Origin of the sequence: Nostoc sp. UHCC 0302 (assembly GCF_038096175.1) — a bacterium.
Taxonomy (GTDB): Bacteria; Cyanobacteriota; Cyanobacteriia; order Cyanobacteriales; family Nostocaceae; genus UHCC-0302.
In genome coordinates this window covers 173,015-230,685 of sequence record NZ_CP151102.1, presented here as the reverse complement: position 1 = coordinate 230,685, position 57,671 = coordinate 173,015, and the positions used below count along the sequence as shown (strand labels likewise).

43 protein-coding genes (2 of these 43 running past the window's edge) are annotated in these 57,671 nt (G+C 40.5%); 13 read left to right on the top strand and 30 right to left on the bottom strand.

What is annotated here, in order from left to right; translation table 11 throughout:
- The 3 genes in view from WKK05_RS41200 to WKK05_RS41190 are tightly spaced (at most 36 nt apart) and all read right to left on the bottom strand, a layout consistent with a single transcriptional unit that may run on beyond the window.
- A protein-coding gene (locus WKK05_RS41200) for a hypothetical protein (RefSeq protein WP_341531998.1) crosses the window boundary here: on the bottom strand, positions 1–304 show its 5' portion. Its footprint begins 488 nt before the window's first position; the window shows 304 of its 792 coding nt (coding positions 1–304); its start codon is at positions 302–304; its stop codon lies off the left edge, out of view.
- Between the two features lie 36 nt (positions 305–340).
- Positions 341–820 carry a hypothetical protein gene (locus tag WKK05_RS41195; RefSeq protein WP_341531997.1) on the bottom strand — a complete coding sequence of 160 codons (480 nt, stop codon included), beginning with the start codon at positions 818–820 and terminating at the stop codon, positions 341–343.
- Complete coding sequence (locus WKK05_RS41190; RefSeq protein WP_341531996.1) at positions 810–1,937, bottom strand: ParM/StbA family protein; 1,128 nt, start codon at positions 1,935–1,937, stop codon at positions 810–812. Before WKK05_RS41190 ends, WKK05_RS41195 begins: the two co-directional genes overlap by 11 nt.
- Before the next feature lie 418 nt (positions 1,938–2,355).
- Here WKK05_RS41190 and WKK05_RS41185 point away from each other — a divergent pair, with 418 nt between their 5' ends.
- From WKK05_RS41185 to WKK05_RS41175, 3 genes are all read left to right on the top strand, one after another.
- Positions 2,356–2,622 carry a hypothetical protein gene (locus WKK05_RS41185; RefSeq protein ID WP_341531995.1) on the top strand — a complete coding sequence of 89 codons (267 nt, stop codon included), beginning with the start codon at positions 2,356–2,358 and terminating at the stop codon, positions 2,620–2,622.
- A complete protein-coding gene (mobF, locus tag WKK05_RS41180; protein WP_341531994.1) occupies positions 2,606–4,834 on the top strand; it encodes a MobF family relaxase in 2,229 nt (742 codons plus the stop codon). Before WKK05_RS41185 ends, mobF begins: the two co-directional genes overlap by 17 nt.
- A gap of 140 nt (positions 4,835–4,974) precedes the next feature.
- Positions 4,975–9,957 (top strand): DUF3854 domain-containing protein, encoded by a 4,983-nt coding sequence (locus WKK05_RS41175; RefSeq protein WP_341531993.1) that lies wholly within the window; start codon positions 4,975–4,977, stop codon positions 9,955–9,957.
- A 45-nt stretch (positions 9,958–10,002) separates the two neighbouring features.
- Here the strand turns inward: WKK05_RS41175 and WKK05_RS41170 are convergent, their stop codons facing one another.
- The 18 genes from WKK05_RS41170 to WKK05_RS41085 all read right to left on the bottom strand — a co-directional run bounded on the left by WKK05_RS41170 (position 10,003) and on the right by WKK05_RS41085 (position 27,781).
- Positions 10,003–10,902 (bottom strand): restriction endonuclease, encoded by a 900-nt coding sequence (locus WKK05_RS41170; RefSeq protein WP_341531992.1) that lies wholly within the window; start codon positions 10,900–10,902, stop codon positions 10,003–10,005.
- Positions 10,903–11,100: 198 nt separating this feature from the next.
- Positions 11,101–12,381, bottom strand: a complete 1,281-nt coding sequence (locus WKK05_RS41165) for a hypothetical protein (protein WP_341531991.1) — start codon at positions 12,379–12,381, stop codon at positions 11,101–11,103.
- A complete protein-coding gene (locus WKK05_RS41160; protein WP_341531990.1) occupies positions 12,374–12,787 on the bottom strand; it encodes a hypothetical protein in 414 nt (137 codons plus the stop codon). The genes WKK05_RS41165 and WKK05_RS41160 overlap by 8 nt, the downstream gene beginning before the upstream one ends.
- A gap of 50 nt (positions 12,788–12,837) precedes the next feature.
- Positions 12,838–14,601 (bottom strand): TraM recognition domain-containing protein, encoded by a 1,764-nt coding sequence (locus WKK05_RS41155; RefSeq protein WP_341531989.1) that lies wholly within the window; start codon positions 14,599–14,601, stop codon positions 12,838–12,840.
- Positions 14,598–15,782 carry a hypothetical protein gene (locus WKK05_RS41150; RefSeq protein ID WP_341531988.1) on the bottom strand — a complete coding sequence of 395 codons (1,185 nt, stop codon included), beginning with the start codon at positions 15,780–15,782 and terminating at the stop codon, positions 14,598–14,600. Before WKK05_RS41150 ends, WKK05_RS41155 begins: the two co-directional genes overlap by 4 nt.
- A 17-nt stretch (positions 15,783–15,799) precedes the next feature.
- Positions 15,800–16,201: a hypothetical protein gene (locus tag WKK05_RS41145; protein WP_341531987.1), complete on the bottom strand. Its 402-nt coding sequence runs from the start codon at positions 16,199–16,201 to the stop codon at positions 15,800–15,802.
- A gap of 42 nt (positions 16,202–16,243) precedes the next feature.
- Entirely contained in the window at positions 16,244–16,861 is a 618-nt protein-coding gene (locus WKK05_RS41140) for a hypothetical protein (RefSeq protein ID WP_341531986.1), read from the bottom strand.
- Between the two features lie 318 nt (positions 16,862–17,179).
- The gene (locus WKK05_RS41135) at positions 17,180–18,283 is read right to left on the bottom strand and encodes a hypothetical protein (RefSeq protein ID WP_341531985.1); all 1,104 of its coding nucleotides are present in this window, start codon (positions 18,281–18,283) and stop codon (positions 17,180–17,182) included.
- Between the two features lie 5 nt (positions 18,284–18,288).
- Positions 18,289–19,848, bottom strand: coding sequence for a hypothetical protein (locus WKK05_RS41130; RefSeq protein WP_341531984.1), 1,560 nt, complete (start codon positions 19,846–19,848; stop codon positions 18,289–18,291).
- Positions 19,849–19,852: 4 nt separating this feature from the next.
- Entirely contained in the window at positions 19,853–20,578 is a 726-nt protein-coding gene (locus WKK05_RS41125) for a hypothetical protein (protein ID WP_341531983.1), read from the bottom strand.
- 3 nt (positions 20,579–20,581) lie between these two features.
- Entirely contained in the window at positions 20,582–21,652 is a 1,071-nt protein-coding gene (locus WKK05_RS41120) for a hypothetical protein (protein WP_341531982.1), read from the bottom strand.
- A 78-nt stretch (positions 21,653–21,730) separates the two neighbouring features.
- On the bottom strand, positions 21,731–22,441 hold the full coding sequence (locus WKK05_RS41115) for a hypothetical protein (RefSeq protein ID WP_341531981.1): 711 nt from the start codon (positions 22,439–22,441) through the stop codon (positions 21,731–21,733).
- A gap of 19 nt (positions 22,442–22,460) precedes the next feature.
- A complete protein-coding gene (locus WKK05_RS41110; RefSeq protein ID WP_341531980.1) occupies positions 22,461–23,009 on the bottom strand; it encodes a hypothetical protein in 549 nt (182 codons plus the stop codon).
- Positions 23,006–25,753: a DUF87 domain-containing protein gene (locus WKK05_RS41105; RefSeq protein ID WP_341531979.1), complete on the bottom strand. Its 2,748-nt coding sequence runs from the start codon at positions 25,751–25,753 to the stop codon at positions 23,006–23,008. The genes WKK05_RS41110 and WKK05_RS41105 overlap by 4 nt, the downstream gene beginning before the upstream one ends.
- Positions 25,753–26,079, bottom strand: coding sequence for a hypothetical protein (locus tag WKK05_RS41100; RefSeq protein WP_341531978.1), 327 nt, complete (start codon positions 26,077–26,079; stop codon positions 25,753–25,755). The genes WKK05_RS41105 and WKK05_RS41100 overlap by 1 nt, the downstream gene beginning before the upstream one ends.
- Before the next feature lie 249 nt (positions 26,080–26,328).
- Entirely contained in the window at positions 26,329–26,793 is a 465-nt protein-coding gene (locus tag WKK05_RS41095; RefSeq protein WP_341531977.1) for a hypothetical protein, read from the bottom strand.
- Positions 26,794–26,801: 8 nt separating this feature from the next.
- Positions 26,802–27,044 (bottom strand): hypothetical protein, encoded by a 243-nt coding sequence (locus WKK05_RS41090; RefSeq protein ID WP_341531976.1) that lies wholly within the window; start codon positions 27,042–27,044, stop codon positions 26,802–26,804.
- Positions 27,045–27,565: 521 nt separating this feature from the next.
- On the bottom strand, positions 27,566–27,781 hold the full coding sequence (locus WKK05_RS41085; RefSeq protein ID WP_341531975.1) for a hypothetical protein: 216 nt from the start codon (positions 27,779–27,781) through the stop codon (positions 27,566–27,568).
- A gap of 428 nt (positions 27,782–28,209) precedes the next feature.
- Here WKK05_RS41085 and WKK05_RS41080 point away from each other — a divergent pair, with 428 nt between their 5' ends.
- From WKK05_RS41080 to WKK05_RS41065, 4 genes are all read left to right on the top strand, one after another.
- Positions 28,210–29,361: a hypothetical protein gene (locus WKK05_RS41080; protein WP_341531974.1), complete on the top strand. Its 1,152-nt coding sequence runs from the start codon at positions 28,210–28,212 to the stop codon at positions 29,359–29,361.
- A 61-nt stretch (positions 29,362–29,422) separates the two neighbouring features.
- Complete coding sequence (locus tag WKK05_RS41075; RefSeq protein WP_341531973.1) at positions 29,423–31,729, top strand: ATP-dependent RecD-like DNA helicase; 2,307 nt, start codon at positions 29,423–29,425, stop codon at positions 31,727–31,729.
- Positions 31,730–31,804: 75 nt separating this feature from the next.
- Entirely contained in the window at positions 31,805–34,063 is a 2,259-nt protein-coding gene (locus tag WKK05_RS41070; RefSeq protein WP_341532203.1) for an ATP-dependent RecD-like DNA helicase, read from the top strand.
- A 69-nt stretch (positions 34,064–34,132) separates the two neighbouring features.
- Entirely contained in the window at positions 34,133–34,324 is a 192-nt protein-coding gene (locus WKK05_RS41065; RefSeq protein WP_341531972.1) for a hypothetical protein, read from the top strand.
- Between the two features lie 413 nt (positions 34,325–34,737).
- Here WKK05_RS41065 and WKK05_RS41060 read toward each other — a convergent pair whose 3' ends face one another.
- Entirely contained in the window at positions 34,738–35,901 is a 1,164-nt protein-coding gene (locus tag WKK05_RS41060) for a hypothetical protein (protein WP_341531971.1), read from the bottom strand.
- A gap of 382 nt (positions 35,902–36,283) precedes the next feature.
- Between WKK05_RS41060 and WKK05_RS41055 the strand changes: the two genes are divergently transcribed.
- Positions 36,284–36,673: a hypothetical protein gene (locus WKK05_RS41055; protein ID WP_341531743.1), complete on the top strand. Its 390-nt coding sequence runs from the start codon at positions 36,284–36,286 to the stop codon at positions 36,671–36,673.
- A 703-nt stretch (positions 36,674–37,376) separates the two neighbouring features.
- On the opposite strand, the gene WKK05_RS41050 is transcribed toward WKK05_RS41055, so the two are convergent.
- A complete protein-coding gene (locus WKK05_RS41050; RefSeq protein WP_341531970.1) occupies positions 37,377–37,973 on the bottom strand; it encodes a tetratricopeptide repeat protein in 597 nt (198 codons plus the stop codon).
- Positions 37,974–38,373: 400 nt separating this feature from the next.
- On the opposite strand from WKK05_RS41050, the gene WKK05_RS41045 reads away from it, so the two are divergent.
- On the top strand, positions 38,374–39,225 hold the full coding sequence (locus WKK05_RS41045) for a site-specific integrase (RefSeq protein ID WP_341531969.1): 852 nt from the start codon (positions 38,374–38,376) through the stop codon (positions 39,223–39,225).
- Positions 39,226–39,337: 112 nt separating this feature from the next.
- Here WKK05_RS41045 and WKK05_RS41040 read toward each other — a convergent pair whose 3' ends face one another.
- Together WKK05_RS41040 and WKK05_RS41035 are read right to left on the bottom strand one after the other, a co-directional pair.
- Positions 39,338–42,913, bottom strand: coding sequence for a plasmid replication protein, CyRepA1 family (locus tag WKK05_RS41040; RefSeq protein WP_341531968.1), 3,576 nt, complete (start codon positions 42,911–42,913; stop codon positions 39,338–39,340).
- Positions 42,913–43,389 carry a hypothetical protein gene (locus WKK05_RS41035; protein WP_341531967.1) on the bottom strand — a complete coding sequence of 159 codons (477 nt, stop codon included), beginning with the start codon at positions 43,387–43,389 and terminating at the stop codon, positions 42,913–42,915. The genes WKK05_RS41040 and WKK05_RS41035 overlap by 1 nt, the downstream gene beginning before the upstream one ends.
- Before the next feature lie 752 nt (positions 43,390–44,141).
- Between WKK05_RS41035 and WKK05_RS41030 the strand changes: the two genes are divergently transcribed.
- The 3 genes from WKK05_RS41030 to WKK05_RS41020 all read left to right on the top strand — a co-directional run bounded on the left by WKK05_RS41030 (position 44,142) and on the right by WKK05_RS41020 (position 48,537).
- Entirely contained in the window at positions 44,142–45,578 is a 1,437-nt protein-coding gene (locus tag WKK05_RS41030; RefSeq protein WP_341531966.1) for an NB-ARC domain-containing protein, read from the top strand.
- Between the two features lie 5 nt (positions 45,579–45,583).
- Positions 45,584–47,446 carry a tetratricopeptide repeat protein gene (locus WKK05_RS41025; protein WP_341531965.1) on the top strand — a complete coding sequence of 621 codons (1,863 nt, stop codon included), beginning with the start codon at positions 45,584–45,586 and terminating at the stop codon, positions 47,444–47,446.
- Positions 47,447–47,523: 77 nt separating this feature from the next.
- Positions 47,524–48,537 (top strand): hypothetical protein, encoded by a 1,014-nt coding sequence (locus WKK05_RS41020; RefSeq protein ID WP_341531964.1) that lies wholly within the window; start codon positions 47,524–47,526, stop codon positions 48,535–48,537.
- Between the two features lie 224 nt (positions 48,538–48,761).
- Here the strand turns inward: WKK05_RS41020 and WKK05_RS41015 are convergent, their stop codons facing one another.
- From WKK05_RS41015 to WKK05_RS40995, 5 genes are all read right to left on the bottom strand, one after another.
- Positions 48,762–51,257, bottom strand: a complete 2,496-nt coding sequence (locus WKK05_RS41015; RefSeq protein ID WP_341531963.1) for a CHAT domain-containing protein — start codon at positions 51,255–51,257, stop codon at positions 48,762–48,764.
- Positions 51,258–51,270: 13 nt separating this feature from the next.
- Positions 51,271–53,850: a filamentous hemagglutinin N-terminal domain-containing protein gene (locus WKK05_RS41010; protein ID WP_341531962.1), complete on the bottom strand. Its 2,580-nt coding sequence runs from the start codon at positions 53,848–53,850 to the stop codon at positions 51,271–51,273.
- Between the two features lie 217 nt (positions 53,851–54,067).
- Positions 54,068–54,790 carry a ferritin-like domain-containing protein gene (locus tag WKK05_RS41005; RefSeq protein WP_341532202.1) on the bottom strand — a complete coding sequence of 241 codons (723 nt, stop codon included), beginning with the start codon at positions 54,788–54,790 and terminating at the stop codon, positions 54,068–54,070.
- Between the two features lie 41 nt (positions 54,791–54,831).
- Positions 54,832–55,830: a ShlB/FhaC/HecB family hemolysin secretion/activation protein gene (locus WKK05_RS41000; protein WP_341531961.1), complete on the bottom strand. Its 999-nt coding sequence runs from the start codon at positions 55,828–55,830 to the stop codon at positions 54,832–54,834.
- 6 nt (positions 55,831–55,836) lie between these two features.
- Complete coding sequence (locus WKK05_RS40995) at positions 55,837–56,589, bottom strand: POTRA domain-containing protein (RefSeq protein ID WP_341531960.1); 753 nt, start codon at positions 56,587–56,589, stop codon at positions 55,837–55,839.
- Positions 56,590–57,431: 842 nt separating this feature from the next.
- Between WKK05_RS40995 and WKK05_RS40990 the strand changes: the two genes are divergently transcribed.
- Positions 57,432–57,671, top strand: partial view of a hypothetical protein gene (locus WKK05_RS40990; RefSeq protein WP_341531959.1) — the 5' portion only. 84 nt of this gene lie beyond the right edge of the window; only the first 240 of its 324 coding nucleotides appear in the window; it begins with the start codon at positions 57,432–57,434; its stop codon lies beyond the right edge, outside the window.

The following is a 57,671-nucleotide window of genomic DNA, read 5'->3' as shown; positions in this document are numbered from 1 at the left end:
TGAGTTCAATGATACTCGTGCATTTAGATTCTGGCTCAAATAGATTAACGGCAGCTTTCTTTGGCTTGATTGAAGGCTTTGATTGTGTTGAAGAGGATGATTGAGAATCTTTCTGCGACTGAAACGTTTTTACAGCTGGCTCAAAAGAGTTGTTGATATCGTCGTGACTGTACTCGTGTTGGTCTACAGCTAAGCCACAACTTATAAGGATAGAATCTACATCTTCAAAAGATAATCCATACTTCTCTTGAAGAGATTGTTTGTTATGAGGTACATTGCCAAAAGCCGAGGAGTTATTATCCATCGTTATCCTTGCGTATTTGATTACTGTTAGAGGGCATCAACTGAACATTTCTTGAAAAGTATCATCATCTTGATTATGAATAAAGTCTTGCGGCGTATATTCCACTATTGCTTCAGTAGCTTCTTGGTTCACTAAATCAGGCTTTGAAGCTACTGATATGGACAATTGTTCTTTTGAAGACGAGTTGAGTGTACTTTTACGCCCTTGTGTTTTTCTTGTGTGTCCAGGTATAACCTGCTCTCCAACCTCCAGCCCAAAGCTTTCTGCCAAATAATTAATGTGCAGAGTCAATTTATAAATCGCTTCTCTGGCACACTGTTTAAGATAGTCCTCAGAGTAACCTCCCTTATGCATTAGAGCAAAAGGTAGCCAAAAAGCAGAAACAGCACCTATAACCTTCTCTTTTTCAGTTAATAGTGCATCCCGATTTTTCAGAAAATCTCCTAGCACTTCTGTCATTCCTCCGATTCCAAAAGCTGTACGGAAGTAATATTCAACTCGTTTATTAAGAGACATGACTCTTCACCTGCGTAATTGAAGCTGCTTTGTGTTTTTTGCCACACAGATAAAAAAATAGCCCATAGACATCTGTCAATCTATAATCAAGAGATTTAGTTGCTACTTGCTGAGAAAAGCTGCTAAGGACTTGTTTTTCTAGTTGTTCACACCAGTTAATTTGTGAGAACGAGAAAAAACTATTTAACTCTGGACGTAAAAAGTTGGCCGTACCACCTGCTAACAAAACTTCATCAGTAGAACGCGGTACTTGTAATTTTAGCCATTGAGAAAGCATCATCCAGTACTCTTCCCTTGCATTAGAGATCGCCGCTCTTATAGTTGAAAGTTCATGATTTTTATAAGCCGAATCTAGGGATACCACTAATTCTTCTAGAGCCTTTGGAGAAACATTCTTGCCTGCTTTACAAATTGCTCTAACCAGATGAAGGTCACTTAGTCCAGATGTTTGACTCTTGACTGACTCAACCAACTTGGCAAACCCCAAAGGCTCAGTATGTCCAACAGACATTTCACCACGCTCAACCAATAGTATAGATGCATCTCTATATCCGAGCATAACTACTGCGATTGTTTGTTCTTTGAGACTAGAACCAGGGGCGCGCCCTCTCGTCAGTACTCCACCCCCTTCAGGCAAGCAGATAAATAAGTCCACTACAAAAGATTTCTCACATCCTCTGAACTTATAGTTTGCTAGAGCTTCAGTGATTAGTGTATTAAACAAATCCCTGTCTTTATATTCTCCCCAAGGAAGCAGAATTCCAATACGAACTTTTGAACCATTAGGTAAATCATGTTGTTCTGCGATCGCTCCTACCATCGCCAGAACTTTAGGAACCGCTAATTCAAACTTTCTTCGTTGTAACTGTAAACCAGCGTGAAATCTTTTCCTAGCCAGAAATCCTACTGCTTGATGCTTGCCCTTATATTCAATCCAAGCACTATTCTCTGGTGATGAACTCCCAATCTTTGCTTGTTCGTAAGACTCTAAGCTTTTAATTGGAACAACAGCCACCTCTGGCTCCATCAAGATTAATTCTGGCTTGAAATTTTCTAAAGTGAAAAATCCTTTGAGAAAAGACCCACCGGGATCTACAGCTAAGGTCAACTCACTCATTATATAAATTCTTAATTGCGAAATCCTCTTTCTGATTTTATGTGATTTTTGTGTAAGAAGTGTGATTTATTTAATTTGTGTAACTTATGTGTAACTCCTGTGGTGTACTTGTGTATGCCCTGTGTATGTTATGTGGAATCCATTCCGAAAAATTCCTTTTTCACTATCAGTAAGTTTGACTTAATGAGAATCAGCTTTCATTGTGGGCTGGCTGTGTAAAAAGTGTGTATAAGCTGTGGTAAACCCGTGGAAATCTGTGGGGAAAATGTGTAAGTAATGTGGAATAAACAATATTTCTCGATTAATCTACAACCACAAATTAATCGCATTTTCTGACGCACAATACGCCAAATTTGGCGGAAAGTTTGAGCCGATAATTTGCTATATTTAATAGCAATATAAGTGGTGAATAAAAAATTTGTTGAAGTCAAAGTCTCATCAAAAATTTTTAACTCGGCATCAAACTTATTTTGGTTTGATGACGGTGATGAACAATGACTTGAATAGTTACTCTCTTAAGTTATGTAAAGGGGAAGAGGGAATAGGGAGCAAGGAACAGAAAAGAGAGAATAAGCAAGAAAGTGAACAGCTTGGTTTTAAGAGTTTCCTGTTGCCCGCTCCCTGTTCCCACCCCGAAGGGGCTGCAAAGCTGATAGCAGAGGTGAGCGATGCTAACAGCTGCTAATGTCTCTTCAGAGATGGCAGTAAACTACTTCATCAAGAACTACTACCACCAAGGCAAGTCACGCTGGAGTGCTCAAGGTGCAGAGAAGCTTGGTTTATCAGGGGCAGTTGAAAATCAGCAAGTGTTTATAAATGTAATTGAAGGGCGCTCACCCGATGGTCGTGAGCAGTTAAATGCCAGGGTGCTGAAACAAAAAGAACGCAGGGCAGCGCTAGACTGTACATTTTCTGCGCCCAAGAGTGTGAGCCTAATGGCGTTGGTAGGTGGAGATTCTAGATTAATTACCGCGCACCATCAGGCATTAGAAAAAGTATTAGCGTTAATGGAACAGCGTTACGCCACAACGAGGGTAACAGAAGGTAATTCCAGGCTTCGGGTGAATACTAATAATCTGGTAGTCGCGCAGTTCGATCACATCGAGAGCCGTTCTCTAGACCCACATCTGCATACCCACTGCTTAGTCATGAACACAACTGAGGCTTCGGGTAAATGGATGAGTTTGGTCAATAATGAAATATTTGCCAACAAGAAATTCCTGGGCATGGCGTATCAAAGCTATTTGGCAGCGGAAGTAATCAAGTTGGGGTATGAGGTAGAACCCAAAAAACATGGACAATTTGAAATCAAGGGGTTTAAGGAGCAGGATTTAGAGGCGTTTTCAAAACGGAGGCAGCAAATCATTGCGGCGGCCGGTACATCTTCAACTTGGGCAGAGCGTGAGAAAATCTGGGATACTACTCGGCAGCGTAAGCAGAAAATTTCCGAATCAGAACTCAAATCACTGTGGCATGAAGAAGCTGCGGCCCTGGGTCTTACCTTTGTTAAGCCAGGAAAACCGAGACAGGATATACCAGTCAATGGCTTGAGCTTGGCAGATGCTCTAGCCGAGGCGATCGCTCATTGTAGTGAGAGGAATGTTGCTTTCAAGCAGGAGGATTTAGAGAAATTCATCATCTCGGAAAGGCTTTTTACTGATGTGACTGCAATTGAGCCATTGATCAAGCAACATCAGGAACTAATTGCCATACCTGGGCTTTCTCTGCAATACACCACTCAGAAAGCGGTAAAGCGAGAACTGGCAACGATTGAATTGATGCAACAAGGCCAAGGGATACTCAACCCCATATATAAAAGAGAGACAGTTGAAAATTACTTGGAGAAAACCTCACTAAACTTTGGGCAGCGGCAGGCAGTTAGTCTAGCCGCAACGACAACAGACCAATTCATTGCGTGGCAGGGGGTAGCCGGGGCTGGTAAGACTTTTGCTCTCAAAGAATTAAACGCGATCGCACTCGCCCAGGGCTATACAGTCAAAGGTTTTGCCCCTTCATCAATGGCAGCAAAGGTACTGAGTGAGGAACTAGGCATACAGTCTGAGACTGTAGCCAGCTTATTGGTAGGAGAACCAGAGCCAGAAGTAGAAGCAAACCAGATTTGGATTGTAGATGAAGCAGGTTTGTTATCAGCAAAGGATGCCCATGCACTGCTAGAGAGAGCGACCCTTGAGGGAGCAAGACTATTGCTAGTAGGGGATACCAAGCAATTATCGGCAGTGGAAGCTGGAAACCCGTTCAAATCTCTGCAACTTGCTGGTATTAAAACCGCACACTTAACACAATCAAACAGACAGCGTAACCCGGATCTCAAGATAGCAGTAGACTTAATCGCAGACGGGAGAGTAGAAGCGGGATTTAAGCAATTAGAAACAATTGGCAGTATTTTAGAAGTATCGTCTGATACGAAGTCAGAGACAATTGCTGCTGACTATATAGCACTTTCTAAAGAGCAACGAGCGCGAACACTGGTACTCGCTGGCACAAATTTCGAGAAATTAGCGCTGACTCAAGCAATTCGGGGCAAGCTGAAAGTTGAGGGGAGCTTAGGGGCAACAGCAAATATCACTCAATTAAAAGCTAAAGATTTAACCAAAATACAGATGCGCTACACCCATAACTTTGAACTGGGTGATGTAGTGATGCCGACGCGCAACTACAAGCGGCGGGGTTTAGAGAAAGGTAAGTTATATGAAGTAGTTAGCAAGGATCTTGATCGGCTAATATTAAAAACCCCTACTGGGACACGTTTAGAAGTAGATACCAATTTTGAAAAGGCTGTTTACCAGCGTGATGAAATTGAGATTGCTGTGGGCGATCGCTTGCAATGGAAGAAAAATGACCGCCAACTACAACGGCGTAACGGCAGGAGTTTGTAGTCACAGCGATTGAGGGAGATTCTGCTCAAATTCAATATCTTGATACCAAAACTACTGAGATTATTAACCTCACAGAGGCACAAAACTTAGACTACGCGCTCGTCAGCACAATCTACAGCAGCCAAGGGAAAACTACTGATTTGGCGTTGATTGCAGCAGATTACACTATTGGGCAAGAAAGTTTTTATGTGGCAATTAGCAGAGCTAGACAAAATGTCAAACTTTATACTAGAGATAAATTAGAATTACTAGAACTGGCGCAAGAGTCTAAAGCCAAAGAGAACGCTTTAGAATTGCTGATCAAGCAGATAAAGGAGACACAAAAACAATCCTCAGCGATAACTGTCTCGGTCAGCCCAAGAGTTCAAGAGCCAGTAAACAAACTTTCGCTTGCAATAGCACAGCCTGTACTGAAAGCTCAACCACCAGTCACAGAACAAGTTTCTTTACCAGTTAGTCGGCCAGTTCCATTAGTTACAACGAGTTTAGAAACTTCATCCCAAAAGCCTGTTGTCAAACCCATAAAAAGGCAACACCAAACAAATCTTTCCTCCTCGTTGCCTGTTAAAAGTTCCCCCGTTGTCAAAATCCAAAAACCACCATTCCATAAACAACCCAATGTTTTTGAAAAACCAGTATTAAAGACTGCTGCGCCAAGTTCAGCATTTTGGATACCTCAAAAGCTAGAAGAGACACCCAATTTCATTGAATCAAACCACTGGCAAGAGTTTTTTGATAGTGCCATTCATCCTGATATTGCGGCAAAAAACTTTGAAAGCCTTCAATTCAACTACGCAGGTGGGGAGCATGAAGCCTGGGAACGCCTCATGGTCAGCGACAAACTCAATCGTACAAATACAGGGCGACTTAGTGAGGGGTTAATCAGAGCATATTCTCATCTGGATGCTGGCGGCTGGTGGTGTGATGCCGGAGTAGATCCACGCTCATTTGCTGATTTAAACCCAGGCAAAAAACCAATCCTCAAACGATGGGGCTGTTACAAACCAAATACGCCCAGGGCAAAAAAAGATGAGAATAATCAAATCATTGAAGGGAAATTTATCAAATATGAGCATCCCCCAAAAGTTGAATTAAGTATCTTCTTGCTTGATGTCCCTACTGACATTGCCGAGCGCATCTATTCTAAACATCAAGTTAATCCCACCGAGGGCGATCGCCAATCAGGATTTTGGTACTGCGTATGGAAATATAACCTTCCTTGTACAATCACAGAAGGAGCCAAAAAAGCGGCCAGTCTATTGAGCCAGGGTCATGCAGCCATTGGTCTACCAGGGATATCAGCAGGATACCGTTCTCCCAAGGATAAATTTGGCAACAAAATCGCTAAGTCTTACCTACATGAAGAATTAGCAGTTTTCGCCACACCAAATAGAGTTTTCAAATTCTGCTTTGACTACGAAACCAAGCCCCAAACGAAGCTCAATATTGAGCGAGATATTTCCGTAACTGGAAGATTATTACAAAAAGCTGGAGCTTGGGTCAAAGTCGTCAGCTTGCCAGGCCCAGACAAAGGTGTTGATGATTTCATAGCTGCTCGTGGGCCACTCGCTTACGAGAAGTTGAGTCATGAAGCCATGAGATTAAGGGATTGGCAGAAACTATTGCTCCCCTCAAGCCCTGCTGCAATAGAGCCTCCACGTCAACTGACACAATCACAACGTTCTTTACAAACACAGGCAACTGGGAACAGGCAACAGGCAACAGAGAGTGACAAATTGGATCTCTTATCAACACACAGAGAAGACGAAATAGAACAAACTGTTCCCTGTTCCCTGTTCCCTATTCCCTGCCTTTCACAAAATCAACCCATAGGAGAAAACCATGACCTCAACCAACGAGAACAACGCAACACAGATACAGTTGCTAACCGAGAAAATAGAGGAGTTGAGCCAGAAAATCGAGTTCTTAGCAACGAGCCAAGCCGAGAACCTAACCGAATTGAAAGCGAGTCACTTGAACTTCTTGCAGCAGTTAGCCGAGACATTGAATGCCAAGAAGACCTCGAACTTGGAGCCATTAGTGCAAGAATTAACCCAAGCTCTACAGATGCTCGGCTTCGAGGTCAACGAGCAACGAGCTTCTCAAGACAAGTTAACCCAGAGAATTCAGCAGTTATTGACTGCACAGCAAGTGATGTCAGTTTTGAACAAAGTGGAAACGCCAAACGACCAACTACCGAACAACTCCTAAACACAATTACTGAGAATATTCAGCAGTCAGTAGTTGAATCAGCCTTGGTTGAGACCGGCGCACAATTAGCAGAACAACTGTACGGCTATCAGCAGCAGTTCTCAGGAGCCAAAACCAAATTAGATGACTTGAGAGCGGCGATCGCTCCAATTGAGGAAAAACTCTTATTACAAACAACAGCGGATATAATCTCTGACTTTTCGAACAAGTCAGTAGTTGAATCCACCCTAATAGCTGTGTTGCCACAATTGCTAGAGCAACTCGAAGAAGTCACTCAGCAATTAGCTCTCTATACAGCTATTGCTCAACAGTCAGAACATGAAAGTTCACAAAAAACTGTTTGGGCAATAGCTGAGAATATTGAGCAGTCATTAGTTGAATCTACGCTTAGCATTACATTACCACTGTTAATAAAACAACTCTCTCCCTTAAAACAGCAGCAAGAAGGAGTCATCAGCAGATTTGAGGGTTTAGAAGCAGTCATTACTCAAATTGAGCAACGAATTTCATCACAAAGAACTCTTTATGCAATCACTCAAAATATTGAATACTCGGCTGTCTCCTCTGCCCTAACTGAAGCCTTACCGCAACTAATAGAGCAACTTTCTCCCCTGAGACAGCAGCTAAAAAAAGGTATTGCCACATTTGACAAAATATCTACAGCAATTGAGCGCTCATCACAACGCCTTGATTCACAAAAAATTGTAGATGTAATTGCTGAGGATATTGAACAGTTGGCTGTCTCCTCTGCCCTAACTGAAACCTTACCACAACTAACAAACCAACTCTCTAAAACTTGCCAGCAGCTAAAAGTCATCAGCAAATTTGATGATTTAGAAGCAAATATTGGTCAAATTGAGCAAAGCCTTGATTCACAAAAAATTATCGATATAATTGCTGAGTCGATTGAATACTCGGCTGTCTCCTCTGCCCTAAGTGAAACGTTACCACAACTAATAGAGCAACTTTCTCAACGTCACCAGCATATATCAGAAATCAGAACTACATTCGATGATCTGGAAACAGCGATTTCTCAATTTGAGCAACCCCTTTCACCACAGAAAACTCTTTACGTAATTTCTCAAAATATTGAGCGGTCATTAGTTGAGTCTGCCCTGGCTAAAACTTTACCGCAGCTAATAGAACAACTCTCTCAATATCGCCAGCAGCTAAAGGGAGGAAAAGCCACATTTGACAAAATATCTACAGCAATTGAGTGTTCATCACAATGCCTTGATTCACAAAAAACTATCGATATAATTGCTGAGTCGATTGAATACTCGGCTGTTGAGTCTGCTCTAACCCAAATGTTACCGCAACTAGTAAACCAACTTTCTAAAACTTGCCAGCAGCAAAAGGCATCTAGAACCACGTTTGAGGGCTTAGGATTAGCTATTAATCAAATTGAACAAGAACTTGATTCACAAAAAACTATTTACACAATTGCTCAAAACATTGAATACTCGGTTGTTGAATCTGCCTTAACCCAAACGTTACCGCAACTAATAAAACAACTCTCTCTCTTCAGACAGCAGCAAAAAGCTCTTAAACCCAAATTTGACAAAATATCTAAAGCAATTGAGCGTGAAATACAATATCCTGCTTCACAGAGAATTATCTTATCAATTGCTGAAGATATTGAACAGTTATCAGTTGAATCTGCCTTAACCCAAACGTTACCGCAACTAATAAAACAACTCTCTCCCTTGAGCCAGCAGCTAAGGGAAGGAAACACCACATTTGACAAAATATCTACCGCAATTGAGCGGGAAATACAATATCTTTCTTCACAGAGAACTCTTTACACAATTACTGACTCGATTGAACAGTTATCAGTTGAATCTGCCTTAACCAAAACTTTACCACAACTAATAAAACAACTCTCTTCCTTCAGACAGCAGCTAAGGGAAGGAAACACCACATTTGACAAAGTATCTACCGCAATTGAGCGGGAAATACAATATCTTTCTTCACAGAGAACTCTTTACACAATTACTGACTCGATTGAACAGTTATCAGTTGAATCTGCCTTAACCAAAACTTTACCGCAACTAATAAAACAACTCTCTCCCTTAAGCCAGCAGCTAAAGATAGGAAACACTACCCTTGACAAAATATTTACCGCAATTGAGCATGAAATACAATATCTTTCTTCACAGAGAAATCTTTACACAATTACTGACTCGATTGAACAGTTATCAGTTGAATCTGCCCTAACTGAAACGTTACCGCAACTAATAAAACAACTCTCTCCCTTAAGCCAGCAGCTAAAGGAAAGTAACACCACATTTCAGCAGTTTGAGCAATTACTTGGAAATGGATTAGTAGAGTATTTAACCCAAAAAACTCAAGCCTCAGAATACTTGGCTCTCAATGCTATTTCTGATCACGTTGCTCAGGAAACCGTGGCAAGTTATGGGACTGTATTAGCGCTTTCAAAGCTGAAAGAATTGTTAGAGGTGAGTCCATCTCAAACTCATACCGAATTTACTACTGCCTTAGAACTCGTGCTTGACTTAATTGAAAGGTTGGGACATCATCGGAATCATGACCAAGAAAATGTTCAACTCTCCTCTTCAAAGCTGACAACAAATATAGAAGTAGAATCTGAATTATCAAAAGAGTCACTTAAATTGCACCTCAAACAGGTTATTCAGGGTTTAGCTCGTGAGCAACTCGCAGAGGTAGTTATGGAAGTAGGTAAATATGTTAAAGGTGAATTCGTAACAGGAAAAAAAGTCAGTGAGTTATTCATGAGTGTTACAACTGATGCCAAAGCTTTGACTTTTGAGCAGAAAATGAATCTCGTTAGGCAACTGATTAGAGATGACAAACCATCGATTATGGAAAGATTGAGAATTAATTCGCCATCGCCAGATGATAACGGGGAACATCTCCGGTTTCGACGCTAACTTATCAGTTATCAGGTATTAAATATTTACCAATTCATTGATGGGTTAGTTGTTCACTGTTCGCTTTTCACTGTCCGCTGATTTAATTGGTATTGTTACCCCTATTATTTTCAACTGCTTACCTAAAACAAAATTTACTAGTTTCTGTCCGCTCACTAAGATGATTTCATCGGAGTCACGAATCAACTGTTTTGATAATTGTCCAGTTATGCCAGTATGTACGAAGAATCCACCACTGGCTCTTTCACCTTCAATACAGTACAGGAAATCTTTGATGTGTTCTGCATTAATGTGATTAGCGTAACGCTTAACCTGGATTACATAAAGCTTTCCCAAAATCAACACCCGACCATCTACCCCGCCGTCACCCGTATACCGAAAGTTGCGTTGGATTTGCCAGCCTTGTTCAAGGCAGCAAGTGAGTACCAACTCTTCAAAAACGTAAGGTGATATCCTACGTAGTATGGCAATTACAATTGGCAATTCAGCTATAGGAGTTATGCTACGAAGCTGTTGTAAGACTTGACTAGCATACTCAATATTATCCAAGTGTTTCTTAAGATTTTTAGGTAATCTAACCCTTGGTGTTGCCGCTGGGCTTGGTCGTACAAAAACCCTTAGTGTTGTCGCTGAGCTTGGTGGTAATTGCTTCTTAAAATTTTTGGCTAAGAGAGCCTTTTGCGTTGGTGTTGGACTTAGTGGTAATTGCTTCTTAAGATTTTTAGCTAAGAGAGTCTTTTGCGTTGGTGCTGGGCTTAGTGGTACAAAATTTGAAGCTGAAATTGACGACGCTTCTGTACTCTTGGGTGGTAATTGCGATTGCTTAAAACCTTGGGAGCGATACTTTGACTTTGGCGTTGAAGGTGGAAATAATGCAAACAGCCAAGCTAGAAAAATTATCCCACCCAGTGCAAACAACAAACCAATAATTAGGATTAGTATCATTTTCACGCTTCCCTTTGATCATGGGGCAGAGAGCAGGGGAGCAGAAGAGTGGGGGAGCAGGGGAAGTAGGGGAGGCAGGGGAAGCAACATTAATGAATGGTGGCAAGATTTCCTCCATTTCTCCCAATTCCTCCCCTGCCCCCAATTCTTCCAATTCTCCCCCTGCTCCCCCTGCTTCCCGTGCCTCCCCTACTCCCCCTATCTATGCATACCTCTAGATTGTGATTCTTGTTGAGAATCCTGCTTCATCTGATGATGCATATCAACAACAGATTGAACCTTATCAAGTGCCTGTAACTGCTGCTCTGAAACGTTAGGCGATAAAATCCCTTTTTCGAGTACAGCCTCACCGTTTTTAGCACGGACGATTACATTATCGCCAAGACGTTCAAAATCAAAACTTGTACTTTTAAAACTTTTAGAACCATCAGGGTTATCTTTGCCCAAAATGTTAAGCAGGGCTTTGACACTTTGCTCGATAGCTTGACCCTTGGCATCCTCAATAGCAGCCCTAAGTTCAGTTCGAGTATTGTCAATGGCTGACTTAACACCCACAAGGCTTTGCCCAACAGTGTTTTTAACGCCGTCTACCTGTGTACGCAACTCTTGAGTTAAGTTACCGATTTGTTGATTGAGTTCATCCCTGACGTTATCTGTGTTTTCTCTGACTTCATCTAGTCGGTTAGTAAGTTGTTGCTCTAGGAGAGATTTCATCTGTGCAATTTCTTTCCTAAGCTTCGTGACTTCAGGAGTCAGCGCATCTTTAAGGCGCTCAAATGCATTCAAAGCTGTTTTCTTTACCTGACGTTCAACCGAACCAACCCAGTTTTGCAGTTTAGTATTTTGAACTTGTGGCAAAAACCCTTCATTCACCTGTGACAATGCTTTTTGGGTATTCTCAATTAACTGTTGCTGCTTTTCTAAAGACTGACTCATTTCCGCAACTTGAGCAGCTAGTTGTGACAGGGATTCAGGCGAATGCTGGTTTGATTTAATACTATCTACAAGTTTTTGCTGTTCACTAAGTTTCTTCTGCAACACTTGCACTTGCTTTTGTAAAGCTTCTACGCTGTATGTTCGCTGCTGTGGGGCTTTTTTATGTGCTTGAACTGTAGCATTTGTGAGCCCAAAAGTATCAACATATACTTTTCCTTGTTGGCTATGAAAGACTTTTTCGTTATCAATCTTAATTGAGACAGTACCGTTAAAGCTTTGAGGGTCAGAGAGGGATTTATTTAGAATTTCCGTCTTTTGAGGATCTAAAGAATTAAAAGATGGCTTTTCTCCCCTTTCACCTTCATAAACTTTTTTTCCTGATATGTATATCGATAAATGCTCCTTGCCACGTGGTTTTTGAGAGTCCCCCTGCAAAGGGGATTTTTTCTTCTCTTCATCCTTTTTATTTTTCTGCTTGAAGATATATTCCAGTATGTCTAGATAATCACGTTTGACTTCCTTCCCATCCCCATCATTAATCATTGTTCTTACCTAGTATTATTGATTGTAGTAATCCGCTAATATCGGTATTTATTTCTGGAATCACAGCACCACCAATATGATTAAGTATTTCTCTACCTTCAATTTCAATGTAAGCAAAGTCTGCATCAAGTATTAGAGTTAAAGACGATGGATTGGACTCAGTTTGGTATGGAATATAACCAAGCAGAACATTATCCCAGATAGAAATTACAGCATTCTCAATCTCAGCAGTATAAACTTCAATGCTCTGAGGAACATATCCTTCAGGAAAAGGTTTATTATCCCAACTATCAGAGACATTTACTATTTCTGAAGGATATCTATTGGCTAAAGCGGCTATATCAGGCGGAAGTCTTAAAATTCTTTTTCTGTCTGTTTCTGAGATGCGGTAAGAATTATCTGACATAAATTATCTCCTGATTTTGTTTAATAGTAAGTTGAGTGAATTATCTAATTTTAAATCAAACTAGCATATTCTGATAACTGCTCTTGATTTTCTATTAAAGGTAACAGCTTCAAAGCAGCTGCTCGGCGGATTTTCATTTCTTCATCTGCTGGAGGTTTCAGGGTAGATTTTGATGCCAATGACTTTTGAAATTTGTACCAAGCTCTCACACTTGTTATTTCTGAGTCAATTTCATGTTGCGGAATATGAATCTTTTGTAATATTGGTATACTTATCTGCCCACGAGAGCGAAACCCTGGGCTAATAATTACAGCTTGACCTTCTGGTAATGTATTAAATTGGTTAATATCAAATAACTTCCGAGTACTATTTTGATCAGAGTTAGAAATACTTGCACCGCCCTTTCCCCCTGATGAGCGGGAACGCTGCTTATACTTAATTTCTTCATCACCTAAAAATTTACTAAAACGTTCTGCTGCTACATCATCTTGCGGATTGAAAAATGCCTTCGTTGCACATCCTCCAAATATGGCATTAGTTGTGTTTTCTCCATACGCTTCAATCAGCATTGAGAGATTTTGTAAACCTAATATTGAAATTAGCCCATCCTCACGGTTCTGATTGAGCCAATCCACCAGGGCTGGTAAATATAATGTCGGTAATTCATCAATTCCAAGTACCAGAGGACAAGTGCGTTTTTTGGCGACATTTCTGCTTATTATTAGATGCAGAATGGAGACAAGCAGCGGTGCAATTACATCACGCTTTTCCTTATTCATTCCAAATATCACCATCTGTCGCCCTTTCAAATCCAGCGGAATGTTAGTTTTGCCGCAAAAAGCCGCTAATGCAGCTGGAACCATGAATCGGCTAAACAATCCACTAGCTGTACCCACGATGCTAGCCGCTGTTTCTGGGCTACCAGCAACAGATACGAACTGCGCGAAAGCTTCTCTTACCATGAAGTTAAGATTTTCTGCTTGTTCCATGCGCTTAACTAGCTTTGGCAATCCAAGAATTGCTTGGCACATCATGATATCTGGGTAAGCAGTTCCCTTCGCCAACATGAAAACAGCTTGTACTAGCTGATCTCCGGCATTCGTAAAAAAGCTGTTTCCTGAATCTTTCTCTCCAAGTTGAAAGTTGCGGTTTAACGTGATAGCTAACTGCCGCGCCATTTCCGAGTCTTCATTATTGCGAAGAAAGTCTATTGGATTTGCGATCGCCGACTCTGGAAAACCTGGGGCTAAAACGGTGACTTGATAACCACGTTCGAGTGCATACCCCGCGAGTATTGCTGCTTGTCCTTTAGATGCGGCTGTTGCTGATTCCTGCTCTGCATACTTAAAATCATAAAGTGCTAAGGGGAATCCTTGATCTATTGTCGCACGCAGAGCAGGAGTAATAAAAGAAAAAGATTTTCCACTACCTGGGCCACCACAAACAAAAATCCCCCGTTGTGCGTCTGGTAAGTAAAGTGTTCCTACATCTTCTGGAATACGCGTTTTTCTGATTCCATCAACTACCTCACTACTTGTATTTTTGGGAGTTCCAACATACAGCGACACACGATTGTGTTTACGTTTATTGATTTGTTTGCAGGCCAATTTTCGAGCTGCTGCTTTCTCTGTTGTTCCACCCCATCTTGCAGTCGCTAGTTTTGCTTTACCCCCATTAGCATCTATATACTTGGCAACTACAATTACTGCACCACAGACTAGTAAACCAAGTCCTGCGGGAGAAAGCAGAGCCGATTCTATACCTGGTGGCAGCAATTGATTTGGATCTACTGAGGCATTCGTTTTTGTTGTCATCTCCCAGTTCCGACTATAACTAAGCCATTCTCCCTGACTCCAAGCCAAGGCACTGGCCCAATAAAGTAAGGCGTACAAGTCTTCTGCATAAATGGCGGATGGGCGCAGATTCTAAAGAACAAACCAAAGTCTGCTGTGCCTGTTGATTCATTAACTCCCATTAGTGCAACCTTAAACCCACTGCCATAAACCAGTCGTCCTGTCGGCTCAAGACCACCGTTGACCGCAGCTAAAAATCCATACCCACCTTTAACCTGCTGTGATGAACCGGATACCCAGCGTTTACCATATAAGCCCCCGTTCGAGCCTCTCATATCTCCTAACTCCATGTAGGAGCATTCTTTAAGAGATGAACAGGCTACTGGTCTGGTGGTATCGCCTCTAACGACACTCCCAGAGATAAAGTAGTTTGCCCCCACTCTTGAATCTCCTTGTTCAGCCTTGCCCAGTACCAAGGACGCGACACCAACTACACCTAATCCCGAATCAATTGGCAAGGGCATTTTATCAAAAGGAACTTGGCTCAAGCCGGGAACTTGGTTTACGTAACTTTGCTGCCAGGATTTAAACTTATTCAATGGAGTCTTTGTTAGTCCTGGTACAGACTCAATTGCATACTTGCTCAAATCCAATTTTCCCAAAGCTAAATTTGCTGCTTGTGGATTTGACCGTAAAATTTGAGAAATCTTGCGATTATTAAACACTCCGTTTTTAGACAATAATGCGGCTATTGGTGGGACTTGTCGAAGGCTTAAGTTTCCCAAAGCTGGGATAGCTTTGACTAATGATGCTGGGGTCTGCCACTGTATTAAACCAAGGTCTTTTAGTGTCAGTTTTTTGGTCTGTGGTGCGAGCGCACTTATCGACTTCAGACTGAAGCTGGACATTTTGAATGCATCATCTGCATCTCCCAACATTACAACAGAACTCACTTTCTGGCCTATTGTCCATGAACGTGAGGGGTCATATCCAAATACTGATATGAGGTTTTGAGGAATACTCAGATATCCTGGCTGTTGCACGGGTGGTAAGTTATCCCAAGTGATACGTGACCAGTCTGGGGCTTGCACTTGATATTTCCCTTGAGAGTAGGTAATTGTCGGAGTATCAGCTTTAGACGGGGCAGGTAAAATAAGCCCAATTAAAGCCGCAGTTGTTAATAAATAATTTTTCAACTTCATATTTTCCTTGATTTCAGTTAACAGTTAGCAGCATTAGCCAAAAATATATTTTGTAAAATATAAAGTATTAGTACTATTCCAAACACAGTCATAGGCTTTTGTATCGGCTCAATGCTTGTAGAATATTCTCTTAACATCTGCACTGACGCAGCCATAAAGTATCCGAATAAAATCAGCGTTAGTCCGGTAAACAAAAAGCTCGGCAATACTTGAATAAAAATCGAAGTGGTCTTTCTGAACAACATACATGACATCGCTTGTGATGCTGTCCTAAATAAGTTGGCTGTACCTAACTTTTGACATTGGAGTGTCACTATCAATAACACTAAAATAGCTATTATCTTATTGAAATACTTGCGAGCTAGTCTTTTGACTAAATATTTATTTAACTGCTTGATTTCCTTTTGTAACAGTTTCATTGTTTTTAAATTTTGACGATGATATTTTTACTTAAAAACTATTTATAAGAAGCCGATAATTGGAGAAAAACCTGTATCTTTATCTGGACATTTTTCACCTTCAAATCCGTTCGGATGCTTTGAGCAAATCATCGGTTTTAAGTCCTCGTCATCAATTCCCCAATAATTTAGACATCCTTGACAACCTACTGGTTTAAGATGTTCAACTTCTTTATGAGCTTTAATTCTTGCAAGATGCTTTATTTCCCAAGCTTGCATAAATGCTTTTTGGGATTCATAATCAGGGCAAATATTACCTTTGAATCCAGTAGGATGTAATTGACAGCAATAGTTAAAATCTTCAATTTTCAAGAAATTAAATCGGGAACAACCTCTACAGATTAACGGCTGAGAATTTCTCTTACCTTGAAACTTTTGTTGCCGAGCTTGAAATTCTTTCTTTGCCTGAACCTTCGAGGATACTAAAAAGAGGGATGGCAAAGGTAAAAGCAAATTCCAGTATGTTTTGGGTTCACGGATATTTGTATGTAAAACAGCAAATCCAATACTTAATACTATTATTAAGTAGCCTGCTGAGCTATCTGCCTCATAACTATCTTTATAAAAAATAGCGAGAAATCTAATTAGTTCTGTTTTAAAAAAATTCACTAAATAATTCATTTTAAAACTCTCTAGTTTAGCCTAGTATAAAAGTATTTAAAAATCTGAAGAAATCAGAGTAAGATTTTTGTATAAAACTGTAGTTTTATACAAAAAGCATATTAAAGCTCTAGTTGAGACATATAAAGCATCATTATTGATTGTGTGAATATCATATATACTTTAGGATTTTTATTGTTTGGCTGTACAGATAAAATTAAGGCTAAACAAAGTGTGACGATAGAAGCTATGCGAAATGATTTGCATATATAGTAATGTCCAGACATCATCTCTTCTCCTAAATAATTCTTCTTATTGCTTAGATTGGTCTTGAGATTTTCATTCCTGTCCCCACTCGATTAACTGATTAAAAATTTTTTCGTCAATACCAGAGCGAGAAACAGCCTCTTGTCTTGTCTTACCAAGACGTAATAATTTAATAGCATCTTGAGCTTGATTCCAAGTTGTTGAACCCGATTTTATTTGTCCATTGCGATGAGCAAGAGCTAGCCCATAAACCACAGCATTCGCATCGTTTCTTGGTAAAGAATTTCTTGATGTTACAGAAATTCTAGAGGTGTTGTATGCCACAGCACTCAGGCGTTGTTGCACTACAGGTGTTGGCATTGTCGGTGGCGTGGGTCTTGGAGAAATTGCAGATGTCTTATTTGAAGTAGTTGTTGGTAATGTTGAGACTTCTTGGGGTTTAGTTCTGACTACAGGCAATGGTCGTTCTGAGTCCGGTTTGATAACTAGGCTGGTGTATGAGGGCTGTCCCGTAGCAGGTATTAATTTAAACTGGTATTGTTTCTGTCCATCGCTGGCTGACGTAATTACAGTGATTTGCGTACTACCATCACTGCTTGTCGTCATGTTTGGGAAAGCTATCGGCTTTATTTGACGCAGAAAAATAACTGTTGCACTGCCACTACCACAGTTTTCTGTGTCGTTGTTAGATGAATTACTATTTTTCTGGCAGAGATTACCATTTGAAGTCAACGATATACGAGACGGGTCACCTATCCAAACTTGTTTAATTGTTTCACCTGTCGGAATAAAGTTGATAGTCAGTCCATACCCTCGCCAAACTTTCAGAGCTATCCCGGCTGAATTAATCCCTTGAGCATCTTGCGAGTAGACTGCTCTAGCTCCACCAGCAAAAGCAGTAGTTGGGCTAAGAACTAATAAACCCACTAATGTATTTCGGACTAGTCCAAGGAGAAAGCCCTTCGGTCTATGGGTAAGGGGAAAAGGAGCAAAGGGAGCAAAGGGAGCAAAGGGAGCAGGGGAGGCAGGGGAGGCAGGGAAGGAATTGGGGGCTATTGAAGCTATTGAAGAAGAATTATTAGGAAATAACTTTCTTTCCTCCAATTCTCCCCCTGCTCCCCCTGCTCCCCCTTTCCCCTTTTCCCTGTCCGAAAGGACTTTGTTATATTTCTGCATAAAATTCATAGAGAAATGCTCTGATTTACAAATATTTGAACAGTTGTGTTGGCTGGTACTACATACACTTTGGTATCAGACTGTAACGATTGTATTTGTTGAGTATTTGATGATTGCATTCTTTGCAAAACTTGGTCAAAACTTCCTTGAGTAAAACCTGCTACTAAACTTCTATTATCATTACTTACGGTACTACTAGAAAAACCATTGGAGCTAACCGTTGTTTGGCTACTCGGATTATTTTGAACCTCAGCAGCTTTTGATATTCCGCCGATTACTGCTGCCATCAAATCACTGCCCAAATTACTGCCTTTACGAGATTGAGCTTTTAAAATCTCTCCGTTTTTATTTAGAATAATAACGGAATTCTCTGGTATAGCTTTTTCTAAAGTTTGACCATTAACGTTAATTAAGGCGGATACCGCAGACATTTGAATATATTCTGAAGTAGTTGTACTGTTTGGTACTACTACAAGATAAGAATTGATGGGTAATATTTCCTGACCATCCGAAGCCTTTAAAGGTTTAGTCAACCTAATCAGATATTTTTGAACTTGATTTGTATTACCTGCACTTATAACAATTGGGGTTTCTAGTTTGCCCTCTGTGCGAGTTCCAACTATTACACGTCTTGCATTGTAATCTACATTTTCTTGATTACTTGAAGTTTCTGCTACGTTAGTTGATGTATTAACTGGGGATGTACCAGTGCCACCCGCCAAACCTTCAGTATTAATTGGTTCCTCAGTCGTAGCATCACTACTAGCACTAAAACTACCAACATTAGAAACAGCCAACCACTGCTGTTGCGGATCTACGCTTAATTTATTGCCAACAGACATCCCCAAAGCTATAGATTGAGGTTGTGGTCTAGGTGTAGGGGCAAAGGAAGACTTTGTTGATACCGCTTCTCTAGATATAGGCGGTTGTAGTGTTGGATTTCTCCGAACAGATATTGGCTGTCCTTGTGGTACTGGAGTGTACTGCCGTTGGCTTGTTGGTACAGGAGATGTGGTAGATGCAACTGCCTTTGAATTAGTTGAAGCTGTGGAATTCGGATCAGCAGATGCGTTAGCTGATTCTCCTTTTCTTATAGGCTTTGAAATATTCCTTATGCTTTCTAATTCCGGTTTTTGAGAAGTAATCGCTAGTGCCGTCTTTATTTTGCCAGGGTTCTCAGAAACTGTTTCTTCAGTATCTTCGGCAGAGTCGGCTTGTTTTATCGGCTGTGGACTTACTGCCGTCGAATTAGTTAAAGCATTCATTGAAGCATTTATCATCCCACCTGCCACCGCCACCACCAGAAAAATTCCGCTCCCTATCACCCCTGCTTTTAGTAAAGGATGCTGAGTTACTGCGCGAGTGGTTACAATCTCTTCTGGGTCTGGTGGGTTTTCCGGTTCAACTAATTCTGAACCACTTTCTAAAGTGTATTCAACAGTTACCCCATTCATTGCTCCAAAACTTTTCTTATCTTGGGGTACAGAGTCAGTTGCCTCTATTGTGGCAGAGAGTGCAACAATCGCTTTATTTTCTTCAGTCCTTAGTGCTTCAGTCGCTGTCATAGAATTACTTCCCGAGCTCCAAGTCTTGCATTTTATAAATTTCTAAACCCGATTTCCTAACCCCATATGCAATGCGTTGAATCTTAGATGAGTTGGGGGGAGGCGGTGGTGTATCGATTGCTCTGACAAATATTGTTTTGTTAAATGCGATCGCCCGACCGACCTGATTGCTGCCCTGAAATACCACCAAGTTGGCTACCATATCTATTGACCACTTCCCTTGTGCCAGCTTCTGAGGCTCGGAAAAATCCCGCACAGCTAGAACTGATTGCGTCGTACCGTTGAAAACATCAACTGGTGTAAGAGAGCCTAATTCCTCTAAGAAATTACCTCGAAAATCTTCAGATAATGCAAATCCACTAACCCATACATTCGTTGTAATTTTTTTATCTCCCACCTGCACACCTGCATCTAGTACTGGTTTTTTCGTTGGGTCTGGGTTCGACGAGTCATTACTATTTGGTATCCCTGTCCAGCTTAATAGCCCCGTCATTGTCTGCCCGACAAAGTAGGTGATTGCTGCCGCTGTCCGTTCCTCATTATCGATAGGTGATACTCGAATACTTGACCCATCAGCTAGTTCCACTAGTGTCGGCATCTTGCTTTGTGCTACTTTCCCAATCCGCGCAAAATTTACTACTTGGATTAATAGTAAAAGCAGTAGTAAGACTGCATTCCCCATCAAAAATATTGGGGTTAAGTTTATTTGCTTTTTCTCTAGTAACTGCATGGTTTACCTCCTTGGCGAAATCGTAAATTTCGCAGCACTAGTAAAGCCAGTAAAAAGAGCCATTCCCCCACCTGCTCCCATTGCTACAGAGAGAATTGGGGAAAAGATTGCTTGTATTAACTGTAGCAACATCGGATTATTTGTGGGTGTTTCAACAAAGGCACTAGCCGCAACTCCTACAAGAATTGAGTTTGACATCATGATTAATGCAAGTGCTAACCATCCAGAAAGCCATGCAAATATCGGTTTCGCCCCTAAAGGTAATATCGATAAAACCAAAAAAATTGGAGCCATATAAGCTGTCAGTAGAAAAGAAAACTGAACTACAAATTGAAAGGCTGCTGATAACCCACTAAAAATTATATAGGACATCCCTTGAACAATATAGTTAATCACCCCTCCAATAATATCTAAAATATTCCATTTGCTTTTTGCTTGTATTCCCTTTTCTTGTTTATAACTATTAGCTTGATCCTCAGCATCTTTAACTATTTTTTGTTGGCACTCTTGCTTGGGATAAGTTTCAAGACCGTTTGGATCTGTCGCTTTCTCCTGGAGTTTTTCGCATTGACTTAGTTGAGCTTGAGCAGCTAAAATAAAGCTTTGATCTATGTTTGCACCTCGAATTGCATTTTTCAGGGAAACATCGCCTCTAGTAATAGATAAGACTTGGGAATTAAGATTATTTGAAACATTGCGTAAAGCTAAAGATGAAGCAGCTAGCATTGCTCCATTATTGCTAAGTAACAAAATCACAATTAGAGGAAATGCCACTTCTCTAACAAAACCAGGTGAAAAACCCTCTTCCATAAATTGTTCATACCATTGTAATGCCCAAAAACTTACGAAAACTACTGCTCCTAGCATTGAGACATTAACAATAGCTCTATAAACAGAATTGTTCCCACTTGCTAATAAATCCCAGTCTTTATCAAAAGCTGAAGTTACTATCCTAGAACCATCTATCGCACCATTCACCACACGTCTTGAGAGCGTAGGCAGGTCTTTATTATCGTTAGTATTAGTAACAGGTGCAATCCCCAAGTAGATTAGGTTTATTAGGTATGAATACATAATAGTTAAAAGGAGAAAAGGGTAAAAGTAAAGGGGAAGCAGGGGAGCCTTTTCCCTTTCCCCAGCCCTTTCGGGCTTCTATTGTCTTTCCCAGAAAGCATCATTGTAAGCTCCAGCGCTGAGCAATTGCATTGCTGCGTTTCTAGCTTGAGCATCTTCTTTTTGAGATTCTTGAGTCATACTATTAGAAATATCAGTCAGATTAATATTAGCCGCTGCTAATGCTCGTGTTTGTTTCTGAGTTTCTCCATGTATTGCTTTAGAAATAATTACATTTTGGAAGTTTTGCACAGCCATTTTTTTCAAAATGTCTTGGGTTATAACATCTGACTGCGCGCTTAAAGAATTAGTTGAAGAAGTATTTAGCGCTTCATTTGTTAAGTCAGCTTCTTGCGCCTGTACTAGTTGTCCTTCAGTTCCCAAAGTCGATTGTGATTGTCCTAAAGTATATTGACGATGCCATTCAATTTCGGCGTTACTACCTTGTACATTGGGATCTCTCTCTTGCAAATCTGGATTTTGGGTACTAATTACTTTTTTGATATTTCTCGCTGATGCTAAAGGGTCTGGAATTCCTAAAGAGCCAATAGTCGAATCAACAGCCTGATTTAATTTCTCGGTTACTTCACCATTTAACTGTCCTTGTATTTCCCCTAAAGAAGAATTAAATTCATTCTTGTATCCATTAATTCGAGTTTTTAAACTGGTATAAACTTGCTGGAATTGAGTGAGAAAAGGTAATTCTAAAGCCAGAACTTGACCCCCATTGTTGCTTACGAAAATACTCACTGCAAAAACGGAACTCAAGCTAAAAACGTGGATTAGTGTACGTGAAATCATTCGGCTGGGAAATTTCATATAAATCTGTTAAAGGTGTTGCAAAGGATGAGGGCGAACAGCGACTTTCAACAAGAGCTTCTTTGTTGTTTAAAGGATGAACGGTTACCAACTCCACATAATTCGTTTTATCTTTGCTAGGTTGAGAATACGATTTAAAATAATCGTTTTTATAATGTGGCGTGTTGTTTGGGATTAACGGACGATTATTTGTCCTAATCAATACATAATCTCCATTATCTCTGAGTGCAACATTTATCCCTGGTTGTCTGATCTCTTTATAATTAATTTCCTCTCCAGCCAACTGAGATTTATACATTGAAGATAGGGTTTTACTGGCTTTAATAACATTTAATCCCTCAGCTATAGATTTTTCACAAACTTCTTGTTGTTCAGTTAAAAAACTCTGGTATTTTTCATCTTGAACTTTCCACATCTGAAAACCTAATATTGCTACTCCTACACCCAAAATCGTTAACAGAATTTTTTGTTTAATGATAAAATTAATTAGGCTTTTCATAGTGGTTGTCCTTGTTTTATGCACTCAACATAATACTTAGAAAACTCCGACACCCATTCAAACTTGTTATTGAACTTAGCTTTAAAGCGATCGCGCGCTGCTTGTTCCTCTCTGCTGTTAGCGACTAGAGCTAGCATGACGTAGGAGGGATAATAACGGCAGCGGATGTAAGTGCGGTTGTAGTCGAGTAGCCAATTTGTGTACATCTGTTGAGAGTTAGGACGAAATAATTCATTCTTTTCAATGATTGCGTGAGGAATAGAAAGGATATCAGTAAAGCTTTTAGACGCACCAGAAACTAACCGCCCAATCAATTTGTAAGGCATATTTTGCAGAATCTGTTCTCCAGCATCAGATTCAGCGATTGAGATTACATCCTGGGCAGCGAGTATAATGCGAGTCCCTGACTTGCGAGCAGTGGCACACTTGCGACCCACAAGCCGCGATAAAGCTGTAAACCTCAGTAGCACTGAAGCTTCATCCATAAAGAACACACTATTGGGCGAGGAAAGCGACTGCCTCGAAGCTGCCATGTACGCACTCATCCCAAACACTTCTGCTTCTTTATCTGATTGCAGATTAGTCAGAGCAAAAGTTATGAACTTGGCGTCTGTTTGGAAGGTCGAAGGCCGACAAATTGCATCACCAATTGAACTAGCCTGCCAATACTTCAGCCGCAAGCGGATATAATTAAGCGCTTTTTCAACCTGATCGTCTTCATAGCCCAAATTGATATACTCTGTAGAGAAAAATCGCTGCATATCTACCAGAGTCGGTGTATCATCCCATTCCTGTGTTCCGATCCCTGACTGTCGCGCTAATTCAAATCGTTTTTGAATATCTGGAGCGTCGTAGAATGCTTTTACTCCTAACGGAATTAATGACTCGATTGTTTGTGCCAGGAAACCGTCAAATTTTTGTGACCCCAACACCAACTGCAAGACAATTAAATTAACATCATTTCGATGAAATTTAAGTCTTTCTTTTCTTCCTTCTACGTCCGACTCAGGAATTGCAGATAAATCGACTGGTTGAACTAGATTGTTTGATTCCTTGGCAATGTTAAAGTAAAACCCCCCATGATATGGAGTGAAATCTCCAAATGTTCCAGTCCCATCATCATTGGGCAAGTCAATAATTAGAACTGACATCCCCAAAGCCAAATACTGGGCAATCATTGTCGCCACAAGAACAGATTTTCCTGAACCTGTCGTTCCCAGAATCATCATATTCTTGGTAATTAACAAGTCTAAAAACACTGGTGTATGTCCATTGTCTGCAATTAGCTCAAAACCAGTATTATCAGCCTTGGCAATTTGCACTGTGCTGGCCAGTCCCAACACCTCACTTGCAAAGAATGTTAAACGGCGATTGTAAGGACGCGATAATAAGTATTCAATCTTTCCTCCCAGCGTTTGCAGCCAAATTAACCAAGCATATTCTGTTTCTCTAATCAGTTCTGCTGGTTGGTTTATGTACCCGGAAATTAATCTGCAAGCATCATCAATTTGTTCAGGCGTGTCTCGGTAAATTAACACAACTAACGAGAGAGTTTCTGGTGTGTCCCCCGTGTACAATTGCTTTTGGGCATTCACCGACCACTCAACATTGATTTGTGAGGCTACATCGATTGTTTTCTTGGCAGCGCTAATTTCTGCATTTCGCGCTCTGCGGGTAATCATTTGTTGTGCTAATCGTGTTAGCTTTTGATCCGCTGGACTTATTTCGGTAATTACTTCGACATCATAAATCGTATCTCGTGCAAATATATTCCATAAAAAGCGGATTTGTGCTTCTGTTGATGCAAATACCTCTGGTTTTTGCGACAGAACCATCACGCCCACATATTTTTTCCCATCAGTCCCATAAGGTAAGCATACCCATTGACGATCTGCATAAGGTATACCGTTGTTCATTAAAACTGATGTCGCGTGCGCTTGATCTATATAAGATTTATTTGTCGGTGCTACTTCGTTAAATTCCTCCCTAACTCCAAGTTCATCAAATACCAAATTATGTGGGACTTTTACTTTTTTTGCTCCCACATTTTTACTTAATTCATCCCATAGTTGTTGTACGCTTTTTGGTTTGGGTGCGAACCCCATTTCTGTTAATATCTGCAAATGTCTTTGCGATATATCTATCCCTTTCTCTAGTATCCTTGCTAAGTTCTTTTTTGTAACTTCCGTCCCCCCTGTTGGTGTAAACCGCCGTTGTAAAAAATCTGCCAGCTTCACCAATGCTCTGTCTATCGGATCTCCTCCATCTGTACCTCCTGGCAATACCGTGAAAGTTGTGTACACCGAAAGAGTTATGTTTTTTCGTTGCCGCTGCTGTGTTAACTCCTGAATTCTTGCCAACTGTCCCCAGTCCAGAAACTCACTCTCGTCTGATACTGGCTTTTGCAATCGTTTATAGTAATACTTTTTAGCATCACTATCATCACAAAACGAACTCCACCTAAATGTGAGTTTCTCACCAGTTGGTATCTCCTTGCACCCATTTTTAAAAGCTTCTGCAACTGCTTCTACCTGTTCAGTTGAATTAAATAAAGGATGTATTCCTGTACAGCTATATCCAAATACTAGTTGTAATGTGTTGTTCGTGTCGCTTAAAAGTTTCTTACTTAATAGGTATGCGCCAATGCTATAGCCACCCCTTTTTAGTTTTATAAAAGTTGTCAAATCTAGCCAGTCTTCAAAGGGACTTAGCTTATTTCTAGTTTTTAGGCGACCATTCTTCATCACGACCAATGTTTACGAATTTTTTTAACTCCAACTCGATTTTTTGATTGTGGAGTTGAATATCTTACATATCCTCTTGACCACATCGGCACAATTGGATAAATCTTTGACCAGAATAAATGTGGCTTTTTTCCTGATAAGGCTAAAGCTGTTGCACTCAACCAGCAACCTATCAATATACTCCAAGCCAGATTTAACCCCATAGCATAAGAAGCGAAAAAACCTATCCCAAATAACGGGATTACTATTGCAAATTGAAATCCTGTAAAGATTCCGATTGATGCACTCTTTCCCAAGGACTGGTTTACTTGTTTGATTTCTGGCATAAAAAGGGAATAGGGAACTCTTAACAGAAAGAGGGAAGAGGGAATGCGGGAATGGGGAATAGGTAATTAGGATAGAAAAGGATGAGCAGGCAACAGTTTCTCTTACTTTTTACTAATTTTCAGAGTTAAAAAAGTTCCTTCTTTCTCTCCCCTCAAGCTATTAAGAGTTAAGAGCTAGAAGTTCCCTCCTCCCTCTTGCCTGCGATGCACTGAGCTTGCCGAAGTGTTCCCTATTCCCTGTTCCCTCTCTTACGTACAAGCCGCACTAACGTTTGCAAACAAAATATTTTGGGCAATAAATAACACTAAAGTTATAAAGAAAATTCCTATTGGTTGCTGTACCATTTGAGTAACTTCCTGCCCTTCGCCTAGTGCATTCGCTACTTTCACACCAGATGAAACAAAGTAAACGAATAGCATCACTGTTATCGCTGCGTTTATTACTCCTGGCAAACCATTTATTAAAGCATTACCAGCTGCTGATACTCCACCAAACATACACGTCAATGCTGTTTGAGTCGGGTTAAACAGTCCAAATGCCTGGGCTGGCATTGTTTGGCTTGCCACAATTAACGTTGTCCCAACTGCATATATCTGATGTTGGTACTTCAAACCTATCTTGCCTATAAGCTTGGCAACTTTTTGATTGCTGGTTTTAGTCCTTGGCGATACACGTTCATTTTTGCTTACCAAAACAATTGCTCCTTTGTTCATGATCACATTTATAAGGATTTGCTTTCCGTTTTTACTTTTTGTTGATAATTTATTTCTATCTCCGCTAGAGTATGTTCTCTAGCTAAACTACGTATCTCCTGGAGTACTGGTATATGCGACTCGTATAGCTTTGCTAAGCCTCTTAACCGTCCTGTTTTTGGGTCAGTAAATTTTTTGAACTCCGGCACATATTTTCGAGCTATATTTAAATACTCTTGTAGCTGCCTTGCTGTCACTTTAGGTTCTAACATTGCTGCCACTTCTGGCCTTGTTAATTCTTTGACTTGTCCACACCTCCATATCGCTTAACGAAGAAAGCTTTTAGTAATACCAATACGCTTCGGATAAGCATTGTAAACTCTTCAATTGCGTTTAGACCCGAACCGTATTGCATCCTCTACCTTTTTTGCTCGCAGGTGGTTCCCAGAACTTCTAAACTTACAATACTTATAAAAATACCCGCCTTTTTCAAGGTCGGGAAGGTGCATTTGGAACGCTAAAATATTTTAGCTAGAGTCAAGCTAAAGGACTAATAATATTACAGCCTTGTAGATACTAAAACCTTTATCTAGAAAAGGTTTAATCACAATACAGGATAGCAAAACAACTTTTGTAATCTTATTGCAAAAGGTTAAACGTCTATTTATTAAGCCTTTTTCTACAAGACACTCTGCCAATGGGTTTGAGAAAGCTTAAAGCCAAAATCAATCTTCCCACCGGGAGCCGGATTTGTTGGTCTTTTCCCGACTAATACTACAAAGTCAAGCCCAAGCTACCTTTGTACTAAATAGCAATTGATTGTTTTACCCTCTCTTTCCCACAGATCATTTAGTAATCCACAAGCTACACAGACTACATTCTGTGGTTGACGGCGATTCTTGCCATTTCTAAACCACCTACGGATAGTATAACTACTTGGATACCCTAAGACTAGGGCTAGTTGGTCGTGAGTTAACTTCCATTTTTCCTTAAACTCTATTGGGTGCATAGTATTTATCTGAGATACTTGCAGAGTAACTTATTTGAATATTTATAGCATATTTAATCACAACATCGTTAACACTTTTACACCTGTTTATCTAGATTTTTTCTAACATTGATGTTTGACTAATCTGAAAGCATCAATACTAATATTAGTCACAACTTAGTCAATCGATTCAATTCCACAGAGCCAACTGGTATCAGAAACTCACAAAACCAGTAGCTGTACATATTTTAAAAATATATACTGAAAATTTATTGTCATAGTTACAACCATCCATTGTCCCAAGTACAGATTATTTATTTTTGTGACTATCCTATAGCTTCTGTAGAAGATAAAAGCAAACACCTGTTCGATTCTGAAGATTTAAATTTTATGAACTCTCTTTTTGCCAATGTTTTACAATATAGTTGGAAAAATCTTACTGTTCGCAAATGCCTTCTTTCGTTTCAAGTTCCTTACCATTAGAACCTCCTCAAAGTGCAATGATGGCACTTGTAACGTTACGGGACTACTATGCCCCTCTTGTATCCGAGTATGAAAAGTTATATACCCAAGCTAAAACTAATCTCACTCATGTAGAAGCTTTATTGTCTAACTGGGCAAATACCGACGACGTTGAACAAGAGTCACCTAACCCAGAAAAACAAGATAAATCTTCCTTATCTGCTCTCAATGAATCTGTTAACGGCAATTTGGGAAATATTCCTGACTATGCCCTCTGTGATCACGATTCCCCCTCTGCTTCTACAGAGTTAGATGAATTTCTCTCGCCACCCCTATTTCCACTCATTGAAACCCGATTAGACGATGCCCAAAATGCTGATCAAAGAGTTCACCAAAGTGAACTGCCCCTATTCCCACTTATTGAAACCCAATTAGATAATAACTTTAATGCTACTACTTCTACAGATGACTCAACTGAGCCACCTATATTCCCACTGATTGAAACAGCAACGAATGGCGAACAGCAGTCACTCAAATGGGCGGAGATTCCCATGCTGCCACAATATCAATCTCTAAGTCGCCTTGAAGCTATTGAACAGATATTGGCAGAACAGATTGGCACAATTGTTCACATCGATTTTATTGTTAAAACGCTCTACGGAGAATTAGAGCCAGATGTATTAAAGGTGGTAAAAGGTAGAGTTCAATCTTCACTCACTCAGGGCAAAGAAAGTAACAAATGGTTCAGCGTCCCTGGAGAACCCGGATGTTATACCCTTTCTCTAACTTTACTCTCCAAACCGGAGACGAAAAATTCATCCGCCAGAGTCAAAGGCAAAAATAAAAGACAAGCTTTGCCGCCGCAGCCCAAGGAAATACCAATGCTTGAAGAATGGAGAGGTCAGTTTTTAATTGATGCACTGACCACTTTTTTAGAACAGAATTCGGGCGAAGTTTTTGGTGTTGCAGAAATAATCAACGGAATCTACGGCGAACTCACTGCAACTGAGATTAGAGAAGTGAAAAACAAGGTATTGAATGAATTATCACGGGGTCATCGCACAGGGCGATTCACTAGAGTGCCTGACCAAATTGGAGTTTACACTTGGGACTTAAGCTTAATTAACAATAACGCTTAAGAATTATTAGCTAAAGCGCTATCCTTGAAAGAAGACAGAATATTTCACCTCCGATTAACTCATGATTGCGCCAACTCAAGTTGATAAATTAAGCGCGCTAACTTTGTCTGAAATTCAGCAGTTTTTAGAGAGTGGACTGTTTCGTGGTATTGGCAAGAAAACTGCCCAAACTCTTGTCAACCACTTTGGCAGTGAAACTTTGTCGATATTAGATTATAGTCCCGAACAACTTGAGCAGATTCCGGGACTCAGCTCCTATCGGATTGATGGCATTACCAAAGCTTGGTCATCAAGCAAAAATAATCCTAATTTGGGAGTGATTGCCCAACTTTTAGCACTTAAGACACCCCTGTCTTTAACCTTAAAAATTTGTGACTATTACGGACATCAAACGAGCCATGTACTCCAAAACAACCCTTATAAGCTAGCTGATGATATTGATGGCATCGGCTTTAAAACGGCTGATGAGTTAGCGATATCTCTAGGGTTCTCACTCTCGTGTGAAACTCGATATGCTTCATCTCTAGTTTATGTATTGAAATCAGCTTTACGTGAAGGTAATTGTTTTCTCCCGTTTGAGCAATTGCTTTTTGCAGCCGCATCTGTTCTCAAGCGTCCTAACTATACACCGGATCATCAACTTTTAAATACTATTCTTATTCAGCTAATAGATAAGGGAACTTTGATTTCTGGTGACGGCAAACAGAGTGTTTATATAAAAGCAGCTTACCGCGCTGAGCTTTCTGTCGCTTTAAAAATTCAATCTTTCCAGAGGCAACCAACTCGCTCTACAGAACATTTTGAACACTGGTTAGCCCAATTTCAGAAGAGCGAATATCGTCAACTCTCACGCTTGAGTGATGAACAAATCAGTGCCTTAATGATGGCGGTAAAACATCCAATTAGTATCATTACTGGTGGCCCTGGTCGCGGCAAAACCTATGTCCTGAAAACCTTGCTCGAATGGCTAATACAACAGGGGGCAATAATTGCTCAAGCAGCTCCGACAGGAAAAGCTGCTAACCGAATGAAAGATGCTACAGGCATTGAAGCAAGTACCATTCACCGTTTACTTCAATGGCAGGGAGTTGGGCAAGCTTTTCTCTATAACGAGGATAACTTGCTCCCTATCGACTGGCTGATTGTTGACGAGTTTTCGATGGTTGACATCTTCCTATTTAATTCTCTACTCAAAGCTTTACCATCGACAACAAAAATTTTATTGGTCGGAGACTCTGACCAATTACCCAGTGTTGGAGCAGGAATGGTACTGCGAGACTTGCTTCATTCTGACTTAGTGCCAACTACAAGACTGCAAACCATTTATCGTCAAAAACATGAAAGCCCGATTATCTATGCGGCTAGTGACGTAAATTTTGGTACAGTCCCAACACTGCACAAATTTCACGAAGCAGCTGAGTGGATGGATGTGGGCGATTGCGCCATGTTAGAGATGGATAATCCGCAAGCTACGGCGTTAGCCATTAGAGAGCTAGCCCTAGCCATGAGCAAAGAGAATGTTGATTTGAATCAACAACTGATGGTCTTAGCGCCCCAAAAGGACGGGCCTGCCGGGGTTCACAATCTCAACAAGCTTCTTGCCCCGATCTTTAATCCTAAAAAGGATAATAAACAACTTGTTGTTTCTGGCTCAGTTGTCTATCGTGTAGGCGATCGCGTTATACAACTCAAAAATCGTTACGAAACCATGCCCCCTGTGATGAACGGTGAGATGGGACAGGTTATTGCTGTAGACCCTGACAAAGAACTGGTAACAATTGACTGGGAGGGCGGCGCGACCGTTGACTATTATAAAGGGGACTTTGAGCAAATTATGCATTCCTTCTGTATCACTTGCCACAAGAGCCAGGGCAGTGAGTTTCAGTATGTGATTTTCCCGTTAATTATGTCCAATTCCCGAATGTTAACGCGTCAACTGCTTTACACCACCATGACTCGCGCAATGGGTACATTTATCGCCGTTGGACAACATCTTGCATTAAATATTGCTGTCGCCACAGATAAACCCTCTTCACGCTTTACCGGGCTAACCAATCTGCTCATCTCACCTATTGATGAAATTACTAATATTTGGCACAGCTTGAGCAGTGCCAAGAAGACTACAAGGGAAGCAAGCACTACTGTAACTATCGCATCACGACTGCAACAACGCGAAATTACTGCTACACAAGGACAAATGACAGCCATCGGCAGTCTTGCACAAAATATGTATGAGTCCAAATATGGTTATCGTCCTTCAAAGCAACCCGAACTCGTCGGCAAGTTTCGCTTTAACACTTATCACTATGAAACTTCAGAAGTTGAATTAATTGATTCGGCTATTGATGCAGTTCTGGGTAACCAATAAATCTTCTTAGTATTTATGTACTAGCAGATTAATTTTCGCAGTACTATAATCATGTGCGGCGTTCTTGGCTCGGCAATGTCCACTTTTGGTAATCTTTCTCCTCAACAAATAAATGCAACTCCAGTTCATGAAACTATTACCGGAGTCGTAGAACGGCTGACTTTCTATTCTGAGGAATCCGGTTACACCGTTGCACGACTAACGCGTCCTCGCGCCACCGACTTAACCACCATTGTCGGCAATTTCGCTAATATTCAGCCAGGGCAAACTCTACAACTTACTGGCTTTTGGCGTGATCATCCGCAATTCGGGCCACAGTTTCAAGTTGTTAATTATAAAGAAACTAAACCCGCCACACTCACCGGAATCGAGAAATACCTGGGCAGCGGTCTAATCAAAGGTGTTGGCCCAGTCACGGCTAGGCGGATTGTCGAACACTTTGGTTTAGAAACTCTTGACATCATCGAAAACCAAATTGAGCGCCTAATTGAAGTTCAGGGCATTGCTAAAAAACGAATTAACTTAATCAAAAATGCCTGGGAAACACAGAAAGCCATTAAGTCAGTGATGGTGTTTCTGCAAAGTCATGGTGTTTCTACTACTTATGCAGTCAAAATTTACAAGCAGTATAAAGATGAAGCGATAGCGAAAGTCACCACCAACCCCTACCAGTTAGCCGAAGATATCTACGGCATTGGTTTTCTGACAGCTGACAAGATTGCTCGGAATTTAGGAGTTCCATCTGATAGTGAATTTCGTTACCGTGCGGGACTAATTCATGTTCTCGGTGAAGCTGCTGCGGATGGACATTGCTACTTGCCCCAACCAGAACTAGTTGAACAAGTCATCAAACTGCTGACTACATCAGATCATCAACCCAGCGAATCCGGCATCGCGGACATCATTAAAGATATGGCGCTCAAGGACGACCTAATCCGCGAGAAGGGCGAAGACCAAACGTTGATGTGCTATAAACCAACCTACTTTCATACTGAACAAAACTTAGCGCAACTGATACATAACCGCCTCATTCAACCAGTTGCACAAGATATGCCTCGTGTCCGTGACTGGATTGACCGCTTCACCAAGAGTCGCAAAATCCAGCTTTCACCACAGCAACGTCAAGCTGTAGAGATGGCTGCGTATTCCAAAATCCTGATTTTGACTGGTGGCCCTGGTTGCGGGAAAACTTTCACCACCCACACCATAGTCTCTCTGTGGAAAGCAATGGGCAAATCTATCGCCCTGGCTGCTCCCACTGGACGGGCTGCTCAACGTTTGGGTGAAATGACCGGACTCGAAGCCAAGACGATACACCGCTTGTTGGAGTTTGACCCCAAGACAATGGGCTTTAAGTGCGACAGCGAAAATCCTTTACCCCACAGTGCAATTATTGCTGATGAAGCCAGTATGCTTGACTTGTTTCTGGCTTACTCTTTAGTTAAAGCGATTGCAGATGGTTCGCAACTACTGTTAGTGGGTGACATCGACCAGTTACCTTCAGTTGGCCCCGGTCAAATACTTGCTGACCTCATCAATTCTGGTCGTGTGCCAGTAGTGCGTTTAACCCAAGTTTTCCGCCAAGCCCAACAGAGTGCAATTATCACCGCTGCTCACCAAATTAATCAGGGACTGTACCCTACTATCGAGCCGATTTCTGATAATCCCGTGTCTGACTGCTTGTGGCATGGCGGCGGATTTGCTCCTGAACATGGGGTGCAAGCAATCTGCGAACTCGTTACAGACTTTATTCCTCGCTTAGGCTTTAATCCGGCTACTGATGTGCAAGTCCTTTGCCCCATGTTGCGCGGTTTGATTGGCACTCGCAATCTCAATACCGTGTTACAGCAACTGATTAATCCACCCAGCCCTGACAAAGTAGAGATTACTAGGGGCGGGAATCTTTTGCGCGAAGGCGATCGCATTATTCAACTTACCAATGACTACAACCGCGAAGTTTTCAACGGCGACCTGGGGATTATCCAAAGCATTGATACCGTAGAGCAGGAAGTAATAGTCCAGTTAGGTGAGCGTACTGTCGTTTACGATTATGCAGACTTGAATGAAATTGCCTTGGCGTTTGCTGTCTCAATACATAAAAGCCAGGGTTCAGAATATCCTGTGGTGATACTGCCTATCTATATGCAACATTATATGATGTTGTCCCGCAACCTGTTTTACACGGGGATAACTCGCGCTAAGAAATTGGCGATTGTCATTGGTTCAAAAAAAGCCATTTCCCTTACTGTGCGATCTACTGATGACGGGTATCGGTACACGAGGTTATGTTCTAGGTTGCTTCAAGCACCAGGGCGAACGTTAGCCGCAATCTGAAAACGGATTTTAAATTTTGAGCTAACACATAGCGCAAGTTAGCCTTGCATCAAGTACAGCACTAGCACCATGACTACCCCTAAAATTCACTCACTTATCTCCATTAACAACTCTATTTTGGTCGTATTTTACACCGAAATGCATTGCTGGCAGTTTCGGATCATCAGTGACAATGGTGCGGTGTTTGGCGAGCAAAAGCTTTACAATACAGCATCAGCAGCCCAAGTTGCTGGTCGTGATTGGATATATCAGGATGCATGAAGGCAAAACTTAGTGCATGAATTACTGCATAGGGAGAATCGCTGCTTTTTCAGACTCCATTTCCAGCATCAATCATCTTCGCCAATGACTCTGCATTAAACCTCGTAAGCGATTCTGCCAGCTGCTGGAAATATCTATATTGAGCGTCTGCATAGTCCCCAGGCTCTAATTCTAAAAGCTCACAAAACTTGAGGTAATCAACTTTCCAATTGAATTCGCCAATAGCATTCGCGAAATTTTCGGCTATTTCTCTTGAAGAACTGCGCTTCTGTCGAAGGCTTGCCGTTGTGTTCGTATTTGCCTGGGCGCTCTGTCATCTATCGTGCTGTAGTAGATTTGTATTAATACTAATTTTAATCTCCTCTCATATTTACGTCAGTGGAACAGGACTACAAGTACAACGCCATTGAAAATTAAACTCCTATTTCCAATTCCAGCAAACTCAACACTTTTTCTTCTAACGCCGTCAAATAAACCCGATTCAACTTCCCTAACGACTCCAAAAATTTCTGCACAGATTCCTCCAGTCCACTCGAATACACCCGACTCAGGCGCTCGCACACCAATTGCATCTGCTCACACTCGTTCGGCAGGTAATTGTAAGATTTTAGGTATTGCAGCCCAACCGTGTACTCACCATCCCAGGTTTTGACGGTGCAACTGAATTCGCCCACATGATTGACAATTCCCCAACACCCACCCTTACCTCTGAGTTCGGGGTTATCTTTGGCTATGATTTGGCAGACTTCGCCTAGCTGATAAGTATTTGGTAGTTTGGTACGTTCCATAATTCTCTGCACAACATCAGTGACGATCCTGGCACTGGGAACTTTACCACCTGCCTCCTGTACTGCCCGTTGCCAAACTTTAACCTGCTGCTGGGGTTCTAGCTTTGCCAGAGGGCGCACTTGTCCTTCGTTAGTCGGCAGGATTTGTGAGCGGTTAGGTCGAGTTTTGTCTACTTTCTCGTTTTGGGAACAATTTGTTCCCGTTTCATCCACTTCCCCATTTTGGGAACAATTTGTTCCCGTTTCATCCACTTCCCCGTTTTGGGAACAATTTGTTCCCGTTTCATCCGCTTCCCCGTTTTGGGAACAATTTGTTCCCGTTTCATCCACTTCCCCATTTTGGGAACAATTTGTTCCCATTTCATCCGCTTCCTCATTTTGGGAACAATTTGTTCCCGTTTCATCCGCTTCCTCATTTTGGGAACAATTTGTTCCCGTCGCTATGTTGTCAAATACTACAGAACCAGCTATTAAATAATTCACGCGCCGATGAGTGTATCCAAATCTATTACGGCAATACTCCTCAAATGTGCGATGAGTGGATCTGTATAACCTGCGATCACGCAGTTCCATCAGTGCCTTACCCGCCTCAAAAACTGCCCTCTCCACTTTCCTCTCCAAGTGCAAGCGATCGCGTAACTCCTCTTCAGTCAACTCAGGCACTTCGACAGCAGCCACCGTAATCGTAGCGTTAGCTGGATTATCTTCGTCCTTAGCGTCCAGGGATGATTTTGTGTTGCTCTTTGGCGCAGATGTGGTTTTGTTGCGCTGTTTGGGTGGCTTGTTCATTATGCCACCTCTGTCCTGACAGTGGTTAAACAGGTGTTGAGTTGTGTCATCATTAGAGTAACTAAATTAATTGAATTTTTTAGCCCCAGCCCTGCAATGGTTGGGGCTTTTTGTCTTGAATCTTGCTTTTTGGGTAAACCTGTTCTAGATTTACTATGCCTCAAATTGTCAGTTTGGAGTTACTGTAATTGCGTGAAATTGACTTTGGTAAGAGTGGTGTTAGGAATTGTTTTTTACTAAATTAAAGTGATGACATAACTATTAGTCATCACTCATTATCTTTACTCAATTACTTTCACTATTTTACTATAATACTTAACAATATAAACCTAATAATCTCAGATACAATATAAATAAGTGGCTTTAACAAACTATTGAGTTTATGACAAATATCAATGCTCATTTTCAACCTGAAAATTTGAACAAAGATGACGATTTAGCTACATTATTAGCTAATCGCCTAACTCCTACTGCTGACCAAATTGCAGAGTGGCTACAGTCACCACTAATTAAACAGTGGCTAACTAAGCAACCTATGGGGATTCCAAATACTCTTAAGGTGGAAATTATTAACACTATTATCAAAAATATTAACTCGAAGCAGAATGAAGATTGTCAAGTGCAATATGGTGGCGCAGTAATCGGGGTTGACGTACTACGGTGGCAACTGTGGGCATCCTATCGACCACCTTTTGGTAGTACTATCAAAAGTCCCGATTGTCCTTACACATTGCTTCTTCATTTAGAGAGCCAGACTAATAAACTTGCCTGACTGATTTGGCTAACAAAGCAATTGGCCCAAAGCAATATCTGCACTCCAAGAAAACCTGCTGTCAGTTTTAGAACTGCGGCTGAAAGCTTTATCTAGGAGCTGTCTAGGTAAAACTGCACAAATCAGTGCATTAAGGACTTAATACTACCTAGACAATGATCATGATGCAACATCAGCGATCTCACTCGACTGCTCCCGCTGCTTCGCCGGCAGTAGTTTGAGTTTGGTGCAGTGCTGAATGCTCCTACTTTTGCCTATGCCGGGAGCTAAAAAACTTGGGTTACACACAAAGCGATTAAGCCACTAAAAAAAATAAACTGAAAATGCCTAAATAGTTGTATAGCAGGATAGCGATTAACAAGAGTGCTATTTAACAAGGGATCACAAGCCATTGAATTTAACATCAGCCGGAGATAATTTTCTACAATCTCCTTAAAGTAAGCACCTTTGCCCCTTTTGCTCAGCCCAAGCCTACACCTGTAATACTTGTGTAATTAATTGCGAGCCAGTGAGCGTTTTGACCTCATCTATAACTTGTTAACTATTTAGGCATTTTCAGTTTATTTTTTGCACCTATTTTTAGGTTTTCAAAAATCATGCCCTTTTTACCACCCAAATCGGGAAAATGGGCTTGCCTTCAAGTAAAGCAATTGCACCCGTGGTTAGTGCAATCGCCTCCCAAAGATTTACTTCGATCCGGCGTTCAGTTGACGAATCTTTTCCAAGATAGTTTGGTGATAGCCTGTCTCTCCCTGCTGCAAAAATAAACTATCGAGCTTTTTGTAGTCAGCGATGCCGAAGGCGGGCGCTCTCGCGCCATCGCTCCCTTGTTATCTCCCAGCTTTACACGGAGCGAAGCCCTGTTAAGGTAAGCCCTGGTGCTGCTTGGTTTTAGTTCGATTGCTTTGGTGTAATCTGCAATTGCTCCCTGGTAATCCTTAATTGCTTCACGAGAAACACCCCGGTTACTGTACGCCATGCTGCTGTCTGGAGCCAGAATTATTGCATAAGTGTAGTCAGCAATCGCCAAGCGGTACTTTCCTGAAGCTGCACGGGCAGCACCGCGATTGCTGTAAGCTGTAGCTCCCTTGGGGGACAAGCGTATAGCTTGATCGTAATCTTCAATAGCTCCTTTATAATCACCAGAGTTGTATTTTATGACACCCCTATTGACGTAGTATGCATAATCTTCTGGCTCTAACTGGGCTAGTTGTGCGGGTACTATCTGAGCCTGGGCTATCGGTGCGTATACTGTTGCTCCTAATACCAGTATTGCAATGATTACTTTCAGTCCGTTCATTTTTGGTTCTTCTTAAGTATTTGTGAATTAATCCGGTTGTCTTTATTACCTGTGTGATATTAAAGCAGATATCAAAACTGAAATTGCTAGCAGGGAATTTGCTTAAGCGTGATTAAGCAGACGCAAAAATTATGTCAGCATTGATATCGAAAACGATATCAAAACTGTGGCTGGGCGGGGGACGAGGCATTAGTACAAGTATTGGTACAGACAGGGGGTGAAAACTCTGGTGATTACATTAATGGTTCTTTTCCGGAATTTTGATCATTTCAAATTAGTCACTTAGTTAAAAAGAATTCAGCGCACAAAACTAATTGTGAGTGACCAAATAATTACAAATTTTGTAATTAGTAATTATTGGTAAAGATAGGAATTGCGTAGACGAGTGAATTAACACTATTTGTTGCAGAAAATTGTCGAGTTAACTAGACAAGAAAAATTTTTCTATCCAGGTTATTGGACTCTCCGAAACAAAAATGCTGTAGAAGAGAAGAGAGGGGCGAAGACTACTCTAATTACGCCCAAAGAAAAACCTGCCCCGTGGACTGGGATAATAAGAACACGTAGGGATGTTGATGGGGCAGCAACCTTGAAGATTGACAGGCACGGGAGAGCAAAGATTCTCTCAGGGGACGATATTCAGCTTCTCTTCTCGCAGGGGGTGGAGTCCTTGCGAGACGAAGCGCTGTTTGCAGTGATGCTTTACACAGCGTGTCGGGTTTCGGAAGCAGTGACATTGCTCAAGCGCGATGTCTATGATGCCAAAGGAAAAGTTAGAGCCAAAATCATCTTTCGCAAAGGAAACACGAAAGGAAAACTAGCTACCCGTGTCATCCCGGTGATTCAAGAGTTGCGAATCCACCTAAAAGCGTACAAACCACGAGATGATTCTAAGTGGTTGTTTCCAGGAAATGCTGACCACAAGAGAGCTAATAGCCACCTGCACCCGGATTCGGCACAGTGGATATTGCGTCAAGCTTGCAAACGAGTGGGAATTGAAGGGGTTAGTTCTCACAGCTTTCGCCGCACAGCACTAACTTCAATGAGTAATGCTGGAATTCCGTTAAGGGTAATTCAGGAAATCTCTGGGCATCGCACCCTAGATGAGCTGTACAAGTACCTGGAGGTGAAAGAAGAACAGGTATTGGGAGCAGTATCATCTTTAGCGCTGCTTGCTCCGGTCAGAAAAAACGACTTCGGGAAACCTATGAAAGACGAAGTGACCGATAATTCAATACGCAAAAGGCATTGACTCCATTTTAGTAAAAAATCGATTTGACATAGGCTAGTTGAGCAACCACCGTAAAATTGCTGAGAATAAAAGTAGAAATTGCTTCGTAAGTACGCGAAATCGGGAGAGAAATTTAGCCCCCCTGCATCGGCAACACCTCCTCAGATAGCAAGGCATAAAATTCCGGTACTTGAGATTCAACAAGCCGCAGTTCATTCGCCGCGATCGCTTCCAACTCCAGCACCGTCTCCCAGCGCAAATCGGAACACCATCGTTTAAGGGTATTTTTCAGTGCCGAAACTCCAAGTGTAATAGCACAGCGAAGCATTTCCACGCAATAAAGTAGAGAAATGCGCTCCTGATCGGGTTCTAGCCGCGTAGTATCCCCCCCCTCATAATGGGAAATCCCTATAGCATTCTGGGGGGGGGTGGATACGGGGTGCTGACTCGACTCAACGCTATGCTGGGACTGGATTGCAGCCTGATATGGGTCTACAGTTTGGGCAACGTAACAAACGTGCGACTCTTTCAAGGTGCGCTGTTGTTGGCGGTGAGCAAGAACCTGGAGAGCAAATTCTAATTCCTCCACAGATAGTGAGTAAATTTTCACCTGCTGACCGCGTGGCCCCTGCTTGCGGCAGGCCAACTTTAGCCCCAGTTGTTCAAGCATTGTGGCGAGTAGCCAAATTGGTTCACAGTCACTAGGGACAGTAAACCCAAGAATTGCTTTAATATGAGCAGCGCAATTTAATGCGTGAGCGGTCATATTTAACAGTTCGCTGTCGCTGGCAGTAATTTCACCCCCGGCGATTAAATGAGTGAGGATGTGATGCAAACCCAAGTTGAAACGGGCCAGCCACCGCGCCGAATAATTGCCCCAGTCGATGCACAAAGGTAAATTGTCGCGTTCGGTGCGGTCAAAATCTGTGACAAGTTTTGGAGGACTTGGGTATTGTCTGAGAGTCTTGGGGTCAACAATCTCGTCGCTTGGTTTTTCCAGAATTGCCTCAAGGGAAGCGATCGCTCGAATCAACCGACCACCCGCATCTTTTTCAACTAGTTCCGGCGTCACTTCTATACCGTAAGCTGAGAAAATGCGGAATTTCTCACATTCAAAAACGTCTTGTGGAGAAAGGTAATCCTTACTCTGGCGGAGACGATATTCACTTGGGGTAATATTGTTAGCTCTGGCAACAGCTGAGCAATGGGCAGTGTTCAAAGCCTGTGCTGCTGATTTCAATTGTTTTTGGGCTTTAGTATCACTATCGCTGCCGAGGGGTACTATAGTATTGCCCATTTCAGTGAGCAGCAAACGCAGGTCATCGCGCAGATTATTCAGAGAATAGTGACGGTTTGCCTGAATTTGACAGAAAGCCTCTAGCGCCCAGTCCTTTTCTGCGCCGCGCTTTCCTGTTTCACGGTCAATCCGCAACAGAAAAGCAGTTATTTCGTTGGTTTGCAATATGTGTTCTTTAATCTTGTGGGCATTAGTATCTTTGTAACCGAAGGGAGGACGCGGGGCCACCCAAACGTGAAAGGGGACTTTTGGGCGATAGCGGTAGAGCTGTTGGGCGCACTCGGTTGCAGTTTGGGAAACTGCATGGAACACACCGAATACCAAATCAAAATGATATTGGGCAATGTCTACCCCAGTCCCCAGGCTAGGAGAAGTGAACAAAGCATCAAGGTTTTTGACGGCGTTGGTGATATCTTTGATGAATGCAATGTTCTCTTCAGAGCCGGAATTATCGGAGTGAACAGACCAGATGCGTAGTCCTGATAAATGATTGCTGGCTGACTTGGAATCGGATGATTCTTCTATTTTTATTGTTAGGGACTTTTCAAGTTTCTTAATAAAACGCTTGGAGTCGCTAACAACCATGATTTTCTGCCCTGCCATCAGAGCCGCTGAAATTTGGGCGACTATGGCACTAGAATTATCCCCCTCATACCAGTAAATTGTGCGATCGCCGTTTCGCCACTCGTTCTTGATAATGTAGGGGACTTCACCCTTGGGGCGCATGGAGAGGAAGAAGTCCAGGGTTAAATCATCCATGTGTGCATCAGCGATGACAACCAGTGGCGCGTTGTATACTATATATTCCAGTACTTCAAGTATGGCTGCGCGATGTGCCTTGCAAGTATTACTGTGCAGTAGGTGGGTGAGGTATTGGCAAGCTTCATCAATAAATATGCAGCCGTATGTGAGGGCTTGAGTGTTGAGCTTGTACAAGCTGTCGATAGTAATCGACAGAGCTGTGGCTTGAGCTAAACCCATGTAACCCAAGTCTGAATACATGGCAGTTCTCAAGCGATCACTGAGATTTTTCAGCAAGTTAACGCGATGCCCATTGTTGAGGAACCGAGCGTCGGGGTTTTGGTCACGCCACCAGCGCATGAGTTCGGTTTTGCCTGTCCCCATGTCACTCCACAAAACCACGAGTCCCCTTTGGGGAAATCGAAAAGTCGGTCTTGGAGCAGGGGGGGCAGAGGGAGCTTTTGAGGCTCTTGAGGTATGGGAGGCAGTAGAAGAAAAAGAATTATTGAACAGTAATTCTTTCTCCCCTTGCTTCTCCACTTCCCCTGCTCCTCCACTTCCCCTGCCCGCTGCCCCCTTATCCCCGGACAGATTGCTAACACTTGGTGTAAACAATTGTTCTTTCTCAATAGAGTAAAGTGGCGGAACTGATGAGCATTTTTCTATCAAGTTAGGAATGTTGAGAGCTTCACTCAGATATTGAACGTTGACTGTCACATCGGGTTTATACTTGCTTAGTCCCCATTTTTTCGCGCGATAGCCGCGTTGGTAATCAGCAAGCGATTTGGCATCATCAACAATTGCAGTCAACAGAGCGTTGGCATCTTCGCCGCGACCAACCACAAAATCATCCACACCTTTTTCTGGCCCCGGCAATAATGCAACTTCACAAGTAGCACCAACTGCCTCGATTGCTTTACCAGTACGAATAGTGGCTTGAAAAACTGACCACCGGGTATTGCTTCTGGTTTCGTAGTCGAATAATATAATGAACTTGCGCCCTGGTTGTGCCAATGGTAATAAATCTGGGTGTAGTCGTTCATCAAAGTCCCGTTTGCCTACGCGACCATTCCAAATTCCCGGCAGCGCGATCGCCACATATCCCATACTGAGCAAGCAAGCTGCCTTTTTTTCGCCCTCGCATAAGATTACGGGAATCTCTGGATGTGCAATTATCCACTCCCAAAATATCAGTGGATTGAGTTGATCCAGCAAGCGCAGCGCTAAAAGCTCAAGATGCCGCTTAACTCCATAGCGTTTTACGACCAAATCCCAAACGGGGTCAGCGACATCGAAGTAAGTGACACGGTTGGCGGTTTTGGGGGGCGATTCGTACTTAACGGGCTTGCCTTTCTCCCAGTCCATGCGGGGCAAGTTCGGTTTAATCCGTCCCCATTCCATTGGTTGCCAATTCTTGAACGGGTCAAGTGACTGAATCCATGTCCCCCCCAACAGCAAATGCTGATATTGCCTTATGTATGCATCTGTGACTCGACCTGCATTTTTCCGGGGGATTTTATCGGAGATGAACAGGAAATCATAAACTGATTCCCCTTCAATGTGGAAGAAGTTGCGCTCGACCAGTGCCGGGTGAATCGCACTACCAACTGTTAGCTCATGGTACTCGGTTGCCGTGAGGTTGTTGGGATATTCAATTTGGGAATTGTTCATTAGCTGACGCCCCCGGCCGTGAAGGAGCGTCCAAGTAAATTTCTCCTTGCTGCTGAAATTCCAGAATTGTTAATTAGGATATGAGTACTGAACATCTCCCCAGTTTCTAAAACCGTGCCAAATACAAAATCAAGCTCTGGGGAGATCAACAGCAATAGCTCAGCTTGCGGGTCTAACTCAAAGACTGTGTTAACCAACTGGTTCTGTTTTATTAAAATTTGTTTGTAATCATTGCTCGTAGCACTAATGATTGCAACTGCACGATTAGATATGTGGATGCTGTTTCCTCGATGCCAAAACCAGTTTGTACGCTCCAACAAAGCCGCTCTAGTAAGGACATTTTGAAAGTGAGTTTCTCGAAAATAACTTGAATATTTCTGTTGCTCATCAAAACTGGGCTGTTGGGATGGCACACAAACAACCCCCGACAGCCTACATCCGACACCCTTTTGTATGGGGCGCTCGCTATTTTTCACAGTATTTACCTCTGATGACTTGGTTGACAAGTTCAGAGGGGGTTATTCGCGCTGCTACTGCTTTTAACTACAAAATTCTCACTTTTTCTTCATCAAACTTAACATATTCCCAATTTAAAGAATTTTAACAGCCAAAAATTTGCCACCAATGGACGCTATGGTGACAACCCGTGTATAATACGGGAAGCAGCGCGGATTATACTCTCGGACAAATTTAGTGGTCGTCTTGGTCTGCAAACTTCAACAACCGCTTATCTTGTTCCTTCGAGATCAACCCCTGCTCTGAGGTTATATGCAATTTAAGACCCGCACAAAGCGCTACTCCTTAGTGGCGCTTTTTGCGTTGAATACACGTGATGTTCTATATGACCTCCATATTTTTCTTCAATTAGCTTGATCTTACAGAAGTTGTGTTCATCTGACATCTGGTTTTGTCTCGTTTTTTGGTTAAATGTTCTGACATTAATTGGCATTGACCAATTTTATTGAGACAAAACTACCAAATAAGGTTGGTATTATGTCACTCGAGTACAGTTATAGTTTAACTGTAACTTTTATAACTATTTAAGTATACAGTTTTGCTACCTCTAGAAAGTATCAATTTTAATCTTATATCCTGAAGTAGCAATTATAGCAAGCAGGATATTATTAAGAAATAAAACCAAAGTCTAGGTTGGCAGAAAAAAGTCTATATTATCTGCCAGTATAAATAAAAAAGACTTGGTTGTTTGACATAAAGGCTATAATACTGTATGAATTTATACAAAAATGATGTCCTGGATATAGAAAGAGTACTGGAAATATTGGAAGAGCGAGTGCTTCAACATACTGGAAGAAATTTATTGAAATCCGAGAGAGCTGTAGTTAAAGGGTCTTGGGATGGCAAAGATTACAAACAAATAGCGAGTGATTATGGATACAACGCGCACTATTTGCACAAAACAGTGGGGCCACAGTTGTGGACAATACTTTCAGAAGCTATTGGGAAGGGAGTTGAGATAAAAAAAACGAATTTAAAAAATATCTTACTTGAACTAGCAAAAAGAGATTATCTCGAAAAACTAGAAATATCAGACCTTGAGAATAATTATTTAATAGGTAAGGTAAAATTTTGTGGAGACTTACCTAAAGTATCATCTTTTTATGGAAGAGAAGAAGATATTAACTATTTGAAGAACCAAATTCTACTTTTTAAACAACGCTGTGTGTCTATAACTGGAGTCGGAGGGATTGGTAAAAGCTTATTAGCTGCTAAATTAGTAGAAGAAATACTTTTGGAGAATTCTGATAGATATGATTATGTCATTTGGAAAAAAATTGAACCTTCTTCATCACTTAATGAAATAGTTACAGAATTGCTTAAAATTTTTAATATAGAAGAGGAGGAGAATAAACCTTTTATAAATAAAGTTTCTTTGCTTTCCAAAGTTTTTTCTTCTTACAAATGCCTATTAATAATAGATGGATTTGAAGCTTTAGTACAAGCACGGTTTTCTGAAAATAAAATAGATATTGAAGATTTTTTTAATGTAATTACGAAGGAACAGTACCTAAGTTGTACAATTATTACAAGTCAAGTACCTTTAAAGGAATTTGCTTATCTTATTGTCAAATTACCTGTTTTATATCTAAAGTTAGAAGGACTAGACACAAACGCAGCAATAGAAATGTTGCATGAAAAAGGTTTAAAAGGAAAAGAATGTAAAGAACTAATTGAAACTTATCGTGGAAATCCATCGGAGTTAGAGGCAGTTGCTAATAAAATTAATCATTATTTTGGAGGGAGTATTCAAAAATTTTTTGAGTTTAAGACTACTACTATGGGAACTCAATTTCAATTTATGTTACATTTGCAATTTGGAAATCCTGGCTTCTTAAGTAAGCTGCAAAGAGAAATGTTAATTTATTTAGCAGAGCAGATATCAGAGAACCAAAATCCAATTCCGTTCTCTGTATTGATTCAGTATTTAAAAGAAAAGTTAGGGGAAGTATCAATTTCTAAAGTTATGACAGAAATTGAGATTTTAGAGCAGCGTTCCTTAATTGAAACTAATCATGAATTAAGCAAAAGAGAAGTTAGTTATAACTTACAACCAGTTGTTAAGAAGTATATTTTAATAGATCCACTTGGTTTAGTATATGGAACTTCTGCTCAAACAGGATTTAATAATTATATGGAGGCCGGGTAGTCCCTGTGGTCTACTGTATAAACCCATTTTGCTCGCAGCGTGAGAATCCTGAAGATGCTGTTCACTGCTTAGCTTGCGGAAATCCTCTGCTTATAAATGGGCATATCCGTTTACTACGCCCATTGCGCTCTTTAACGGAAGATCCATATACTTACACAGACATCTTTGAGGTCGAGGATACTGGCACTTCTTTGCATCCAGAAACTCAAAGAAGAGTAATGAAAATTTTAAAGTGGATTAATGAGCCTAAATTAGTTGAGCTACTTCGGCGGGAATCAATTATATTACAGACTTTAGATCATCCTGGAATACCCAAGTCTAATAGAGAAGATTATTTCACTTTTGCCCTAAATGGCAATCTTTTAGTGATGCATTGCCTTGTAATGCAAAAGTTTGAAGGGGAAGATTTAAAGCAGTGGATAAAAAAATACGGACGAATTTCACAAAATATTGCATTAGACTGGTTATTGCAATTAGTCAATATCCTTGATCTCGTACATCGGAATGAGTACTTCCATAGAGACATTAAACCAGATAATATTATTCATCAACCAGATGGGAAGATAGCACTTATTGATTTTGGTGGAGCGCGAGAGATTAGTAGAACATTCTTAGCGAAACTTAGTACTAATGGAGGAACCAGTACAGGGAGTAGTATGGGTTATGAAATAACTGCTGTTCGGTCAGCTTATTATTCTCCTTTAGAGCAAATTCATGGACAGGCTGTACCACAATCAGACTTCTATGCGCTAGGAAGAACTTTTGTTCATTTAGTAACAGGTATATCTTTAGCTAATATTAAAAGTGATGAGAAAACAGGAAAACTCCTTTGGAGAGATAAAGCACCTCATATAGATAAGTTCTTCGCAGATTTGATTGATGATCTAATTGCTCCTTTTCCTGGTCAACGTCCGCAAAATACTCAAATAATTTTGCAAAGGCTAAGGAAGATTCCTTACCAAAGCAAAATTTATAAGTTAATTAATTATAGAGCATTTTTATTTAGCGCATCAATTTTATTAATTGCTATAGGTTTCGTTGTAAATTGTAAAATAGCTTTACCACTACTAGTTAATAGTTTAATAGCTCAAGGAGAAAAGTCGGAAGCTGCAAATGATTCTCAATCTGCTCAAAAGTTTTTTGACTCAGCTATAAAATTTAATCCCCAAGTTAAAGCTAATATTTCTAAGTTTTATTTTGATAAAGCATCTCGAAGTACTAAAAATGTAAGAGAGGGTAAAAAATATTTTGAGTTATCATTAAAGTACAATAATCAAGATGTAGACAATTATAATAATTTAGCTTTTGCTTGCCAGTTATTGAATGAGTTTGAATGTGCAAGCACTAATTATAAAAAAGCTTTGGAACTGAAGCCTGATAACTGGGAAGGGCATTATGGATTGGGAACTTTTTATGATGATCAAGGGAAAAAAGATTTGGCAGAGCAGCAGTATGAGTTGGCTATAAAAAATAATAATCAAGCGATTCCAGTTATTAATAATCTCTCCAGACTGAAAGTTTTAAAAGGTGATTATAATGCGGCGATCGCTCTAGCACTACAAGGCTTACAGAAGACTAAAGAAGCCAAGTTACAAGCTGCATTGTATAAAAATTTAGGTTGGGCAAAGTTCGAGCAGAAGAAATATACCGAAGCGAAGGAATATTTAGAAAAAGCTGAAGAATTAGATGCTCAAAGAGCAGATACTCACTGCTTACTGGCACAAGTTCAAGAAGCTTTAGGAGATAACGATAATTCCTGGCTTTCTTGGGAAGCCTGCTTATTATTGGAGGCGAAACAGCCAGAAGTCTTTCTCTGGCGGGGGAATGTATTACAAAGAATTAGGCTCAAGCCTGATTCTCAACAGTGAAGGACAACCCCATAACAGGCTTTAATCGTATCAAACAGCTAAAAGTACTTTTCGTTCTCTGGCTAGATAAAATTACAATGCAGACCACAGCTAACCCAACTAAAAAAATTCGTGTAGTCCACAGAGTTACAAGCCTCGTATCAATATCAGCGCTAATCCTTTTGGTTACAGGCAGTGCATGGGGACAGCAACGCACATTAGAAAAAAAATTGTGCGATGAGCCGAGTGGTCGAGTTTATAACACGGGTGATCGCTTTCTGAGAGCGGGAAGATATTTGTGTTTGGGACAGCGGATCAATCCTATCAATGGAAGTGCAGTCCAAGTTTTATGCTTTTTAAATCGAAAAATTCTCTATTTAAAGCAGAGTACTATTTTCAATGCACAAATATGTGCGCCACCACCTAACGAAGCTTTACAGTGTTCAGTATTAAATGTAGCCCCTTGTCCACACGACTATAAGGGGCCAGATGATGAAAAAGATGCGCCGATTGTAACTAGTCCTTACGGCAGTTCAATTATAAATAATAGACCACAAATCTCTTGGCGCTCAGTGGCAGGCGCTGATAGCTATACAGTAGTAGTAAAAGGCAATGGTGTTAATTGGGAAGTAGACGTAAAAAACGCTGTAACACTATCATATCCGAAAGAGCGAAAAGAATTACGGTATGGCAATACGTATACAATCACTGTAATTAGTAACCAGGGTGATCAACCTTTGAATTCTAGTCCTTTAGTAGTCCATCTTTTACCTGGTAATGATGTTGAGGAAATTAGGGAGCAAGTCAAGCAAATTAATGAGTTGGGATTGCCAGCTGATGAAGCTGCTTTCCGCGATTTGGATGCTATATATATGTCAAAGCTTCTTTTAGATGAATCAATTAAAACATTAAAAGCACGAGTCGCGGCAGGTAGCCAAAATCCGAGTATCTATAGACTACTGGGCGATCGCTATTTAGGAGCCTTGTTACCATTAGAGGCAGGACAAGCCTATACGAAGGCAGAGCAATTGGCTAAGAGTAGCGGTAATGGATCTGAATTAGAAAAGGTACGCTCTGGGTTGGAATTGTTGAAATTATTTAAAGATCGTTGATCTTTGAACAATTCAGATTCAGTAGTCGATGCAATTCGGATAAACTCTTGAGGTAGCATAGGGGAAAAGCTTGTAGTCTGCCAATCCGGAATTGTTGGGTGAGGGCAACTTATTGGGGTTCGTGTTAAAGGGGAAAGAGCTAAAAACATTCTTGCCCTTTTCATCTTGTTCAATAAATTGCCAACCTTAAGAGATAACTTTCTGGCGTTGTCGTACCAATGAAACTAAAGCCAGCCGCCAATAAGTAAAAATGCTGCCCAATGTGACGGGTGCTGATATTGAGGGTTTGATATCAGTTGCAATTGTGCAAGACGTAGCGCCTCGACCTTAGTCAAACCATCTTTCAACCTTTGATAAAATTCTTTCATAAGTAAAGCGGTAGAATCAGCATCTACTTGCCAGAGAGTCGCTATGGTACTTCTGGCTCCGGCTTGTGCTGCCACTCCAGCCATTCCTAATATTGATTTTTTGTTACCTTTGGCTGTTTGGCAAGCACTCAAAACTAATAATTCAATTCCTTCTTGACTAGACTGAGTTTTTTCTTTGAGTAAATTATTAAATTCTGAGACAGTAATTGGTTTATCCCAAGCAAAAATCATTGTTTGGTCAGCAACAGAACTAAATTGAGCATGAGTAGTGAGGTGAACTATTGAAAAACTATCTGTACTTAATTCTTTATCTAGCATTGGGCTAAGAAACTCTTCGTTTAGCAATACTTTTGAAGAAGTAATTCCTTTTTTGACATTTGCTATTTCTAGTTCCACCCCTGGCAACGCTTTGAGTCCTTTAGGAGCATTGGGAGCGTAAAAACTAGGGCTGACTTTGCTGAGTCCAGCAATGAAAGCTATTAACTGCTTCTGTTTCAAAAGTTTAGGTGGTTGTACTCTCGAACCCAAAGTCCCTGTAATACCGTAGCGCTCGATTAAATAATTTTTTCCATCATGAAGCAAGCTCATCGGTAAGCTTTGGAAAGATGCATCCAAAGTAAATACTAGCGTTCCTGATGTTGGTAAATATTTAATAGGTGCAATTAATAATTTATGCAGGACTTGAGAATGTTTAAGGATCACACTTTCATTAGCGTAAGCAAGATTTTTGTCTTGTAAAGTATCTACTAGATTATTAATATGCTCCCTAATAAGTTGAGAATCAACAGAGTGATGATGAAGAGGTTGCTTGGAAGATTTAGAGATAACTTCTACGCTATCAACTAAGTCAATTATATGAATAATTGTTAGATTAGGATCTGAGTTTTGAATTTCATTTAAAGCTACAAGGTTAAGTCTGCCACATTGAAGATAATTCTCTAACTCTTTTATTTTAAATTCTTCATGTAGTTTGATTACTTTTTCTACATTAGTATCAGGATTTGCTAGTAGTAATTTTAGGTAACTTCGATAAACAGGTTCTACTTTTTCATAAAAAAAGAATTGTGTATCAGGATTGCTAGCTAAAAGGTTAGCACGAACTTGCGTTAGGTTATTAATAGCAGCTTGGTAAAACTTGGAAGCAGGTTCATATTTTCCCTGTTTTCTATATAGATCACCTAACTCTTGCTGCCATTCATAAGCGACATCCCATGCCTGAATTGATTGAGCAAACCCTAAAGCTTGCTTAAAGTATATTTGTGATTTATTTGGGTTTAATCTTGCTAGGGTTCCCCAACAGAACGATTGTAAAAGTTGGTTATTAATACTTTGTCCACTTTGTAACGCGGATTCTGTATACTGTATAGCTATAGATTGTAATTGTTTATTGTCAGTTTTATTTAGACTATCAGCAAAGTTGAGTTTGGCATAGGCTCCTTGGCTAATAGGTAATTCATCGAAGGAGAAAGAGTTTGTGATAATTGAGTCTATTAAAGGTTGAATTTGTTGATTAATATTATTCTTAGGAGTTGCAAATCTCTGACTTGTTTCTGACTCAGCTTCCATCCATTGACTAAAATCTAAAAGTAGCTTTAAGCTGTGTAGTTGGGCTTGCAATTTTGTAGTGGCAGGGGCTTTTTCTAATTTATTAACTTGTTGATAATACTCAAGCGATAAGAGTGCATTTTTTTGAATACTAGCAACAGTTTCTTTTTTGTAAACTAGTTCTTCTATCCATTTGTATTGTGAGCGCGAACGCTCGTACATTGACTGTTTACTATCTCCCAAACATAGCAAAATCGAACTAACATCTTTATTTGGTGTTATTTTTTGAGTCAACAACAACGTTTTTTTTAAAACTATTTCTGATTCTTCTAAATTACCTAATAAACGTAAGACATCTCCCAAGTTTTGTAATGCTAACAAATTTACAGGAGTAGGTTTTACTCGATTGATAGCTGTATTGAGTGCTTTCCTACTCTTCTTTCTAAGAGGATAATAAATTGGAGAATAACTTGATTTATCTATTTTTAAAGCTTCTAGGAGTACGTCACAGGCATTCAAGTATAGCCCTAACCCTTGGAGAGCGAGATTTTGATTAATTAAATTTCCAGTAACGCCTTCATCTGAGCCTAGTTTACGATAAATTTTAGTGGCTTCTTCCCAAGTCTTAATAGCTGACGAATACTCACCTCGATTTAATAGTTCATGTCCTTTTTCAGTCAGCAATTGTGCTTGTTCTTGTTGTGTGATTTTGTTGTCACTTTGAGCTAGGAGTTTTGATGGCTTGCCGACTGCCATTAGGAAACCTGCAACACCACAAAATAAGTATCTGCGTCTGGTAATTTTCATTGATTTCTCCAGATTATGGGAATAATGTTGATGCAGAAGCTGGTTTAGAGTCTGTAGTCAAGCAAAATCTCTCAGGCGATGCTTCAGCCACAGCAGCTAGTTGATTAGGAGATGCTAATAAATTGACATCTCCTGATGGTTCTATCAGTACTGATTGAGCTTCCACAATTGGCCGAACTTTTTTACTTGGCGAGCTTTGTTGCTCTAAATTGTTATCTGCTGAAACTCTAACCGGGTTACCGTACCATCCACTATTTTTAGAAGTTTCACTGACAAAGTAACGTGGGGCGCTACCAGTCCCAATAATTACAAATTCACTGGTTCCTGCTGTACCTGCACGTCCTTGGCAAGCTGAAGTAATTTCAGGATCTAGTTGAATTGTTAGAGGTACTGCTTTGGCAGGTACAACATTCTCATTTGAAATGTTAAATTCAACCTTGCCATTAATTCCTAATTGAGAACTAGCTGTAAATTGGCTATCGCGAGAAGCAAATAATCCTTGAGCATTAATCTGAATGTTCCCACCACGCCCTTTGTAAGCATTAGCTGTGATACTACTGTTTCCCATAGCAGTTAGGATATCTGTGTTGACGTTGATGTTTCCACCATCACCATTAGTTCCTTGTGTACCAGCAGTTGCAGATATATAACTGTCTTGTAGGTAGACCGCTTTAGAGTTGATACCAATGTCACCTCCCTGCCCAACAGCAGTAATTGCAGCAATAGCCCCTTGATTTGTGACGCGAGTAGTATTGGTATTAATTTGGACTTTCCCTGCATTGCCTAAGCCATTATTTATAACGCTGACTATAGCGCCATTAGCAACATTAAAGTTGGGCGTATTTAGAGTTATACTTCCTGCATTTCCAAAAGGAATTGGCGGTAAATTATATATTATCCGTATAATCTCATTTGATGAAATATCTGCTGCTGAGGTTATGGAGCTAAGGTTTTTTAAGGTTGAACCGATCCCTGAAACTTTTATTGAATTAAAAGCGTTAATATTTATATCACCAGCATTACCGTAAGCAAATGTATCTGTATTTATACTTCCGCCTTCTTGAACAAACAAGTTTAACGTATTAATAGCAAGATTTCCTGCATCACCATACCCTTGAGTAATAGCAGTGACTGAACTAGATTGAAGTATTGACTCTCCTGTTAATTTTAAATTTTCTGTGTTTACTAAAACATCGCCACCATTACCTTTACCATAAGTAGCAGATCCTAAAGTGCCTCCATTTTTAATAATTATATTTTCTGAAGTTAGATTTAAGCTTCCGCCTTGTCCGTAGGAGACAGAACTTGTAGTAAAAGTTCCATTATTTTCTATAATTACATTTCTTATTTTTGCAGTTATATCTCCTCCAGATCCAGAATTATAACTGAAGCTGTTAATACCTCCGTATCCCAAGGGATTGACAGACGATGGAATAGAACCAGCACTCCTTAAATCATTAGCTTTTAATATTACATTGCCACCTAATGCTTCACCAAAGGTAGTTGTGGCTATTTGTGATCCTTCAATGTTAATTTTATTTGCTGTAATTTGAATATTTTCCCCAGGTGTATTTCCAAAATTGCTCGTAAAGATAGAACTTAAACTTAATGGAGTTGAATCTTTAATCTCTAAATTATTAGAAACATTAAACCTAATTTCTCCATCTATTTTGTTCCCATGATTTTGACTAAAGATTGAGGAACCACTTAATATTTCTATATTACGTCCTTGTACATTAATAGTGTTACCTTTACCCTGATAGCTGTTAACAAAGACTAGAGAGTTATTACGGAAAACAATATTATTTAATAATAGATTTTTTTCATCATTAAAAAATAATTTATTATTCTCCTGTTCAATATTGAGTATTCCTTGATTAATACTTCTTAGTTCAATTCTTCCATCACGATTACTAATAATACCTCCGTCTAACAAAATATCTCCTCCTATCAAAGCTAAAGTTTTACCAGGATTAACTTGTAAACCATTAGCAAACTCGCTAGCATCTAGAGGAATTCTAAAATCAGAATCTTCAAAAATATGTCCTGTACCCTTAACTTCAATTCTTGCAGTACTTCCTTCAAACTGAAGTTCGCTAGGTACACTAATAGTCAATAAAGGTTTAGTTTGTGGATTTCTAGCACTAAACCGAAAGCCATTACTAAAGTTAATACTACTTGCAGTACTACCAACAAACGAGCCACCAATATCTAAACGTGCATTTTGACCAAAAACAATTCCATTCGGATTGATCAAAAATAAGTTAGCAGTGCCATTAGCACGGATCAATCCATCGATATTAGAAGTAGAGCTACCAGTGACTCTACTAATAATGTTTTGAATATTTGTAGCATTGTTAAAAAAAACAGTGTTATCTTTTGTTATAGAGAATTCTATAAAGCTGTGAAACAGATTGTTTCCTGATTGACTACCTCCTTCAATAACAATGGTATTTTTCTTCAGGTTTGTAGTAGTATTTTGGGGTAATGTTGTATCTGGAATTATCTGAGCTTTACATGAAAAGATAGTCAAGCAATGAATAAATGTTGATATTACAACAATTTTTATAGAAGAGTAATGTTTGTTTTTCATTATATTCATATTAACAAACTATAAGAACAAACTTTTTATCAGAGGTGAATGAGTTTAACAAGCCTAATTGCAAAAATAGACTTGTTACTATAATTTATAACCACTACTTTATATGTGAATATAAAATAGAGACTAAATACTTTGGAAACAATCTTTATACTTTGTTCTGTAAAACATGAGCAAAGTCAGCATAGTTTACTTTTGCAAGTACTATTGTTCAGGTATTTTTTATTATCTCGATATCTTGAGATATTGAACGGGCATTATTGTCATTTTGGAAAACACTAGTAGCCATCCTGAAGATAGAGTTTACCTTGCGAATACGCCAATCATCTACAAGTTTTTGTACTTGATTAATAGACATTCGTTGCATCATTCCTTCATAGAGATAAGCTGCATGGCTAGCTTCATCTTCAGCTATACTTAACAGTCCCTTTTTTAAATTCCGAGTACTCAATTCATTCTCCGGCAAAACTTTTGCCATTGTTTTGTAATCTTTACTAGAATCCAATTCTAATATATATGTACTACCAAGAAATACATCCCAGTTAATGACTGTAGGCTTGAGTTCTTCTAAAGTGTATCCATCAAAATATGCTAGAAAAAAAGGACTAGGTTTTTGTTTGCTAGTAGATTCAGCTTCAAGGTGAGGTTGATCCTCAACTGCTTGTTTATTCATTTGCTTTAAAGCGTGTGCAAAAATCCGACTGTGCTTAGTTTCATCTAAAGCGTGTTTTGCAAGTTTTTCTGCTAACCATGTATTCCCTTCTTTAGCTGCACGTTCACTGAGTAAAGATAAAAATGGTACGGAACTAGCCTCTGATAGTTGTAAGCCTGCTAAAACATTAGGGCGCGTTTTTGAGTCTCGGATTTGAGTTGAAATATAATAAGTAGCCGCTCCTGTGCCTGCCAAATGCATAATATATGTCAAGAGATTCATAAGAATTTTTGCTGATGATATAGGATAAGAATAGAACAAATTCAAAAAGCATTGTACTGTAAAAAGAAGTAAATCCCATTTTCCTGCCATGTTCTATCTGGTTGGTCAACTTCTACCAAAGGAATACTCCAGTCAAGACGAGCAGTTAAGCGATTGCCCATCGACCAGCGCAATCCCAGTCCAACTGAAGCTAAAGTATCAGGGTTGTTGGTGTTAACATTTTCACTATCTGAGTTATTCCAAGCAACACCTAATTCAGTGAAAGCGCTGAAATGCAATACTCCGTTGTTATTGAGTACGCGAAGTACTGGAAGTTGAATTTCGGCGGATGCAAAAGCACCATTATCAGCTAATAGTAAATCTTGACGATAACCACGTACACTTTCAATCCCACCTACACCGAACTGTTCTATAGGTCCGACTGAAGTAGTTGCTAATTGAGTATTGAAGCGGACTAACAATAGAGTATCAGGAGCTAATAATCGTACCCACTGTGCCTGCCCTTGCCAAGAAAAGAAACGACTATCAGGAGCATCTTGATTAACTGTGGCGTTGAACGCACCAATACCGAGGTTAAATTGCGATCGCACCGCAAGGATTTGGTGGTTGTCACGACTAGTCCACTCTTGAAAAAATCGTAATACTGATCCTCTAGTACGTCCTTGCTCATCAGAGCCTAGTTGAGTAAAAGGAACCCGTTCTTCTAATGGAATATAACTTGCTTCACTTTCGCGGCGAGAGGCAGTAAAACCAAGAGCAAATTCTTGTTCGTACTTTTGGACTATAGGCTGGCGGAATGTCAGTTCATAATAGCGGGAAGCTGATTTAATATTTAAAATATTGAAAGGATGTTCAATGACACTACCTTGTGCTGTACCGTAATTAAAAGAGAGTGTCCCGTTTTGGGGATTGATTGGTAGTGTGTAGCCTACATTAAAAATGTTACTTCCATCGGTATTGCTGTAACCGACGCTCAGGCTATCTCCTAGCCCCAGCAAGTTGGCTTCGTTAACTTGTAGTCGGCGTTGGAAGCTGCCCACAGCAGGCTAACGTGCATTATCTAAAGTAATTTGAGTGCTGAATGTTTTTGCCTCAACAACGTCTACAACTAGCCTAATCTCATCAGGAGCATCTCCAGTTTGTAAATTAGCAGATAAGTTTTGAATCAAAGGATCGAGCTTCAACAGTTGCAATGACCTTAGCAACCGCTGTTGATTGAGAGGGCCATTATTTCCTGTTGCTATACGACTACGAATATAATTCTTATTTAGGCGTTGCGTACCTACAATCTGGATATCACTTAGTTGAGTTTCGACTACCTGTATTCTGGCAAAACCAGAACGGATTTTTTGAGGTGGAATATAAGCACCACAACGAATGTAACCTTTGCTAATATATAGGTCACTGATTTTCTTTCGAGCTAAATATAGTTCATCGAGTGAGATAGGGCGATTAGTGAATTCTTCAAGAACTTTAGCTAACTCTTGTTGACTGAAAACTGTGCTGCCAACAACTTCAAATTTTTTCACAATGAAAGTTCCAGAAGTATTGCTAGGAAATTGTTCATCAGGAGTGGGAGCAGGAGTAGAAGGAGCCAGTAGTTGTGGAGAAGGAGGGGGTTGCTGTGGCTCCTGGGGTTGGAGAGGGGCATTTGAAGGCGGCTGAACATCTCTAGGTATGACTTGTGGAATTGTTGGGGAGGGTGGAGTCACCTGTGCTTTCAAAGGTTTGGAAACTACGGCATTAAGCATAAAAAACACACCCAGAACCGCAATCTTTCTAGGGAACTTATTGGTCATTAATTAAAACGTTGTGACTGTGATGCACGGTATTGCCATCAATAATCCTTAAAAAGGCTTTTTGATGGTAATGCCATAAAATGTTGTTAATTGCTGTCAACTAAACGAATATTATATCAGTAAATTAAAATGCGTATAAGTTTTTTATCAGTGATCTCTGAATAGTGAGTTAAGTTTTTTTTTGGTTATACTTCAAGATGTCGAATTTTCTGTCTATCAACCTGATATTAATCATCAAAGTGGTGTTAATAGCGCGGCGAGCATCCTCGTTCACTTTGTAATTAAGTCATACTCGAATTCAGGAAATTGACTGTTTAAGTGTTAAAAATCAAGGTGTGTTTCTTTGAGGTGTGTAACTTAAGGACATTAATAGTTGACTTAGGTTCATAAGCTGCCTTAATTTTAGTTTCTTTTGTTTACTATTGCTGCCCAAGATGTAAGCGTAAACTATCCGCAGTCAGAGAGGCAAAGCCAGCTATTCACTAGTACTGTCCTGACTGTAATATTGAATGGGACACGGGATGGCGCAGCCGTGGAATCTATTAAAAGTTTGTTGTTACCAGTGAAAGTCTAAGTTATTGGGCACAGTATTTTGTCAAATGAATAACTTTACTTGGCTTCTAATAAAGAGTTATACAGCACTTACAAGTATGAGAAAAACATTTGTCAAGCTCCCGTTATCAACCGCTCGTAGAGATATTGTTTAGGGATATAGTTTAAATAGGTAGCCTTCGACGTATGCAGGTGGTATAGCTTCATTACGCTTCGCGTGATTTTCGTGAAAAACGTGTAGGAAGAAGTATATGTTCAGTAATGAAGGTTTCCGCGATGGGCTGTGGTTCATGAACCCGATGACCGCCGAAGGCTTGCAGCAGCAGAAGTTGAGCGAGTTGTTGATAGAATTGCCCAGCACGCCGGAAGAAATGCGGACATTCCTGTCGCCTGAGAATTTGAACCGGAATCATCTACCTTTCCCGGCGGCAGACTTTAATCTTCCAGGTATTGGCGAGTACTGTGGAGAGGAGCTAGCAGTTTCATTTTCTTCAGAAGACGAAAGGCTTTTTGTACGCTCATATAGTGGA

Excerpts from the sequence above, each read along its gene's own strand:
- WKK05_RS41130 (WP_341531984.1), bottom strand. The coding sequence starts at position 19,848 with ATGACAGCGACTGAAGCACTAAGGACTGAAGAAAATAAAGCGATTGTT.
- WKK05_RS41005 (WP_341532202.1), bottom strand. The coding sequence starts at position 54,790 with ATGAATCTCTTGACATATATTATGCATTTGGCAGGCACAGGAGCGGCT.
- WKK05_RS41150 (WP_341531988.1), bottom strand. The coding sequence starts at position 15,782 with ATGAAGTTGAAAAATTATTTATTAACAACTGCGGCTTTAATTGGGCTT.
- WKK05_RS40995 (WP_341531960.1), bottom strand. The coding sequence starts at position 56,589 with ATGACCAATAAGTTCCCTAGAAAGATTGCGGTTCTGGGTGTGTTTTTT.
- WKK05_RS41070 (WP_341532203.1), top strand. The coding sequence starts at position 31,805 with ATGTCCACTTTTGGTAATCTTTCTCCTCAACAAATAAATGCAACTCCA.
- WKK05_RS41125 (WP_341531983.1), bottom strand. The coding sequence starts at position 20,578 with ATGCAGTTACTAGAGAAAAAGCAAATAAACTTAACCCCAATATTTTTG.
- WKK05_RS41020 (WP_341531964.1), top strand. The coding sequence starts at position 47,524 with ATGCAGACCACAGCTAACCCAACTAAAAAAATTCGTGTAGTCCACAGA.
- WKK05_RS41085 (WP_341531975.1), bottom strand. The coding sequence starts at position 27,781 with ATGCACCCAATAGAGTTTAAGGAAAAATGGAAGTTAACTCACGACCAA.
- WKK05_RS41100 (WP_341531978.1), bottom strand. The coding sequence starts at position 26,079 with ATGCCAGAAATCAAACAAGTAAACCAGTCCTTGGGAAAGAGTGCATCA.
- WKK05_RS41050 (WP_341531970.1), bottom strand. The coding sequence starts at position 37,973 with ATGAACGGACTGAAAGTAATCATTGCAATACTGGTATTAGGAGCAACA.
- WKK05_RS41120 (WP_341531982.1), bottom strand. The coding sequence starts at position 21,652 with ATGTATTCATACCTAATAAACCTAATCTACTTGGGGATTGCACCTGTT.
- WKK05_RS41065 (WP_341531972.1), top strand. The coding sequence starts at position 34,133 with ATGACTACCCCTAAAATTCACTCACTTATCTCCATTAACAACTCTATT.
- WKK05_RS41140 (WP_341531986.1), bottom strand. The coding sequence starts at position 16,861 with ATGAATTATTTAGTGAATTTTTTTAAAACAGAACTAATTAGATTTCTC.
- WKK05_RS41055 (WP_341531743.1), top strand. The coding sequence starts at position 36,284 with ATGACAAATATCAATGCTCATTTTCAACCTGAAAATTTGAACAAAGAT.
- WKK05_RS41075 (WP_341531973.1), top strand. The coding sequence starts at position 29,423 with ATGATTGCGCCAACTCAAGTTGATAAATTAAGCGCGCTAACTTTGTCT.
- WKK05_RS41135 (WP_341531985.1), bottom strand. The coding sequence starts at position 18,283 with ATGCAGAAATATAACAAAGTCCTTTCGGACAGGGAAAAGGGGAAAGGG.
- WKK05_RS41015 (WP_341531963.1), bottom strand. The coding sequence starts at position 51,257 with ATGAAAATTACCAGACGCAGATACTTATTTTGTGGTGTTGCAGGTTTC.
- WKK05_RS41190 (WP_341531996.1), bottom strand. The coding sequence starts at position 1,937 with ATGAGTGAGTTGACCTTAGCTGTAGATCCCGGTGGGTCTTTTCTCAAA.
- WKK05_RS41040 (WP_341531968.1), bottom strand. The coding sequence starts at position 42,913 with ATGAACAATTCCCAAATTGAATATCCCAACAACCTCACGGCAACCGAG.
- WKK05_RS41090 (WP_341531976.1), bottom strand. The coding sequence starts at position 27,044 with ATGTTAGAACCTAAAGTGACAGCAAGGCAGCTACAAGAGTATTTAAAT.
- WKK05_RS41145 (WP_341531987.1), bottom strand. The coding sequence starts at position 16,201 with ATGAAACTGTTACAAAAGGAAATCAAGCAGTTAAATAAATATTTAGTC.
- WKK05_RS41195 (WP_341531997.1), bottom strand. The coding sequence starts at position 820 with ATGTCTCTTAATAAACGAGTTGAATATTACTTCCGTACAGCTTTTGGA.
- WKK05_RS41155 (WP_341531989.1), bottom strand. The coding sequence starts at position 14,601 with ATGACAACAAAAACGAATGCCTCAGTAGATCCAAATCAATTGCTGCCA.
- mobF (WP_341531994.1), top strand. The coding sequence starts at position 2,606 with ATGCTAACAGCTGCTAATGTCTCTTCAGAGATGGCAGTAAACTACTTC.
- WKK05_RS41030 (WP_341531966.1), top strand. The coding sequence starts at position 44,142 with ATGAATTTATACAAAAATGATGTCCTGGATATAGAAAGAGTACTGGAA.
- WKK05_RS41060 (WP_341531971.1), bottom strand. The coding sequence starts at position 35,901 with ATGAACAAGCCACCCAAACAGCGCAACAAAACCACATCTGCGCCAAAG.
- WKK05_RS41110 (WP_341531980.1), bottom strand. The coding sequence starts at position 23,009 with ATGAAAAGCCTAATTAATTTTATCATTAAACAAAAAATTCTGTTAACG.
- WKK05_RS41095 (WP_341531977.1), bottom strand. The coding sequence starts at position 26,793 with ATGAACAAAGGAGCAATTGTTTTGGTAAGCAAAAATGAACGTGTATCG.
- WKK05_RS41160 (WP_341531990.1), bottom strand. The coding sequence starts at position 12,787 with ATGTCAGATAATTCTTACCGCATCTCAGAAACAGACAGAAAAAGAATT.
- WKK05_RS41165 (WP_341531991.1), bottom strand. The coding sequence starts at position 12,381 with ATGATTAATGATGGGGATGGGAAGGAAGTCAAACGTGATTATCTAGAC.
- WKK05_RS41080 (WP_341531974.1), top strand. The coding sequence starts at position 28,210 with ATGCCTTCTTTCGTTTCAAGTTCCTTACCATTAGAACCTCCTCAAAGT.
- WKK05_RS41170 (WP_341531992.1), bottom strand. The coding sequence starts at position 10,902 with ATGATACTAATCCTAATTATTGGTTTGTTGTTTGCACTGGGTGGGATA.
- WKK05_RS41105 (WP_341531979.1), bottom strand. The coding sequence starts at position 25,753 with ATGAAGAATGGTCGCCTAAAAACTAGAAATAAGCTAAGTCCCTTTGAA.
- WKK05_RS41010 (WP_341531962.1), bottom strand. The coding sequence starts at position 53,850 with ATGAAAAACAAACATTACTCTTCTATAAAAATTGTTGTAATATCAACA.